This is a genomic window from Bacillota bacterium, from assembly GCA_012727955.1.
Classification (GTDB): domain Bacteria; phylum Bacillota; class Limnochordia; order DTU087; family JAAYGB01; genus JAAYGB01.
In genome coordinates, this window is the sequence record JAAYGB010000042.1 from 1 (window position 1) to 42,650 (window position 42,650).

Below are 42,650 nucleotides of genomic sequence, written 5' to 3' on the forward strand. Positions count from 1 at the left end.
CAGTCACGATCATACCACCCCGGAGTACATTGCCCTGGCCAAGTCCCAAGGGGCCCGCTTTGTCCTGGGCAGCGATGCCCACTCGCCCCAGCGGGTAGGAGACTTTGCCAAGGCCATCGCCTTGGCTAAAGAAGCGGGTCTTGGTCCCGAGGACATTCGCAACGCCGAAACAGAAAAGGGGTATCAGCCCTGGTAGCAGAATCGTATCCATATACTAGCTACCAGCTCGAGGAGTCATTATCGGTAAAGGGGTATCACTCATGCAGAAGCTGAAATTCGTACTGGTCACCGGGCTATCGGGAGCAGGAAAAACCGAGGCCATTCGTGCCTTGGAAGATATGGGCTATTTTTGTATCGATAACCTACCGCCAGCCCTGATTCCTAGATTCACCGAGATGTTTGAACAATCCCCTCCCAGCGGTGAGGTCCAACATGTGGCCGTAGTTTGCGACATTCGAGGCGGACAGTTTTTCGACCACCTGATTGAAGCTTTGGAGGAGCTAGAACGCAACGGCTTTAGTTACAGCGTCCTCTTTCTCGAAGCTTCTTTGGATACCTTGGTACGTCGCTACAAGGAGACCCGACGCCGACATCCCTTGGCTCCTGAGGGCAGCATTGTCCAAGGAGTCAAGGAGGAAAGCCGGCGCCTAGAGCAGATTCGGGGTAAGGCCGATATCATCATCGATACTACGGATCTCACGCCCCGAATGCTCCGGGAGCAAATTGCCTCCCGGTTTGCGCAAAGCACCCGAGGGCGATTTCAGGTCAGTGTGGTTTCCTTTGGCTTTCGACACGGAATTCCCATTGATACCGATCTAGTCTTTGACGTTCGTTTCTTGCCCAATCCCCACTATGTCCCGTCACTGTCGCCCTTTACCGGCAATGACGAGGCTGTGAAGAACTACGTGTTTCAGTGGCCAGTCACCCGTCGGTTTATCGCCAAACTCGAGGATCTACTGAAATTCCTCCTGCCTCAATACGAGAAGGAGGGTAAGCCACAACTGGTCATTGGCATCGGATGTACCGGGGGACAACACCGGTCGGTGGCCATCGCCAACCATATCAACCAGTTTGCCCGAGGACTTGGCTATGAGACCTATATCCGCCATCGAGAACTGACTCGCAAAGAGCTTGACACAGGGTATCGAGAAGGAGAGCCATCCCAATGAAGGCCTTCAAATGGTTGTATCCCGGAATGAAAGTCAAGCGGTGGATTGCCCTGGTTTTCTTGGGGATCCTCTTGCTCAGCACAGGTATGGCCATCGTGTTGGAAGTTGGGTTTGTCAGTGCCTTAGAGCAGAACATTGTCCAGGGATTCCGTCGGTTGGATAATCGCCTAGGAGAAACAGGAAGCTGGCTCTTGGCCCTGGCAGTCTTTCTTGCCGGCATTTTCCTCGTCATCCATGGGTTTACCCGGGCCATTCAGTCCGTTGCCTATGTGCTGCGACCGGATGGCAACGGAGAGGACCTGGTGGATCTCGTTTACTCCCGGCGGTACCTGGCGGAGAACGGTCCTCAAATTGTGGTGATCGGCGGAGGGACGGGGTTGTCAACCCTCTTGCGAGGACTAAAAAAATACCCGGCCAAACTGACGGCCGTGGTCACGGTAGCCGACGACGGCGGCAGCTCCGGCAGGTTGCGAGATGAGATGGGCATTCTTCCTCCCGGCGATATCCGCAACACCTTGGCGGCCCTGGCCGATACAGAGCCCTTGATGACCCAGCTGTTTCAATACCGATTTAAGCAGGGTTCAGAACTTGAGGGCCACAGCTTTGGCAACCTGTTCATTGCCGCGATGACCGACATCACCGGTGATTTTGAGTTAGCGATCAAGGAGTCCTCCCGAGTCCTGGCTGTTAGGGGCCAGGTCATTCCCTCTACCCTGGCGGAGGTCCAACTAGAAGCCCTCTATGCCGATGGATCCACGGTCTGTGGCGAGAGCTTGATTCCTGAGGCGGGAAAACCCATCAGCCGGGTCCATCTGTTACCCGAGGACTGTCCCGGCACTCCCGAGGCGGTGCGAGCCATCAGCGAGGCCGATATTATCATTCTCGGTCCTGGAAGCCTTTACACCAGTGTACTGCCAAATCTTCTGGTGAAGGACATTCGCGACGCGGTGAAAAACTCATCGGCACCCAAGGTATATGTCTGCAACGTGATGACTCAACCGGGAGAAACCGATGGATACACTGCGGCAGACCATGTCCAGGCTTTACTGGATCACGTCGGGCCCAAGGTAGTTGACTATGTGATCGTCAATGATGCTGCCGTTGAGCCCCACCTTCTGCGCAAGTACGAAGCCGAGGGTGCCATCCCGGTATATCCTGATGTAAACAGAATTCGGGCAATGGGCATTGAACCCATCGCCCGACCCCTGATCAGTCTAACGGACTTGGTGCGTCACGATCCCACGGCCTTGGCCAAATGCATTTTCGATATTGCCCTGCGGGGCAACAATTCCAAGGCCCACTAATTCCATCCCGATGCCTATTTAAGCCCTGCCGCAGCCGCTTCATCCAGCAGGAAAATACAGTTGGGATGCAGCTGAAGAACGGAAGCAGGCACCTCGGGGGTTACCGGTCCCTGGATGGACTTGGCCACCGCGTCGGCCTTGGAAGAACCACTGGCCATCAGCACAATTTGACGGGCCTGCATGATGCTCTTAATTCCCATGCTGATGGCCTGCTTGGGGACATCATCGGGGCTGGAGAAAAACCTCGAATTAGCCTCGATGGTATCCTGGGTAAGATCGACGAGATGGGTGGTGGAGCCAAACTCAGTCCCGGGCTCATTGAATCCGATGTGGGCATTGGTACCGATGCCCAGAATCTGCAGGTCAACGGGACCGTGGGTTGCCAACAGCTCCTCGTAGCGAGCACACTCCGCTGCAGCATCGACCACATCGCCTCGGGGGATGTGGGTCTGTTCCAGAGGTATATCTATGTAGTTGAACAACCGTTCCTGCATATAGTAGCGATAACTGGCCGGGTGGCTGCCTGCTAGGCCCCAATATTCATCGAGGTTAAAGGTAGTAACTTGAGCAAAGGACAGGTTTTCCTCCCGATGGATTTTCACCAGTTCCTCGTAGGTTTGCTCCGGAGTACTGCCGGTGGCAAGTCCCAACACCGAGGCGGGGTTAGCTCTGACTTGATCGGCGATCATTTGTGCAGCGTACCGGCTCATCGCGGCATGATCTGGAAATATCATGGTTTTCACTGGTTTAACACCTCTTCTACAGGATAGTATGTTCCTCGCAACACAATCTCTTCTACCACTAAGCTTTCCCGGTCCCAAATCACCAAGTCTGCGTCTTTGCCCGCAGCCAACTCTCCCTTGCGATGACTGACTCCGATGGTCTGAGCTGGGACCAAGCTGGCCATAGCTACAGCCTGCTGGAAGCTGATTCCCAGCTGCTGCACCAGGATCCGCACCGAACGATCTAAAGTTACGGTGCTGCTGGCAATAGTGCCATCGGCAAGGCGACAGGCCCCATCTTGGACATAGACCACTAAATCACCGAGCTCATACTTGCCATCGGCTAGACCCACGGCTTGCATACCGTCGGAGACCAAAGCGATGCGCTGCCAACCCTTGCTCTTAATGGTCAAATCCACCACCGGCAGCTCAACGTGAACATTGTCAACAATCAGCTCCGCCACCATACGATCATCGCTGAGGGCCGCTCCCACCAGCCCCGGTTGACGGTGGTGAAGTGGCTCCATTCCGTTATACAGGTGGGTACAGCGCCGAGCGCCTTGGGAGATGGCGTTGGTGACACAGGACCATTCCGCCGTAGAATGGCCCAGACTGACGGCAATCCCCTGCTCCCTCAGCCAGCTAATGGCCTCCTTGGCCCCCGGCAGTTCCGGAGCTAAGGTGATGGTTAACAATTTGGCTCCCGCCAAGTCTACTAGGGACTTCAGCTCCGCTACCTTAGGATCTCTGATCACCGAAGGTTCATGGGCTCCCTTGCGTTTTATGTTAATGTAGGGTCCCTCAACATGATATCCCAAGGGTTCCGCGGTATTGTCCAGACCAGCCACCTCATCAAGCTGGGAAGCGGCTGCCATCACCCTTTGCATCTCTTCCAAAGAAGCTGATACAGTGGTGGGCACAAAGGCTGTGGTGCCAAAACTTGCTAATCCCTGGGCCATGCGAGCCAGGCCCCGTCCATCAGCCTCCATGACATCGTAGCCCATGGCTCCATGGATATGGATGTCAATCAAACCCGGCGTCACATAGCGCCCCTTGGCATTGACTATCTGCAGGGGTTCACACTGCTCCCGGGGCAGTTCCTCTTCGGTGTCACTGCTTTTCCCCACCCTCTGATTGACCACATCCACCCAGTCCGGTAATTCTTGGCTGGGACCTAGGTCAGCGATTTCCCGATTACGGATTAGCACAAATCCTTCAGGCCACACTGTTTCCGGTGTACACACCGTACCTTGCCACACCAGCAACCAACCCAAACTATCCACCCCCATCTGATAAACCCCAAATCCCCTAGCCGTCAATTGTCCGGCCGGAGAACATGAACAATATTAGGATATTCAACAGCCACGATGGACTTGGTTCCATCGGCGGAGAAAACACCGGCCGCGGAAGAGGCCAAGCCCCATCCTAAAGATACCCGGGAGCTAGTGGTGACTAACTTCCCTTCCTGCCAGGCATAGACCTGTACCCGACCGCGATCATCGGCTACCACCACCTGATCGTCCTGGGAAAAGACCGTTAACCCAAAGACCGCGGCCGGGCTTAATTCCTGACTGGACACCCGGGTCAAAGTATCTCCCTTGATGATCCAAATCTGGATAGTTCCCCCTTGTGTGGTCTGCCCCACATCAATGACCAGGTCACCGACGGTACCTCCGACCACAACTCCCGAAGCTAAAGCCCGAATCACACCGATGGGCGGACTTTCAGCTACGACCTCAAGACCCTGGGGAGTCCACTTCAGCACCCGCAAAGCTTCTGTGGCAAAATAAGCGTTTTGGTCTACTATCTGGGTCAAAGCCACCAGATCCGGTTTTCCCGGTCCCCCCTCAACGGCAGCCACTTCCTGAATGGGCCAAGGAGTCGTCCCCCGCCAGACTTCTTTTAGGACCCCTGACTGCCATTGATACATCAAAGTGGCCTTATCGCCTAATACCAACACTTGGGGAGAGCCTGTACCCATAAAATCTCCGGCGGTGACTGCAATATGTCCCGGACTGTCATACAGGTTAGGGCTTTTCCAGAGCACCTCAAATCCGTCGTGACCTAAGGAAACTACATAGAAGAAGGTTTCCCGGGCTTCATAGTTCCTTCCCACCAACAAGAGCTCATCCACACCATCACCGGTGACATCGGCCGCGGCCACTTGAATGATGGAATCCGCCAAGAAACCTTCAGTGGAAAAGGCCACCTTGTAGTTGCAGAGATCGGCAGCTTGGGCTGCAACTGCCATCACAAATACCAAGATCATGGCGAAACACCCGGCAATCCCCGGGACTTTTCCAGTCAATGACACCATTGGCAAATCTAGCTCCCCTCTACACTTTGACAAATTGTTACTAGATTCCAACTGTTCTCCTCCTGCCAAAGCAACTCCTGCTTGACACAATTTGCATAAACCAAAGCTTTCCGGGAACACTTCTATGGGTACTACTTTATTTGCCTAACTACATTGGCAGGAGGGGATCGTTTGTCAACATCATCACAACCAATGGAAATTCCTGATCCCTCGCCACCCATGTTCGGTTCAGACGATTGGATTCAGTCAGACCATCCCCCTACTGCAGCAGGCGTACCCCATGGGGGCGGTCAACTACCGGATCGATACGGAGAAGACGGCATCACCTTGCTCATGCGAGAACCGGGCTGGGTGTATGCATACTGGGAGATCACCGATACAACCCGCCAGTGGGCTCTGCAGCAGTTCGCTCCAGAGGCTAGGGATCAAGTCAGAAGCGTCATCCGCATACTCAGCTTTGAGCCCAAGGGTCAGGGGGAGCATGGGGAGCAGGAATTGGTGGCCTTTGAGGTCCCCAGTCTCAATCACTCCTGGCATATCGGTATTGACCGAGAGGCTGGAACCGTTGCCGCCGTCTTCGGATTTTTAGGCCCCGACGGCAATTTCGTGGAAGCCGTCCGCTCCCGAGCCGTGACTGTGCCCTCCGGCAGCGAAAGCCCCTTCATCGATGAGCAGTGGCTCACCCTCCGAGCCCTATACGAATCCCGAACTGTGGGAACGCAATCGAGCCCGGGGCTCTGGATGAGTCGGAGTCTCACGCAGCACATCTTTGGGCACAAACTTCCCTTCAGTCCAGGCATATCTAGTCCGGGTATTTCTAGCCCGGGAGTCTTTGGCACGGCGCCGACGGAGTCCTGGGAACTTGCCGGCACCAATCCCGATGATCTTGGGCTTTCCGTTGACACCCGAGTGATTCTCAGCGGTAGGGCCAGGCCGGGAAGTAAGGTCACAATTAACGGCGACCCGATACCGATAGCCTCCGACGGCAGCTTTACGGTGCAGTATCAGCTGGACGACACCACTTTGGTGCTGCCCATCGAGGCCCTATCCGCCGATGGTCAGCAAAGGCTTCGGATTACTCCCGTGATTAGACGGGACACCTATTTTCAGGAGAGCCGGTAAGGATGAAGCAGCAAGTTTGCGATGAGGATGTGTTGAGTCGTTGAAGAACCAAGGAACCGTTGCCATTGTCCTCCACTCACATCTTCCCTATGTCCGACACCCGGAAAGTGAAGCAGTCCTAGAGGAACTTTGGCTATATGAGGCGATTACCGAAACCTATATTCCCTTTCTGCAGATGTGTGAACAGCTGTTGGCCGAAGGAATAGAGTTTCGCTACACCGTCTCCGTCACACCAACTTTGGCCCATATGCTCGACGATGCTTTGCTCCGGGCCCGCTACCAGCGCCATCTGGAACGGCTGCTGGAGCTGGCGGAGAAAGAAGTGGTGCGAACCCGTTGGCAACCGGAGTATCATGCCGTAGCCTGCCACTACCGGCGGAACCTCGCCAGTATTCACCAATTCTGGTGCCGGTTCGGCGGCGATCTGCTCACGGCCTATCGGGAGCTGCAACAACGGGGAGTAATTGAAATTATTGCCTCTGCAGCAACCCATGGATTCTTGCCGCTACTGCAGCCCAACCCACAAGCAGTCCAGGCTCAGATCACCATCGGTGTCGAAGCCTATCGACGAACCTTTGGCGTTGAACCTAGGGGCTTTTGGCTGCCGGAGTGTGGGTTTTATCCCGAGGTTAGTCAATATTTGGCGGAAGCCGGTCTCAGGTACACCTTTCTCGATAGCCATGGGATCATCCACGGTCGACCCAGACCCCGATATGCCGTCTACTCCCCGGTTTATTCTCCGGAAGGGGTAGCCTTCTTCGGTCGGGACTGGGAATCCAGTACCCAGGTCTGGAGTGCCACGGAGGGGTATCCTGGAGATCCTATCTATCGAGACTTTTACCGAGACATCGGCTTTGATCTCGACTGGGAGTACATCGCTCCCTATTTACCCGCGGGCATTCGGGGATTTACCGGACTAAAATACCATGCCATCACCGGCAAGACGGCAGACAAGAAAATCTACCAACCCCAGGCAGCGATCGAAAGGGCAGCGGTCCATGCGGGACACTTTATGTTTAACCGAGAGCACCAGATTCGCTGGCTGTCGACACATATGGACCGGGAACCCATCGTTGTAGCTCCCTATGACGCTGAGCTATTTGGCCACTGGTGGTATGAGGGGCCTTGGTTCCTATATTATTTGGCCAAAAAGGCCTATTACGACCAGAAGATCTTCCGCTTAGGAACACCCGGTGACTATCTTGGCAGACATCCCACCCATCAGATCCTACTCCCTTCGCCCTCGAGCTGGGGAGATGGTGGATACAACCGGGTGTGGCTGAACGACAGCAATGAATGGATCTATCGTCATTTGCATCAGGCGGTAAGGCGAATGGAACGCCTGGCAGCCGCTCATCCCGATGCCCAAGGCCTAACCAGAAGGGCCTTGAATCAATGTGCCAGGGAACTTCTATTGGCACAATCCAGCGATTGGGCCTTTATCATGACCGCAGGAACGATGACAGAATATGCAGTGCGACGGGTCCGAGAGCACCTGGGCATCTTTACCCAGCTATACCACCAGATTGACACCGGCCAGATCGACCCTGCCTGGCTGGGGGAAATCGAGTATCGGGACAATATCTTTCCCTGGCTGGATTATCGGGTATATAACCCTGCCCTTCCTAGACAGCAACCAGCCAGGCAGATCATAAGAACAGGATGAGCCCTTGGCTCATCCTGTTCTCCTTTAGCGATACAGTTTTGATGTCAGTGGACCACGGCTTGCCGAGCGGCCACATACTCCTCTTCCGTGCTGGTATACCTTTCAGGAATCTCCTCCTGGAACCATTGACCTAACCGAGCCAGTACCGCCAAGTCTACCCCGTCCCTTTCGCTTCTCCACTCCGAGCGGGCAAACTCCTCCATAACGACGCGATACAACTCCTCGGTTTGCCTGGCGATGGTAGCCCAACTGTACTTGGTGGCCACCTCGGCATAGGCGTTGGCCGCCAGCTTCGCCGAAAACTCCTCTGCCTTCAAAGCGGCGACAAGATTGTCCGCTAGGGATTGGACATTCCCGGGATAGGCTTTATAGCCGTTGTCACCGTGACGCACAATTTGAGCAAAACCGCCGGTATCGGAGACAACTACCGGTACCTTAGCGGCCATTGCCTCCAAGGCCACGATTCCAAAGGGCTCATATAAACTGGGAAATACCGCCACATCAGAGATGGCAAAGAGCTTGTTGCGCAGCACATCATCCACATGACCGACGAAATAGACCCGATTGGCAATCCCCAACTCCGCGGCCCGTTGGCGTAGGTAACCTTCCGACGGTCCGCTGCCGGCAATGATAAACTTCGTCGCATTATGGCGTCGCAGTACCTCTGGAACTGCGTCGATCAGCACTCCCCCACCCTTTTCGTGCACCAGTCTCCCTAAGAAAAAGACAATCTTTTCGTCATCCGCGGCATATTGTTGACGAAAACCCTCCATTTCCTCGGCCGGAGGACGTCTGAGGCGATCTACGTGGACTCCGTTGGGGATGACAGCGATCTTATCCTGCGGAGTCTGAAAGACGTAGGAAATCTCACCCTTCATGAAATCACTACAACAAATGACCCGCCAGGCTTCATAGGTGAGCCACCATTCTACGTTACTGATCCGACGCTGCAGGTCGTTGTGTAGACCGTGATTTCTTCCAAACTCCGTAGCATGAATCGTCGCCACCATCGGTCTTTTCCACGAGTACTTCAGTCCTTTGGCGGCAAAGGCCGCTAGCCAATCATGGGCGTGAATCAGGTCAAAGACATGACCTTGACGCATCAGCTGAATCGCGGCCTCCATGAAATTCAGGTTGAGGAGCATCGCCGAGTCCACAATGTCCTTGGAGCTGGGTCCCGATGGGTTGACCCTATGCACCATCACCCCGTTCATCTCTTCATCCTGGGGGCACCCATCGGCGTGAACGGTCAAGACATGGACTTCATGACCCAAAGTTACCAAGGCCTCCGACAACTCCATCACATGCCGGGCTAAGCCGCCCACTAGTTTTGGCGGATACTCCCACGAAAGCATCAAGACTTTCATAAACTCACCCTCTACTCAATTCTCATGCTCAGTGGTAGTATGCCCGACGAAAACTCCAATATATCCCTGATCCGGCAGCCGCTATCCATCCCTGCGGCGATAGAGCCCCCAGAGAAAACCAATAGCCAAAGCAACCACCGCGGCCAACATCACCGCCAAGAGAATTACAGGATAGGGATAGCTGGGTTTTTGGGGATAAACACAGTGGATTAACGCCAAGTGTTGGTCGCTAAAGGAGCTGAGCTGGCTTTCCTGGGAACCCGTTGCCCCCTCTGTGTCAGCTAGCAAATCAAGCACATTGGGCCCCAAGCCCTGGGGATCCTTACCCCCAAACCGCCAGATGCTACCGGCTTCATCCACCACCCGATAGTGATCAGGGCCCAAGGGATCAAAGCCGCCTACCAATACAGCGATCCCGGTCTGACTACTCAGCCCATCAATCCATTCCTTCGGCACCTGAGCCCGCAGGGTGGAGCCATCGGGCAAAGCATTGACATCAATGGCCCTGCCGGAATCCTCCGGTGAGATGTAGATTTTCGCCTGGGACCAGGGGGCGATCTTGATCCGATACTCCCAACCGGAGCCGGGAGCAAATTGTACCCGGGGCCCCTCGGGGTTGACAACCCCCAAATACCCGGACCCTTCGATGGTGTCAAGATAGATATCAATCAGTTGCCAATCAAAGCCCTCGGGGGCCCTGCGAGGATTGGTGGTGGCAGCCATAACTACATCAAAGAGCCAGTATTCATCACTGTCCCAGATCCTCACCGCCAATAAATCAAACAACCCGGGACTGGCTTGAAACACATCCTCTGTCGGATAAGTATAGGTCCCCGGTCCAAAGTCATCGCCCCGGGGATCACCATATTCCAAGAGCAAAACCGCCGGTTCCGATGCACTGGCGATATTACTCCACAGCATGAAAATCAATAAGACGAAGACCAACCCCAACCAAACCACGCTGTACCCCGCTTGCCCCTTCACCGTATCCCTCCCCCAAGCTGCGACCTGTTAACTGTATTAGTTGTATTCACGGGAAGGGGCAAGTATAACTATAACTAAGGGTTACCTGACGGGCTCGGGTCCCAAGGGAATCGGACGCCGTTTATGCTCACTGATGTGGTGTAGGTATTCGATGCGCTCTCTGGCCTTGTCGCTAACTGGCTCACCCTTCAGATAGCGATCCAGTTCATCATAGCCAATGCCCATTTCCTTTTCGTCGGTCTGGTCGGGCCACAGGCCAGCAGTAGGTACTTTATTGACAACTTCCTCGGGCACCTGCAGGTAACGGGCCAGCTCCCACACTTCAGACTTCACCAAGTTAGCCAAGGGCAACAGATCTACCCCAGCATCACCATACTTGGTAAAGTAGCCCACGTGAAGCTCATCCTTGTTTTCGGCGCCCACCACCAGGTAATTTGACAGAGCCGCGTGCAAGTACGCGGTGACCATTCGCAATCGGGGCTTCACATTGGCTCGAGCCAGCAAGGGCACTGCCTCAGGATCCAGATTTGCCTGGGCAAAAAGGGCATCGTACACCGGCCCCAGGTCAACGGTCTTGACCGGTATCTGTAACGCCTCCGCCGTAAGCATTGCATCCTTGGCATCCTGAGGATCACTGTAACAGGGCATAATTATCGCCAACATCCCATCGGGACAGGCAAGCTTGGCCAAGGCAGCGGCCACCGCGGAATCCACTCCTCCCGACAACCCCACGACAAATCCCTTGGCGTTGGCCTGCTCCTTATGCTCCTGCAACCACTGCACTATTCTATCTGCCGTTTTCCTTGCATCCATAGATCACACCTCTAGTCTTCCAGTTTTCTCTTTCCCTCTAGTCTTCCAGTTTTCTCTTTCCCTCTCGCCTCTAGTTTATCTCCCTTTTAGTTAACAGGCAATCTCCACAAAAACCTGACATATACTTGACAAGGGCCCTGGCTCTTGCGTAAACTAGGCCCATATTATGACCTTAATGATGGGGGGACATGTCATTATGAAAACAAAAGAGGACATCCTACGGTTGGCAAAGGAGAATAATGTCCAATTTGTTCGCCTGCAGTTTACCGACATTCTCGGCATTGTCAAGAATGTGGCGATTCCCGTTAGTCAGTTGGAACGGGCCTTGAACAACGAAATTATGTTTGACGGCTCTTCCATAGAAGGCTTTGCTCGCATCGAGGAGTCGGATATGAATCTCAGGCCGGACCTTAACACCTTTGCGTTGTTCCCCTGGAGACCCAAGGAACACGCGGTGGCCAGACTGATGTGTGATGTCTACACCCCCGACGGCAAACCCTTCCCTGGGGATCCCCGGGGAGCCCTGAAGCGAGTACTGAAGGAAGCTGCCGACATGGGATACGATGTCCAGGTGGGACCGGAAGCGGAATTCTTCCTCTTTCTCCTGGGAGAAGATGGAAAACCCACAACCATTACCCACGACGAAGCCAGTTATTTTGACCTCGGACCCGTGGACAGAGGGGAAGATGCCCGCCGGGATATGGTCTTGGCCCTAGAACAGATGGGCTTTGAAGTAGAAGCCTCCCACCATGAGGTCGCTCCGGGACAACACGAAATTGACTTCCGCTACGATACCGCGTTGACCGCTGCCGATAAGGTGGCAACATTGAAGTTCGTTACGAAGGCCATTGCCCGGCAGCATGGATTGCACTGCACCTTCATGCCCAAACCGGTCTTTGGCGTGGCAGGCTCGGGAATGCACACCCACATTTCCCTCTATCGTGATGGTGTCAATGCCTTTTACGATCCCATGGGAAGGTACCAACTCAGTGATGTCGCGCTGTATTTCATCGGCGGTCTCTTGAAACATGCGCCGGCCTACACTGCCATTACTAATCCCTTGGTTAATTCATACAAGCGGCTGGTTCCAGGCTACGAGGCCCCAGTTTATATCTCCTGGTCTGCGCAAAATCGCAGCGCCCTGGTCCGTGTTCCCACCAGTCGCGGACAGGGCACCAGAGTGGAACTGCGTTCTCCAGACCCCTCATGCAATATTTATCTGGCTTTAGCCGTTACCATTGCCTCGGGTCTCGACGGCATCAAGAACAAAATCGAGCCCCCAGAGTCCATGAGCAGTAACATTTACTCGATGAGCCCAGAGACCAGAGCAGCAGCGGGAATCAGAAATCTGCCCCGCAACCTCTGGGAGGCCTTAACGGAGCTCAAGAAGGACGAAGTGGTCTGCGCCGCACTGGGAGAGCACATCCTCTCGCGATTTGTTGACGCGAAGACCATCGAATGGGAGGTCTTCAGCACTCAAGTCCACCAATGGGAAGTGGATCAGTACCTAGGCATTTTCTAACGGTTATGGCCCTTCAATACCATGATTGAAGGGCCATTCCCTTAACTCATCCCAGGTATATCCTGGGTATTCGTTCACTGATGAGACACACAATTTCGTAGTGAATCGTTCCCATAATCCCCGCCAACTCGTCGGCGGAGATAACCTCATCACCTTGTCTGCCGATCAGGACCACTTCGTCGCCGATCTCAATGGGATCATCGCCCACATCGATCATGCATTGGTCCATACAGATAGTTCCGCTGATCCGATACCTTCGACCCCGCACCAATACCTCCGCCCGATTACTCAACAGCCGTGAGTAACCATCGGCATATCCCACTGGAATGGTGGCAATGGTGGTTTCCCTCTCAGTCATATAGCGGCGCCCATAGCTGATCCCCGTTCCCGCCGGAACTCGATGCACATAAGAGACCCTGGCCTTTAAACTGAGAGCAGGCTGCAGATCCAACTGAACTATATCCGGGGCGGGCTGTAACCCGTACAGGGAGATACCCGCCCTAACAAGATCGAATTCAGCCTCTGGGGCCACGGCAACGGTGGCACTGTTTGCCCCATGGACAATGGGAATTGAGATCCCCTCTTGCTGGAGCTCAGCAAGGACGCCGGTGAACTTTGACAGCTGCTGCCGAAAGTAGCTGCGATCCACCGCGTCCGCGGTGGAAAAATGGGTAAATATCCCTTCTACCTCCAAATTCGGCAGCTCCAGTAGGGTCTTAATGAACTCTCGGGCCGCCTGCGGTCTTATACCTAAGCGACCCATGCCAGTGTCGACTTTGACGTGGACCTTCGCGATGGTCCCCAGGTCCAGGGCCGCAGCGGACAAAGACCTGGCTCCCTCCAGGGTGCAAACCGTCGCCGTCAATCCATTGGCAACAATCAGGGGCGCTTGGGCTGCCGGTGCCAATCCCAAGACTAGAATCGGCCCCTCAATCCCGGCCCGACGCAGGGCAATCCCCTCTTCAACGATGGCAACGCCAATCCATTCCACTCCATAATCTCGACAGGTCGCGGCCACCTGGGCGGCACCGTGTCCATAGCCATTGGCCTTGACCACTGCCATCATTTGTGTCTGGGGCTTGAGCCCCCGTCTAATTTCCCGAACATTGCGGCGAATACAGGCAAGATCAATTTCCGCCCAGGCCGGCCTAATTATATCTTCCGGCAAACTTAGCACCTTCTTCGATTCTCACAATCTTTCCTTATTCTGTAGTCTCAATCTCTTGAAAGGCCTGCCCCAAGCAGGCAATCAAATCCGAGGGTACTAGGCTGCGGTTACCCCACAATTTCACAGCCAAATCCCCCGCCAATCCATGGACATACACACCACAGACAGCCGCCGCTAGGGCTGGAGTTCCCTGGGCCAACAAAGCAGCAATAATCCCAGTCAAAGCATCTCCCGAACCACCGGTGGCCATTCCAGAGTTGCCCGTGGGATTGATGTAGACGGAACCATCGGGTCCGGCAACGATAGTTCTGGCTCCTTTCAAAACCACCACGGTACCAAAGGACATGGCACTGGCCTGGGCCATTTCAACGCGGTCGGCTTGAATAGTTGGAATGTCCGTATGCAACAGGCGAGCCAGCTCCCCGGGGTGGGGCGTGAGGACGGTTTTTTCTGGAGCCGCCAATCGCTCAACACCGCCGGTTTGAGCCAGACCATTGAGGCCATCGGCATCCACCACCGCGGGGATGGAATGCTCCGCTAATAGGTCCGTAACCAAGTGAGGAATCTCGCCTTGAGTTGTCAGACCAGGACCCACAGCCCAGGCATCACACTGGCTTAGGAACTGGTTGATCCGATCCCTAGCCCGGTACCCTACTATTCCCTGGGGCTCTTCCGGCAAGGGCATCGTCATACTCTCCGTCAGTTTTACCTCCAGAATCGGGTTCAGGCTTTCTGGTATTGCCAGGGTCACCAATCCAGCACCGGAACGCAAAGCCGCCTCGGTGGTCAAGCTGGCCGCCCCTGTCATGCCCACGGATCCTGCCAGGATGAACAAGCGCCCAAAAATGCCCTTGTGTGCATCGGCAGGTCGTGCCGGCAAGTGTTCAGCCACATAGCTTCCAGTCACCAAGTGATAGGGACTGGAGTCAAAAAGTGACGGCGGCAGGCCGATGTCAGCGATAATCAGTTGGCCCACAAAGGGAATCGCCGGGTATTGCACCATCCCCAACTTTGGGGCCCCAAAGGTAACCGTATAGTCTGCCTGCACGCAAACACCCATCGGACGGCCGCTTTTGGCATCAAGTCCCGATGGAATATCTATAGACAAGACTGGGCAGGCGCTTTCATTGACCAAGGTAATTACCTCTTCAACACTGGAGGAGACTCGTCCCGAGACTCCCGTTCCCAACAGGCCATCGATAATCAATTCCGAGGCGGCGAAGTTGACCTTGAGTTTGGCCAGCTGCCGCTCCTGGATCACATCAAAGTCCAATCCCAAAGCCACTACCATGTCGGCATTGGCCTTGGGATCACCGCTGAGCTGCTCCGGCGAAGTCATGAGAAAGAGCTTGACCTGGTAGCCCCAATTGTGAAGGTACCGGGCCGCTACCAAGGCGTCGCCGCCATTCCCACCCTTACCGGCCAGGATAGTAATCCTCTTTCCCTTGGGCACCAGTGCCGCTGCCTGATCGGCCACCGCCCGACCAGCATTCTCCATCAACACCACACTGGGTATTTTGAAAGTTCGTACCGCCTGCTCGTCTATTTCCCGCATCTTCTCGCCAGTAACAACCTTCATGATCCCCACCCGTTCTGCCCTAACTCCCAAGCACTTCTTGCCAACTTCCCTTTAGCTATCACCTAGAGCAATCACATAGGCTACTGCCACGCTATCGTTGTGGGACATACTGATATGAAAGGTCTTAATCCCCATTTTCTCTGCCAACTGCGCAGTCTTTCCCAGAAGGTTGACATAGGGACGGCCGCTGGGTTCATGGAGGATCTCAATTTCCCGCCAAGCCACTCCCCGTCGCCAGCCGGTGCCTAGGGCCTTCATCACCGCCTCTTTCCCGGCAAAGCGGGCGGCCATTCGCTCCCACTGCGCCTTCTGATTTCCCCGCAGTATGTACTTAGCTTCCCGAGGAGAACAGATCTTGTCCACAAACCGAGTACCCTTCCTTGTCCAGGCGCGGCCCACGCGGTCGATTTCGATGATGTCAGTACCAATCCCGAGAATCAACGGTCTGCCCCCAATTCCGCTTTGATTACTCTGCTGATCATGTCCACTGCCTCTCGGAGCAAGTCCTCGTCTGAGGACTCTCCCATCACTCGAATCACCGGTTCCGTGCCCGATGCTCGCACATAGATTCTGCCCTCGGTTCCCAGCATCGCCTCTGCCTGCTCTATGGTCCGGCAAATGACCTCACGATCTTCCCAGCGTTTGTCCCTCACGGAAATGTTCTGCAAGAGCTGCGGGAAGGGGGTGAGCACCTGGGCTAGCTGCGACAGCGGTTGGTTTCTCCCTTTCACTGCCGCCAACAACTGTAGGGCCGTTAGCACACCATCGCCGGTGGTGTTATGCCGGAGGAAAATGATATGTCCCGATTGTTCACCACCGAGATCCAAGCCCTGCTGCAGCATCGCCTCCAGAACATACCGGTCACCGTTAGGCGTTACCACCAACTTACCGCCGTGCTTTTCGATGGCCTTCTTGAGGCCGAGATTGCTGTACACCGTGGCGGCAATGGTGTTCTTCGCCAATTGACCCCGGCTCATCAGCTCAATGGCACATATGGCCAAGATGCCGTCACCATTGACAATCTGGCCCTGCTCATCCACCGCGATCACCCGATCCCCGTCGCCGTCGTGGGCGATGCCCACATCGGCTCCATACTCCTTGACCGCGGCCTGAAGGACCTGAGGATAGGTCGAGCCGCAATTGACGTTAATGTCCTTACCGCTGCTGCCGGTATTGATTGCCACTACCTCTGCCCCCAACCGGGTTAAGACCTCCGGAGCAACTTCAAAGGCAGCGCCATTGGCGCAGTCAACCACGATCCGCATTCCATCTAGTCTGTGATTAACGGTTTGGATTAGCAGGTTGACATAGTCTTCGGTGGCCTTCGTGTATTCCCGGGCTCGCCCCACTCCCTCACCGACGGGACGAGGGATGTCACCGGAGCCCCGCAAAGTAGCAGTCACCAATGCTTCAATTTCCGCCTCGGTTTCATCGGGTAGCTTAAACCCGTCGGAGGTAAAGAACTTAATTCCATTATCGGGAACGGGATTGTGTGAAGCAGAGATCATAACCCCGGCATCAGCTTCCAGATGCCGGGTCAAGTAGGCAACGGCCGGAGTAGGCACAATCCCCAGTCTTGCTACATCTATTCCGACGGATGTAAATCCTGCAACCATCGCCGCTTCCAGCATGTCACCGGAAATTCGAGTATCTCGCCCGATCACAATGAGGGGGCGCTCCCGCCGGGAGCTCTTGCCTTGGGTCAGAACCCAGGCTCCTGCCCTTCCCAGCTGAAAGGCTAGCTCTGGAGTGAGATCCCCGTTGGCTACTCCCCGAACCCCATCGGTGCCAAACATCTTTCCCATACTGACATACCTCCATATCGCCGGAAGTTACACCAAGGAAGGACCGGCGATTTGCCACGATATCTGTCTGCGGTTCCCTATGGGTGGGCCTATTATTCCCCCCAGGGCCCATGGCTAAGGGACTAATCAACCGCTATTTTACTACTAGTCTTGGTTTCTTTTTCGGTTCTTCTGCGCTGTGACAATCATTTCCTGCCATGGGCTGTCACGGGAGGTATCTGCGCAACTAGTGTCGCTGTTTCTGCTCCTGTTGCTGTCTGAGGCTTTGCACCCCTCGCTCAATTTCATCGGCAAGATTGGCGGCCAACTCTTGGGCAGAGATCCCACCGGATAGGAAAGCAGTGGCCTCGGGCAGTACCGCTTCATCTAATAGCTTTTTCGCTAGCCCTTCCCATTCAGGCGTCAACCTGGGCCGAGCTCTGCCACTGCAGGCAGCCAAAAGCCCAGCCTGCTGCAAGGAACTTAGCTTCAGTTGGTCGCTCCAAATCCCCAACAAAGGTTGATAGCTAGGCACACCGTAGCGAACTACGGAATAGAAGATTCCCATATACTTGGCATACAACCGGCCAAAGTCTGCAGCCAACCGGGTATGAGCTGCTCCTTTATAGGGAGATTGCCGGAAAATCGCGACCCGATGGTCGATGGGTTCAGGCGGTCCCCAAGTGGACTGACAGGGAAAGGGAAGGAAGGCAATGTCGTTAGCACCAGGAGCGGTGTTAGACCACCGCTGCTTGGGAATTTTACCCAACACCCAAGGGCCCACCGGCCCGATAATCGGTGAGTTTCCAGTGTAGAATTTCTCGAGGAAATCCCCCGCGGCAGTGGTAATTACCTTCCGAGAAAACCACAGAGAAATTTGCTCGGCGGTATCGGCGATCACCGACTGGGTCCAGCCCACCACACCATCCTCCATAAGAAGGGGAGCCCCTTGACCCTCTAGGATCAGGGCCAAGGCCTCGCCGGTCCCACCTTGCAGCACCAGGGCAGGCTGGGTGCCAACGCCGGCAGCCCTTTCCATCAGGCCCGTTAGATCAAGGCAAAGGGCTCGATACCCTTCGCTGCCATCACCGGCGGTCAACACATCGTGGAAACTTCTCCCCAACAGCCGTTGGTTGAGAGCTAAGAGCCGCACTTCACTCCAACTGGGCCAGGCCCAATAATCACCATTGAACTGCATCCGCTCCCAAACGGGGGCAAAGTACTCCACCTCGCCCAAGCTCTCGGCAAACTTGGTTATTGGCAACTGCAAGGGATGCCGCTGGGCAGAGCTCAGCATCACCACATCCGGTGGCCGCCCATCGGCTATGGCCGTCTCCAAGGCCGGCAGCAATTGTCCCTGGGGCCACAACTTGAGCTCGACATCGACATTAGGATAAACTCGCTGAAACTCTCGGATTGCCTGGCGAATTGCCCGTTCCTGTTCCTCCTTTATTTCCGGAGAGGCGGGAAAGATTTCATCCCATAATACCAACTGATAGTCCTGATTGACATCGATTTTAGCTCTGGGATCGATAATGATCTCCGGCCGAAACCATATTCTCCAGCCAAGGACGAAAAGGGCCAACAGCGCCACCAGGCCCCCGAGATAGACCCACCACCTAGTTCTATCCATCACTTCACCTCCAAGAGGTAATAGGTATCCGGGCCAGCGATCCCGTCGACGGCCACCCCGTAGTGTGCCTGGAGAGCCTTGACGGCCTCTTCTGTATCGGGACCGAAGCGAGCATCGGCCACCCCGGGAGAAAAGCCCATGTTGCGCAGGGCCAGCTGCAGGAAGACCACGTCTTGCCCGCTGTTACCCCGACGCAGAACTCGCTTGGGAAAATCAGGGTCTACCGGACCTATCGCTATCACCGGAGTACCGATGGGCACCCAGTCGTAGAGCTCTTCCACGTCGTGGTTGAGCATCCGAAAACAGCCGGCGCTTTCGGCATCGCCAATGTGCCAAGGCTTATTCGTGCCATGAATTCCATAGATGCCCCAGGGGACATTGATTCCCATCCAGCGAGTGCCAAAGCCCCCTCCCCAGTGCTTGTCTTTGTGGACGATTTTCCATTCGCCAATGGGCGAAGGCGTCTTGCTGGAGCCCACGGTGATGGGGTAAGTCTTGTAAATCTGACCATCGGAATAAAGTTGCAGTTCCCGCTTGGGAATATCCACTAGGATGATCAACTCCCCCGTGGGCGGAGCTGACTTCGTAACCGCGGGCCGATCAAAGGATGCAGCCAGTGCATCCCAGGTGTCGGAATCAACCCGCCCGTCGACAGGCAATCCGGCTTCTTCTTGAAAGCGTCTCACTGCTTCCTCTGTAGCCCCATCGAAGCGACCGGTGATCGCTCCTTGAAAAAAGCCACGCTCCTGTAACCCTGCTTGTAGTTCCTCGACATCCCGACCGGTCATCACCGGTTCCGTCAAGAACAAGACACGATCCGTTTCGCAGGTGGCGTTCTTGAGGCTTACGGTACCGGCACCCCACGCCCCTTGCACCATCACTGCTACTACACAACCAACCACGGCAAGCAGCCAATAGACCCTCCGCTGCCTCAACAGCAACTCCCCCTCCACTGCTTAACGATAGGTTCTAAAAATACTATGGGACACAGGGCATAACTATGCCTTGTGTCCCAGGCTTTCTCAGGGGCCTTATAGCGCTGTTTATGGCTAAATCAATGGTCAAATTAGCCAAGGGGATTACCCTTGCCGGCGCCGCTCCAGCAACCGCACCAATCTCTCGGCAAAGATGGAGGCATCATCGGCTCCACCGATGGCAGCAAAATCTTCAACCATCGCTCCCTGTTTTTCCAGAAGCCCCATTGCCGTACGCAGGGACTTAACAGAGCCGAGGATCCGGCTGTTGACAAAGGCCGCCGCAGTCTTCCCATCTAGACCGGTACAGCGAGGCAATACTGCCGATAGATCCGGTGGAAGCTTTCCGCCAAGCCATCCCAGGGTGGGACAGCCCAAAATCACCAAATCATACGCGGCACAGGGAATGGGCCGGGTTCCTTGGGTGTCTGCCGGAGTGGTGGTAACCTGTACGTTACCATTCTCCGCCAAGGCCTTAGCCAAAAGGTCTGCTAGTTTGGGAATTGGCCCCACTTGACTGAAGAGGATATTAACACGCATTGACCAGTCCCCCATCAACGTTTTCGGGACAACCTATTTCATCCCAATCTGGCCTTCGCCACCGGGATAGGCTTCCCTTTTTCCTGGGGGACTAGAAGGATAAACTAACCGCTACAGTTCTCGAAGGAAAAAGGATCGCACACTGGCCCGACTGATTAAGGCAGCATACAACACCCAGGAAATAATCGTGGTAATAATTGCCTTCACTAGATTGAAGGGAACGGTGATGGTAAGCACAAACTCCAGGAGCTGATCCTGAGTTACTCCCCACAAGGGGAGAAAAATGAAGTAGTTGCCCAGGGCCATCAGAAAGGTCATGCTGATGGCACCACACAGGCAGGCCACTCCAAAGCGGATTCCAAGACGGGCTTTAGCCATAGCCCGATAGGCCCAACCGAAGCCCAGCACCAGGCTCACTCCCGTCACGAAGTTGGCGGTCACTCCGACAATCCCTGCCGTGGACTTGCCAGACAAGAAGAACAGAACAGCCTTTACCAACTGCACAATGCTGCCGGCCAAGGGGCCCATAGCCAAAGTGGCAAAGAGTGCGGGAACATCACCGGGATCGTACTTGAGAAAGGGTGGAAAGGGTGGAATTGGAAACTCGATGAGAAACATCAACAAGAAAGCCATTGCCGACAACAAGCCAAGAAACACCTTTTTGCGCAGATCCATGTTCTAAACTCCTCCTGGAAGCTGGCCTTACGGGACATTGGGACAGCAAAAAAGCCCCCGAAAATCCTCGGAGGCTTGGTCCACATGCACCACAGGACACAACAAACCAGCGTTGTGCCGTTGTCTTCTCCCTTCCAGACTGTACTGTCGGTTCTGGACTCACACCAGATCAACCATCATCGATGGCTCGCGGACTCGACTCAACAAGTCACACCGCCGGTCAGGAATTGAGGGACTAACCCTCTCACCTTGCCCCGAAGACGCTAAATGTATTTTGTTCAAGTTGAATATATCAATCCCACGGGCCGATGTCAACACTGGAAAAATCTAGTTGGGCTTGCCCAGGGGCTCCAACCGCACGCTCCAGGATTTCTGCTCCTGTCCGAAGACGTGAAATTGACGCACCTTCACCCGGTGCCCCTCCTTCATCGCGACTAACTCATGGGGGCCCGGGGTCAGTTCAACGGTTTCCGGCAAAGTTCCGTGGTACTGGCCATCGACATAGAGCCTAACTCCCTCTTGATAGGAGTGCACCTTGATTGTGGCAGTGGCCCGGCGTCCCTGCCTCACGTTGATACTAGCCCAATCTGTGGCCCACCGCGTTTCCGACTGAGAGAGCCTAGTTTCAATCTGCCTCTGCAGAGTATCCCGATCTTGGGAGAACCAATCCCGAGGAAAGGTAATGGGATATTCCGTGGCTATCGCCCGCACTATCTCTCTACCACTAGGGCCCACCACCTGCAGCCGATAATCTCCCCCGGGAACTATCAGCGTTTCTCCTGCCTGCAGGTAATTGTCTCGATCATAGGCATTGGGAAAAATCAACTCCGCCCTACCGTTGGGCATGACGCAATACAAGGTCACGTAGGCATCATCGGAGGTGCGAACATATAGACGGACCGGCTCACCCACATAATAATCAGCGTCATGTTTGCCCCGGTCTGTCCATACTTCCACAGTAAGCTCTTCAGGCTCAGGCTTGATCACCAGCTGCAGCTTCGCTTCGGCCAAGACCCCACCGGCTACCAGAGCGAAAATCAGCAGGGTAAATCCTAGGATATGCAAAGGACGTCGGTTTCCCATGATTAGGCCACCTTCCTTGGACTTTCCTCTGTTGCCCCTAGCCTACCATACTTCCCCTAGATCACACAAGCAGGGGTAGCCCCCTGCCTGTGTAATCTAAAGATACTCTTTGCTGCCCCATGGGCCTAGGTCACCACCGCCTAGGATACCTTATTGGCCGCTTCTCGTAATTTATCTATCGCCCTTCGCTCCAGTCTCGACACATGCATTTGAGATAAATCCAGCTGCTCGCCTACCTGCTGTTGAGACAATTCCTCAAAATACCGTAGGAATAGGATCTTTTTGTCCCGTTCGTCCAGTGACACCAGGGCATCCTGCAGACTGAGACTTTCGATGACGTAATCGAAGGATTCATCATCTTGACCTAAATAGGTGTAGAAGGTGCCGCTATCCTCATCGTTACCAGAGCCTAGAGTGCCATCCAAGGATAGGGGAAAGCGATTGTTGACTACCCGATCCGCTTCCTCAATCTTCTCACTGGAAACACCCAGTATCTCCGCCATCTCGTCACGGGATGGAGTGCGCCCATACTCACTGACGTAGCTTGCCTTGGCCTGTTGCAGTTTCAGACTTAAGTCCTTGACTCCCCGAGGTACCTTTAGATTCCAGGCTTTGTCACGGAAGTGGCGCTTAATCTCGCCCACGATTGTCGGAGTAGCATAAGTTTCGAACTTGACACCGCGGCTTGAGTCATAGCGTTGAATCGCCTTGAGCAAACCAATCATTCCCACCTGGACTAAATCATCTAGCGGTTCGCCCCTTCCCTCAAACTTACGAGCCAGAAATTGAACCAAGCCATAGTACTTCTCAACCAACTGGTCAAGGGCTTCATCGGAAAGCTCTTCGCGATAGCCGTCCGAAGTCTCCACAGGTCTCTGAAAGTCCGAGTTGTCTCTTATGTACTGCATTTCAGCCATGCTCCATCCTCCTTCTGCAATAGATGATTTCCCCTCACTCACCTCTCAGTGACTGAAGATGTCCAGGTCGCAAGCCTGCCCCTAAAGAGGAGGCGCTCGATGGACTTCCTTCCTGGTTAACCTGCCGTATTTAAGTAGTTCTTCCAACTGTACTACAAGTATACAGTCCCAGATATTGGTTGTCAATAGTCGTTACTATTAATAATAGCGATTTCACATCTTTGCAACATGCCTTTTCGCATAAACCCGACGTTTTTGCAGGAAAAACCGGATTCCATCCGCGATTTTCCCCTTCAAGAACTTTAGATAGCGATAATTGTTACTAATTCGTTGCTGCTTTTAGCTGCTGCCGGTGAAAGGATTTCAGCTCCAGATTACGATGAGCAGGGCAGGAAAAGGTCTATCCCTGCGCCGAAAAGAGTAAAAGGTCAAGCCTGTGAGCTCAGGCATCATGCTAACTTATGCAGCATAGAGATTTATGTGAACCATGGACACGTCCACCATTGGGAGGTCAGGGTTTTGTCAACTTTAGAGATGAACGGGGTTACCCTCATGGGATGCACCCAACAATACGATCTCAGTGTTAGTTCCGGGCAAGTGGCCATTGTCTATGGCGAAAGTCCAGCAATTCGCCAGAGCTTGCTCCGGGTGCTTTCCGGTGAAGATCTTCCGGCCAAGGGCGCCATCAGCCTCGACAACATGAACTTTTCCCAAATGAAACCCAAGCAGCGTCGGGAAATCCACGAGAGGAAATTCCGCTACATAGCTAAGAACGATCTGCTGCTGGACTATCTCACCGCCGTGGAGAACTGCCTTATTCCAGAGGTCAATTTCACCGGGATTACCATCGAAAGGACCAAGATTTTACTGCGGAAGTTAGGAGTAAATAGTCCCGAAAGACGGATGCCCCATGAGCTTTCTCCCCTGGAGCGAAGGCTAGTGGCGGTAGGTCGAAGTCTAAGGCTGAATCCCAAGGTCTTGCTGGGATATGAACCCGCCGGTGGATTAGATGCCCAGGATGCCGAAGCACTATATATCTCCTTGCAGCGAATTGCCAGGGAACACAAACTGATCGTCATCACCACTGAAGCGGCTCTTCCCCCTTGCGGAGAAAATCAAGATTTTCTGCTACTCAAGCTCCATGAGCCAAAGATGTCGATGACGACCCCAAAAAATGATGAAGGACAAGCAACACCCAGGGAGGTGATGCAATGAGATTCACTTTCGGATTGTACGCTAATCGCCGGGCCAAAGCACTGCTATTGCCTGCGCTGATCACTGCCACTGCCGTTGCTTTCATCGCAATGGGAAGTCTGCTGTTGACCGTCAACCCCGTCACCCAGGCCTGGCTGGAGACAAGGGCCGATTACTGGGTGGAAATATCGGGGCAAGTGACTCCCTCAGATATTCACGCCGCGCTGCCCGAGCTCACGGTGGATGTGATTCCTGCAGCGGTGGCTCACCTATCCTACCCGCTGTTGGGAGGAGAAACGGCGCTCTTGCCGGTGTATGGACTATCACCGGAGGATACCGAGGCCCTGTTGGCCCATACAGGAAGCACCACCGAAGGGGTCCTGCCCCAAGAAGATGGCTCTGAGCCCGGTGGGATGTACCTGCCGGAGTCCTTCCTGGCGGCAACTAACCTCAGGGTCGGTGATGAGTTCGAGAATGCCAATCCCTACCAAGAACCCTTTTCCTTTCTAGTAGAGGGAGTGGTTACCGGACCAATCCCCTTTGGATTGGCTACCTTAGAAACCGTCGCTAGTCTGCCGATCCAAGAACCGGTTCTCCTGGTACACTCCCCGGAAATGGAGGCTAGGCAATTGGCAGAAGAACTGCAGGCGGTCTTAGCGGGCCATGGACTGATTCGAATCCTGTCACCGGAGTACTTTCAACACCTACAGCACGAACGGATGCGAACCTACCGTCTAGCCCTGCCCATGAGTCTAGTTACCTTACTAGCACTGATGACCATTGGTTTATCCTGGGCCAGCAGATCCCAGAGTGCCCTACTGGCAACGGAGCAGGCTTTGGCCAAAGTGTACTACCATTCCTTAGGTCCCTCGCTGTTTCGTCCCCTAGCAGTAGCTGCTCTCTGCGGCGGCTTAGGTTGGGTTTTCGGACTGGTCCTTGGACTGGCGGGCTCCGTAGGTATAGGCCGCCTGTGGTTATCCTCCCGGGGGCTGGCTTACACCCTCCCCTGGGGGACGATAGCGCCATCACTGTTTCTAGGACTAGCCCCAATATTTGCCGCTTTATATCGTTGGAGTCAGGCCCTAACCCCAGATCTCTTTGATTTCCTCGGCCAAGAGCAGCAAATCAGCCGAGCCGCACCGGATTCTACCGACCTCAATCACGGCTCCAATATAGCGCCGGGAATCTAACCGACATTTCCCACGACAACACGCCTAGGCAGTCAAAGCTTCGCATCCCATCGATGCGAACCCGACTGCCTAGCCTGTGCGCCACTAACGAACACCTCTCCTTTTTACATATTGTTTGGAATAACTCCACTGGCCACTGGGATATTGCCTGGTTCGTCGCCAATAATGTCGGGCTCGGCAGTGATCTCCACGGCCACGAAGCTGGTGCTGGGATTTTCCGTTTCTATCCTCCCCACGTACAGTCCACCGGAGACAAGGCTCATAGCCCCAGAAATGTAATCGCCCGCTGCATCCTCCAGCCACAATACATACTGAGTCGCATCGCCATCGAGCTCTTCAGGAGCCGGAGCATTATCCATGATGCCAATCACCGTATCATCGACGTCATTGAGCAGTACCCAGGCCTCGACGTCGGCCACTGCCTCCAGCTCAGAAACTGTCAGCACCAGACACCGGCGTTCGGGGCTTGGAGGAGGTCCTACCTCCGTGGGAATACAGATTACCTGACCCACCTGCAAACGCATTGGATCAATACCGGGGTTGTATTGGATAATCAAATCCACTGTGACGCCATACCGTTGGGCCAGGGAATAGAAAGTATCCCCGCTGCGAATGGTGTACAGTATACCCGGACACTCCTTGGGCGGCGGAGCCATCCCAGGAATGCAGATGACTTGACCCACCTGTAACCGATTGGGGTCGACCCCAGGGTTGGCTGCCAGCAAATCATCGAGGGAAACATTAAAGCGTCGAGACAATTGGTAGAAGGTATCTCCTGCGCGAATGGTATACAACTGTCCCCCGGGGCAGTCGGGTTCGGGAGCGATTCCCGGAAGACAGATCTGACTGCCCACCACCAAATTAGCGGGATCAACGTTGGGATTGGCGTCTAACAAGTCTGCCAAAGGTATGCCAAATTCCCGGGCGATGGCCCACATGGAGTCTCCCGACCGAATTGTGTACAGCCGTCCTCCCGGGCAGGGCGGGACCTGTGACCACATCACCATCGACAACACTTCCTTTCCGCCTGATATAGGATCGGGTACCTAAGAGTTTGTTCCCTACATGATATGTGTCGATGGTCCTTTGGTGACAAAAAAGCGAGGCGAGCCTAATAGACCCACCTCGCAATAACCTATATCCCTTTGTTAGTCCTCATCAACAGGAATTAGCTCGTACTCGCGACTTCCCAGACCTAACCCTTCAGCATGGGCGATTTGGAAATTGTAATCGTTCTCTGGCCACAGCTCCTGGAGCAAATCGCCACCATGGGCCTTGGTCAAAAGGTCTACAGTAGCTTGGTCAATGGCTACCGGATCGTAGGAGGCCAAGATCCCAATATCGCTCACTACCTTCTCTTGAGCGCGACTGTCACAGTCACAGTTCTTGGTAACGTGAATCAGGAAATTGGCAAAGAACATCTTGCCCTCCTTCTCCTTGAGGGCGCCGTAGGCAAACTCAGCCATTTTTTCCTGCAGCTTCTGGGTGCTACCCTCGCCTTTGTTTTCAATGGCGTCAAACTTACAGGTAGTGAGACACTCTGCACAACCATAACAGACCTCAAGATCAATTTGGGCCTTGCCCTCTACCATGGAAATAGCTTCCACGGGACACCACTTAATGCAGAGACCACAGGCAGTACAGACCTCTCGATCCACTTCCGGTTGGATGTCGGAGTGTTGCATTTGTTTGCCGCTTCTGCTGGCGGCACCCATGGCCACATTCTTGATGGCGGCTCCCATGCCCGCAGCCACGTGACCAGTGGGATGGGACAGAACAAATACTACATCGGCATGGAGAAAGTCGTTGGCAATATTAACACTGGTAAAGTACTTGCCTTCAATCTCTACTTGCGTATAGTTCTTCGATAGAAGTCCATCGGCAATAATAACGGGAACGCCCACCTTGTCCGGGGTAAAACCATTGTCGTAGGCCTGCATCAAATGATCTACCGAGTTAAATCTGCGTCCCTTGTACAAAGTGTTGGTATCGGTCAAATACACCTTCCCCTGGGCTGCCTTCAGATCATCCAGCAGGGGTCGAATGTACTCGGGCTTGATGAAACCGACGCCCCTTTGTTCACCAAAGTGCATCTTGACCCCAACATATTCACCGGGATTGACAATATCATAGGCTCCTGCTGCCTTCACTACCCGCCGAGCTTTGGCAGCAATGGACTCCCGACTTTCACCGTCCTTGACGGGAATGAACCAAACCTTACTGGCCACAAACAACATCCTTCCATTATGAAGATTAGGTCTGCAACATCATTCGCTGTTATACCAACTAAACCCTTCTTAAGGAGTATCCAGGAAAACGGGGGGATATGGTCGGGACATCAATCACCCCGTCGATACTCGACGGGGTGATTCTTCCCTATTCATCTTTGCCACTGGTCTCTATGGCTGAATCTTGCTTTCGTCCCTTTCAAAGGGAACATCGGTGGTCCAATGTCCTGCGAGGGATTCCACTGGCTTGCCTTCAATCAAGAGAAAGAATCCCCGCACTCCCTCCAGCTCCGACAATGAGTTAGCCAGCGAGAACAGCGTCATCGTTTCACCGGTGGAACCGCCCCAGTGATTGGTCTGCATCTCGGCAGAAAAATCCGTGTAGGCAATCCCGTCTCGAACCTCAACGCTAAGGAGTTTGGTTCCCTCGGGGATGGTTCGTCCCAATCCCGGCTCCGTGGGACCCTTAATCAATTCGTTAACTACTAACTCCGGCAAGGATTGATCTTTCCTAATCACTGTACGTTTTTCCGGGGCCAATCCAGTGGCATCGGAATTGGTAAAGTACAGGGTTAACTCAACCTCTTGCTCCACCGGCTCATCGACGGAGCGGCGAAGCCAGTTGGGACCTGCCTCCCAGAGAATGAGAGCCAAGAGCACTAGGGCCAAGGCTCCCATTACTATCCATCTTGTCCTTTTTTCGCCCATATCTACCCCTCCGTATTGCTGCCCAGGGTGCAACTTGACTAGCAACTTATTGTCAGTATACAACATCCTGTCACCGACTCAGGCAGCAATTCCTATCAGTTTAGCCTGGGACGGGGCTAAATGACCTCCAGGTAGTCTCTATCGGGAAGCGGTGGATGGGGCACGTGGGGCTCAGCTTGGTACCAGAAGGCTACCGAGGCGATGTCGTCCTGCAGCGGCAGATAGCGACCGCCGGAACGCCATCCTAGAGCCTGAATTGTGACCCGCAAATCCTGTTCAAAACGAATGGGATCCATAATGTGCCAGCGATACATGCCAAAGCGCTGCTGACTTTGATAGAGTCCATCGGGTTTAATCACCTGGGGCAATCCCAAGAAGGGGGTAGAGTAGATACCGTACTCGCCCTTGGGATGCTCAAAGTTCCAGGCGCCTCCAAAGTAGTCTTCCGTTCCCGTTCCGCAGATCGTGGGCCAATCCTTGTCGCCATCGAGGTAAAACTTGATTTCGCCTTCACCCCACCAACCGTTGTTGTTGACGCCCCAGGCGATATAAGTGCCTACATAATGTCCATGGCCCTTGACGTTATCTAAAATGGTGTGGACTTCCTTGTAGGGCAAGGGGTTACTCCTTCGCCATTGGGCATGGAAATAGCCCATGTCCTCGGGAACATCGGTCAGGGTGTAGTCGATTTGGTAATATAGAATGACGGGTTCATCGCTGAGGCTTTCAATGGTAATCCGCGCCGACTTGCGGAAAGGCATTTCCCAGTAGGAATTCATACCCCCGGCGGGATTCACCGCCACCGGCAAGGAATTGACGTTACACCGCTGACACCAGCCGTTGGCGAAGAAGTCACCGTAGGGAGTCTCCACCGATGGGTTTTCCTCATCGTCCCAGTAAAAGCGAAGGACTAATTTGCGCCAATTGCCCGGGAAGGTGGTCATCCAGATGTGTTGAATCGCCCCCGGCCCCTCAATTTCCGCCAAGGTGACTGTCTCATGGGGTGGAATGCTAATAGACGGTGATACCTTCCATCCCTGTCCTAAATCCCTGGCGGCGTTGGCTCCGGTGCCCTCGGTGGCCATCCCTCCCTTGCCCTTTTCCCCGGTGAAGTTTTCCGCGCTGATGGACCGAGTCTTGGCGTAGGACAGCCGGGCTAAACTCCCCAGTCCCATGCCCAAACCGTTGAACTTATACATGGACCTCTCCTCCTATTGGGATTTGCTCCTTCTCTCGGTATGCTCGCTCAATGGTTCCTCCACCTAAACAAACCTCTCCTTGATACAGCACCGCCGCTTGTCCGGGAGTAATCGCCCGTTGCGGTCGGTCAAAGACCAGGATACAGTTGCCATCGGCCTGAAGGTGGACCGTAACCTCCTGATCAGGCTGACGATGACGAAACTTAGCGGAACACCGAAACACTGAATCCGGCGCTTGGCCGGCAATCCAGTGGACGTTAGTGGCCAACAGTCCAGCAGAATACAGCGCCGGGTGGTCATTGCCCTGGGCAACATATAAAACGTTGCTGGCCAAATCCTTATCCACCACAAACCAGGGCTGGTTGTCCACTCCAAAGCCACCACCAATCCCCAAGCCCTTGCGCTGCCCCAAGGTGTAGAACATCAATCCATCATGCTTGCCCACCACTTCACCGGTCAAGGTCCTAATCTCTCCGGGTTGAGCCGGCAAGTAGTTGCTGAGAAACTCCTTGAAGTTTCTCTCGCCAATAAAACACACTCCAGTACTATCCTTGCGCGCTGCCGTAGGCAAGCCCGCCTCTTGGGCCAACTCCCTTACCCGTCTTTTCGGAAGGTGGCCAATGGGAAACATCGCCCGGGACAATTGGTCCTGGTTAAGCAGGTAGAGAAAATAGGTTTGGTCCTTGTTGTCATCGACTCCCCGCAGCAACCGAATTCCGTCCTTGCACTCTTCCAAACGGGCGTAGTGTCCCGTCGCCACGTAATCGGCCCCCAACTGTAGAGCCTTCTGCAAAAACTCTCCAAACTTAATCTCGCGATTGCACATCACATCGGGATTCGGAGTCCTTCCCGCCCGATACTCGTCCAAAAAGTACTGGAACACCTTCTCTTCATACTCATCTTCAAAATTCACTGTATAGTAAGGAATACCGATGGTTTGGCATACTCGCCGCACATAATAGTAGTCTTCGTCAGCGGTACAAACCCCAAATTCATCGGTATCATCCCAATTCTTCATGAAAATACCAATCACATCATAGCCCTGCTCCTTCAAGAGCAGAGCGGCTACCGAGGAATCCACTCCCCCGGACATTCCCACTACCACTTTGGTATCCTTGGGACTTTTCTTCATCTAAATAACCTCCCACAAGAAACCCAACAACGGCTATCCCTAGTATAGTCCCTGGGCGACCATTTTTGTACCGACTACTGGTTCAACATGGTTTCCAGTTCAGCAATCAAGGGTTGTGCAGTGGGAGTGGTCTTGTTGCTCAGTATCTCTTTGGCAGTCAAAGCTTCTCCCCAAAATTCGTCATTGAGCTCTTCATCGACGGTTATAGCAGAACCATCGAGGGAAATCCCAGCAAAGATGCCCTTGCTCAGGGAGTAGCTGTAAATCGAGGCCTTCAGGTCCAGGTCTGTCCCCAGGCTCGCCCGGCGTCCCAAGGGCCCGGCAGCCACCGACAAGTCTCCGCCCAAGGTAACCTTATCGCCCCGAAGAAAGCTGTCCATTCCCTGCTCGTTGGTGATCACTAGAACCAAAGCCGTGGACTGCAATCCAAATTGCATTCCATAGGATACACCCTTAAGCGTGACAAAACTGGGGCCATACCAGGTCTTTGTCCCAGCATCGTAGCGCATCACTAGGCCCTCTCCGTATTGGCCCCCGAGCATCAACCCAGCCTTGACCACCGAGGGGAAAATGGCCACCCCTTCAGCCCTTTGCAAAAGCTCAAGGAGCATCTGCACATCGCTTTGCATCTGCATCTCTTTGAGGACTTTGGCCCCATCAGCGATGCGCTCCTGGCCAGAACTGGCCTGAGCCCGACCCAGGCCGCCCATGAAGTTGATTGTTACCAACAGAATTAATAGAAGGGCTATGGGCCCCATCCTTCTTGCCTGAAGCATCTAGGCACCTCCAACTTTCACCCCAGTAATAGTTCAACACCCACGACACCCCTCCTGCAAAGAGAGGACCCAGGGCTTCGCTGCTACTGGGTCTTGTTGTCCTTAGTGTTACCAATATGTTATAGTTTGGATATTAGAATACAAATTTGCCAACTATGAGGTGAATCCCGGTGAACTTCCTTCGCGCCGTCAAGAAGAAGCCCATTCCCCAACAGTTACAGGATCAGTTCCCCTTCAACCTGCCGGTAGTGCAGCTCCTTGACTCCCTGGAAACTGACTGCCCCGTAACCATCTTCGTCGGTGACAACGGCTCCGGTAAGTCAACGCTTTTGGAAGCCATGGCCATAGCCGCCAACTTAGTTACTATCGGCAGCGAAGATCTCAACACCGATCCGACGCTGGCCAACCACCGCCAATTTGCTCAGTATCTGCAGATGGTGTGGAACCGGCGACCGCAACGGGGCTTCTTCCTCCGAGCCGAGGATTTTTTTCGGTTTTACCAGGCGATTGGCCCAGGAGCGAGCAGCGATGCTCGAGGAACTAGAGGCCGTTGATGCTCGATACCAAGGCCGTTCCCAGCTGGCCTTGACCCTGGCCCGAGCCCCCTATCGCAAGTCCTTGTATGCTTGGGAAGAACGTTACGGCACCGATCTTGACGCCAATTCCCATGGCGAAACCTTTCTTAAGGTATTTCAAGCCCGATTTGTTCCAGGGGGATTGTATCTCCTCGATGAACCAGAAACGCCCCTTTCCTTCAATGGGGAATTAGCCTTCATGGGTCTACTATCGGAAATGGTGCAGCAGGACAGCCAGTTTATCATTGCCACCCATTCTCCCCTGCTGATGGCCTATCCCAATGCCAAAATCTACAGCTTTGACTCCCTTCCACCCCAGGTCACTGCCTTCGACGACGTGGACTCCGTTCGACTCACCCGAGACTTTCTCAATAATCCAGACCGGTTTTTCCGCTACCTGCTCGAGAGGTAGTTCACCTGCGGGACCGAAAGTGCGGTGACCAAATAGGAGCAAAGTCCATATAATGCAGTGAAGTTAACTACCTTGTCACCCTTTGGGAGGTGTAGCTTTGCTGCAGATCTATGAAATCAGGCCTGGAGACAGCCTATGGGCCATCGCCCAAAGATTTGGCGTCCCGCTGCAGAGAATAATCGATTTGAACGACCCACCATATCTCGATCGCTTGACTCCGGGGCAGACTCTCCTGATCCCGACGGAGGATGAGCCGCAGCCACCAACCTTTGAGTACACCGTACAGCCGGGAGATACTCTGTGGGCCATCAGCCGCCGCTTTGGCGTCACTATTGAGGATATCCTCAGCCTTAACGACATACCGGACCCCAGTCGCATCTTCCCCGGCCAAGTGCTGATCATTCCCGGAGCGGCACCACCCCCGGAGCCAACCACCTACGTGGTTCAGCCGGGGGACACTCTTTGGTCTATCAGCCAAAGGTTTGGAGTTTCCCTCTCCGATCTTATCGAACTCAACGACCTAGCCGATCCCAGTTTGATTTACCCGGGACAGACCCTGCTGATTCCCCCAAGGGACACTCCCGCTCCCACGCCGCCACCGGTCCCCGGAGGCGACGGCTATCCGGCAATTGTCAACGGATATATCACCGCCCAGGGCGCGCCGGACCGAGAACGGGTTAATCAAATCGGCTATGCCCTCAGCTATTTGTCGATCTTCAGCTATACATTCCAACCCGATGGAACCTTAAACACCATCAATGACCGACCGGCCATTGAAGCTGCTTTGGCTCAAGGGATCGGACCCTTGCTGACTTTAACCAATATCGTCGGGGCAGGCTTCAATTCCCAGCGGGCCCATGAGATTCTCAACAACCCAGAGGCTCAGCAGAATCTCATCGAGCAACTGGTAACGGAGATGCTGACCCGGGGCTATGTCGGAATCAACATTGACTTTGAGTACGTATTTCCCGAAGATCGGGAACCCTTCAATCAGTTCATGCGTAACCTGAGGGCGGCTCTAGAGCCCGAAGGACTCCTGCTGACCAGCGCTCTCGCTCCCAAGGTCAGCGCCGACCAAGTAGGTCTTCTCTACGAAGCCCACGATTACCCTGCCCACGGGGAAATCGCTGACTATGTGGTCTTAATGACCTATGAATGGGGTTGGCAAGGAGGACCACCCATGGCCATTGCCCCCCTGAACCAAGTAAGAAGGGTATTGGATTACGCGGTTACCGAAATTCCCCCGGAGAAAATCTGGATGGGAGTTCCTGTCTATGCCCGAGATTGGGCCATTCCCTGGGTGCAGGGAACCCGAGCTCGCACCTTCTCCGTCCAGGAAGCAGTCCGGCAAACCATCGATCAAGGAGTGCCTATCCAGTACGACGAAGTGGCCCAATCCCCCTTTTACCGTTATACCATCGACGGGCAAGAGCGAGAGGTTTGGCTAGAGGATGCCCGCAGTATCGAGGCCAAACTGGAGACCGCAGAAGAGTATCAACTAGCCGGCATCAGCCTGTGGAATGTCTACGGCATGTTCCCGCAGTTATGGCCCCTGCTGGCGGATCGCCTCCAGATCCAAAAGCCCGCGTTGCCATAGAGGGGCACAAAGAACCATTAGATAAGGCAGAGGGCCTATAGCCTTCTGCCTTAGTTTTCTTACACCTCTTCCCAATAATCCCGCATTGTCTTGAGATAATGGGGGTAGATCAGTTCCGGTTCCTCCAGCTCTGGGTGCCACTGTTTTTCCCACTCAAGAGACAACCAGCCGGCGTATCCGTTATCCTTCAACAGCTTGAGAACAGCCTTAACCGGTACGTCGCCTTCGCCGATGCGACAGTACTGGAAGTCCTCCTTAGTCCCCCGGGAATCCTTCCAATGGGTGTGGGCGACGTAGGAACCTAACCGCTCCCAGGTTTCTTCCGGCTGCTCACCAAAGAAGCGATAGGGATGGTGGATGTCCCATAAAACCTTGACTTCATCCCGCTGGACCAGAGTCATTACTTCGAGGATATCCTCGCTGCGGGAAAAGTCGCCGTGGGTTTCCTGCAGCACGGTAACCCCTGTTCCCCGGGCGTAGTCAGCCAGTTTGACCAAGGCTCCGGCCACCTGCTCTACGATCTTGGGCCGCAGGTCCGGCGATGGAATTCTGTCCCCGAAGACTCTAATATAGGGGCAACCTAGCTCAGCAGCTAAATCGATGTGGGCTTTGCCTAGATCGATATTGGCCGCCACCCCGTCGGTGTCATCAAAGCGACAGGAAGTTCCCAAACAGCAGACGGTTAGACCCAAATCCCCCAGCTGAGCCTTGGTCTGGGACAGATTCGACGGCAGAAAGGGACGAGCCTTGGGCAGGTTCATCTCACCTTCGACGCCCCGAATCTCAATGCCGTCGTAACCCATCCCCTGGGCCTGCTCAAGGGTGTGTTCCCAAGTCCAATTGGGATTACCCAAAGTTGTAAAGGATATTTTCATTGCTGTGGCGCTCTCCCCTTGGCCTCAGGAAAACGCCTTCCTCCCTCCCAAACAAGTTGTTAGCCTTCTTAATATGTTATTGGCTCTCCCTTAGCCTCCTTCTTTCTCGCCCCTGGAGGGACCTCCGTTGCCGGAGAATCCCACTGCAGGATTCTGCTTCTGATATCGCAAACTAAGATGACATGTAGACTGTCGAAGGAGTAGTTAAATTGCCTAAGAAAAGAAAGAAGAGGAATAGATCCCAAAGCGATCTGCTCTATCAGTTCCGGGGCTTGGTACTCGATGAATTTCAACGCCAAGCCGTCTGGTACCTGCGCAAGGACACCTCTCTCCTGGTCTGTGCCCCCACAGGTACCGGAAAAACTCTGATCGCAGACTACTTAGTAGATATGACCCTAAAGGCAGGGGGAAGATTGATCTATACCGCGCCCATCAAAGCGCTGGTTAACCAGAAATTCCAGGAGTTTTCCCGCCAGTTTGGCCGGGACCAGGTGGGGATTGTCACCGGGGATGTCTCTGAAAACAACAATGCCAGTCTGGTAGTAATGACCACGGAAGTCCTGCGGAACATGTTGATGCAAGACAGACTACCCGATGGACTAGGCTGGGTTGTTTTCGATGAAATCCACTACCTGGACCATCCAGAAAGGGGTACTGTGTGGGAAGAGGCGATCTTGTTGCTGCCAAAATCCGTGGGGATTCTGGGACTATCGGCGACGATCCCTAATGCCACCGAGATCGCTAACTGGATAGAAAGGGTGCATCGACCCATTGCCGTGGTCAGTCATGATCAGCGGGCCGTTCCCCTGCAGCACCTGTACTTCACCGGGGATAACCAGCCCGTCACCCACAGGGAGTTGGTGGCCCACTTTGCCTCCGATGAATTTGATCCCAAGGCAGGCACCATCCCGGTGGAGGACCGGTATTGGGAACGGGGTTGGCACCAGTCCTTTGGCAGCTCCCACCACCTGGATTTGATCAACTACGTCATTGGCCAGCGTCTCTTGCCCTGCCTGTACTTTGTCTTTAGTCGCCGGGGATGTGAAGCCAGGGCCGAGCAGCTAGCCCGTTCCGTCAATTTCCTCAAGCCCCAGGAAAAGCGAGCCGTGGAAGTTACCGTGCGCCGAACTATCCAGGATCGGGGTATCAATCGCGACGATATCCCCAACTTGAATCAGCTGCAAGCCCAATGGTCCCGGGGAATTGGAGTGCACCACGCCGGCCTTCTTCCCATTGTCAAGGAAATCGTGGAAGAGCTCCTGTCCCGACGGCTGCTGCGGGTACTCTACGTGACGGAGACCTTTGCCGTAGGTGTCAATATGCCGGTGAAGTGTGTCTGTTTTGATTCCCTCTACAAATTCGATGGCAAGCGGCGACGGCTGTTGACCCAACAGGAATACTTCCAAATGGCTGGACGGGCGGGAAGACGGGGTCTGGATCGGCAAGGTACGGTAATTACCCTGGTCAACGACTCCGAAGTCCAGGGAGCAGCCCTACCGGATTGGGAGGATACCAAACTGGAAGCCATCACCAGCAAGGTAGCCCTACGTTTTAATACAGTAGTTAATCTCTTGGCTCGATTTACTCCCAGTGAAATCGAAGCTCTCTTTGCCAACACCCTGGCGGCCTATCAATATCGCCAAGGCGACCACATTTCAGCCAGCGGCGAGCTGGACCCCGTCACCCTGCTCAAGGAAGACTTTGACGGAAAGCTAGCGCTGTTAAGGGAGCTCAACTTCGTATCGGACCAGAAACTCACCCCTCGAGGCGAGACCTGTCGCGGGATTTTCGTCCAAGAAATCCTGGTCACAGAGCTATTGTTCCAAGGGGTATTGAATCGGCTCAAGCCCGAAGAAATCTGTTCCCTCTTGGCGGCCATCGTCTACGAAAGAAAACCGGAAGACCAGTTGCGTCAAACGAAGGCTCAAAACTGGCTGCCGGCGGTATCGCTGGTCATCGATCGTATCCGGCAGGCAGACCACCTGCGCCAACTGCAAGCAGAGATCTCCATTCAACCGCAAATTGGTCAAGTGGTGGCCGATTGGGCCCGAGGCATGTCGATGCGCAACCTGTTGAAGCAATACCCGATCTCGGAAGGGGACTTTGTCAGTGTGTGCCGCAAAGCCATCGACCTGGCCCGACAGATTCAAGGGGCCCTGCCTGCCGACGGGGCCGATATCCACAAGAAGTTATCGGTGTGTATCGCCAAGCTGGACCGAGATGTGGTACAAGTCCACCTCTAAGACCACACTGATCACAGCTGGCACAGCTGGAGCACCTCCTCGGCCTCCCTTTGGGTTTCACAGGAAAGGCTCAGATACAACCCTTCCGGCTTTAGCTCCTGCAGCAGCCAGGGGATGTTTTCCTTCCGAACACCATTGAGGACCAAGTTTTTCCCGGCGGCCTGGATTCGGTGGTAGATTGGCAGCCACTTGCGGCTATCCACGGGAGCTTCTCCATCACCGGGGACCCACTGGATTCCCGTCAATTCCGGGATAGCCAGGATCAGATCCAGATGGGGTATCTGCCCGGGGCCATCGAGGTGATAGATGGACAGCTGTAACCTGTGACACTGATACTCCAAGTCCGGCAGGACAAACTCAGCAAACATCTGAGGCGAAATCATAGCAGAAAAATCACATTGAACCGGATACCAGGTATCCTCGCACCACAGCCCCAGCCAAGCCGAGGAGCCTGGTTGTACCCGGCGAATTTGTTCGTCGAGGAGTTCGTAGTATTGATGCCAAACCTCAAGGATCCGCCGGCTGTAATCCCTAACGGCATCGGGATGATCGATAAGGTCCATCAGCAGCGCACTGGTACCCCGCAGAGAAGCCACGATATCCAAGGGACCGCCCAGGTCTGTAGTTCCGACGATATATCGATCCCTCCCGTCTTCTATCGCAGTCTGGGCTAGTTCCTGGGTAAGTTGCCACCAGGGATTACCCTCATCCACCGCCACCGGGGGTGGTTCCTCCCAATCGGCAATCAGCGGATCCTGATCAAACCAAACCGTTGACTCAGCAAAGACCGGCTCAACTCCTAGGTAAGTAGCCATAATCCCCGGCCCCAAATTGATCCACCACAGAGGCAAGGCCTCTCCGCCATAGAAGGTCTGGGCAAAGATTGCCTCATGCTTCAGCCGCAGGTACTCTGGATCGGTCCACATTCGCCGCCAGTCAGTACCAATCTCGGGTACCGGTTCGTGGGGAAGGGGTTGATCCCGGGGTGCCTTGACCGCGACCACCACCCGATCGATTACCTCATGCTCCCACCAAGCTTCCCAGCGCCTTTGACTCTCTTCCCAATCTCCTTTGAAATACATAGTAGGACTCCTCCATACCTAGGGAAATCAGTCACACATTCCCCACGGCAGGAAGGAGTCCTTTCAATATGACACCTTACAATAACTTTTCGCCGGCAGCTATCGCCGCCAGACCCTCGGGATCGAGAATCTCCACTCGCCTGCGATCCACATTGATGATGTCAAACTCCCGCAAACGGGCAAAGGTGCGGGACAGGGTTTCTGAAATAGTCCCCAAACTACTGGCCAGAGCACTTTTGGGGATACTCAAGTTTACGACATTACTGTGTTGCTCCTTCGATTGCACCAGCAAATACCTTGCCAGCCGGGCTGAAACTTCCTTCAGCGATAAATCTTCTATCACATCGGCAAAGTGCCTCAGACGCTGAGACAAAGTGGCCAACATGTTCATCGCCAGCTGGGGTTGACGAAAAATCAACTCCTCAAACCCCTCCCGGGAAAAATACAGTAGGACAGCTGGGCCCAGGGTCTGGGCATTGGCAGGATACCTCTTCCCGGAGAAAACCGGCACTTCCCCGATGGGTTCTCCATCACCAAAGACATGGAGAACATGCTCCTTACCATCGGGGGACAACTTAAACACCTTGACTAATCCGGAAACCACGATATAAAACCCGGTGGCCAGCTCTCCCTCCCGCACCACGCTCTCACCCTTATCAAAGCGAAGGGGGCGGGCCAGCTGGACCAAGGGAGTCAAATCCGGCTCTTGAAGGCCGGCAAAGAGCGGGCTTTCCTGCAACACCTGCCTGATCTCATCGGCAGTCAGTAAAGTTTGATCTAATCTACTCACCAACGACCTTCCTTGCTATCGGTAAAATCTTTTCCTTGTTAGGCAAACACCGAAAAATACTTCCGGAAAAAGCCCTCCACATCAACATCCAGCGCGACGTAATGGCGCTTGCCGGGCTCCGCCGGCTCTATGGGAGAGGCAAACTCAATCTCGGTGGAATCCCAATAGGTGTACCCCTGAAGTCGCTGGCTCACTAATTCCACCGAGACCACACCCCGGCGATACTTACAGATGTCGGGTTCGAAAATAGATACTGCCGCCAGGGGATCATGAAAGGTCAGGACGGAGGTGTTCCGGAACCAGACCTCTGCCATATCCCGCACCACATCCAACAGTCCCCCAGCAAAGCGGCGATTGACTTCGGCAGCTTCCAGGCGCACCTGGGTGGTAACATCCAGACCAATGGAGACATGAATGGGTACCGGAGCATTATACAGAATCGCAGTGGCATGGGGATCCCCAATCGCGTTCCACTCTAGGGGACCGGCCATCGGTCGATTGGTAAAGACACCGCCCATCACTACCAACTGCTTCAGCTTCCCTGCAGTCTCTGGATAGGTGGCAAAGAGCAGACCCACATTGGTGAAGGGGCCAACAGCCAGAAGAGTGACCTCACCGGGACGGGATTCAATGACGTCTCGCATAAACTCAATGGCGGTATTTTCGGGAAAACTCTCCCGGTGGGGCCAGTTGACCAGCTTCTCCTTCTGCGGTGCCGCCTTCTGCTTTAGAGGAATCAGAAGAGGATTTTCCGTCCCACTGTGAATGGGAATATCATCCCGACCTGCCGCCTTGCACAGGGCACTGGCCAGCTTGGCTCTCTCAACAGCCTCACCGGTAACGGTGGTGATTCCCACCAGTTCACAACGGGGTTCACTGAGAAGATAGGCCAAACAGGCTGCATCGTCGATATCCGAACCAATGTCAGTGTCAAACAGAACTGGGATCTTCTCTTGAGACATCCATCCACACTCCTATACTTGGCCGCTTCCCGTCGCGGGACCGATTGGTCCGCAAAGACAATTTGCCAAGGGCCAATAAACTTGTGTACACTGATAGAACAGAGTTTCTGCAATCATCCTGACAAACCCTGCCCTAGGAGGTTGAATGTCGTGTTGCCAGCTCGGGTTTCCCTCACTGTCCCCGGCCCTGTACAGGAACTGTGCGCCACTTTGCACAGGGCCGGTTATCAAGCTTACATCGTTGGCGGTGCCGTTCGGGATGCGATCCTGGGTCGGGACGTCCAGGACTGGGACGTGACCACCGACTGCCTTCCCGACGAAGTAGCCACCTTGTTTTCCAAGGTAATCGCTACCGGTGCCAAGTACGGGACCGTTACCGTGATCATCCAGGGGCTGGCCATCGAGGTAACTACCATGCGCCAGGACGGCACCTACCGGGATCATCGCCGCCCCGAGGAGGTTATCTTCAGCCGAGACATCCGCCAAGACCTGGCTCGCAGGGATTTTACCATCAATGCCATTGCCTACTCACCCCTGACCCGGGAGGTAATCGATCCCTACAAGGGTATCAGGGACTTGCGGAGGAAGAGACTGCGCACCGTAGGTGACCCCCACCGCCGCTTTGCGGAAGACGGCCTACGGATCATGCGGTTGTTTCGCTTTGCTTCCACCCTGGGCTTTGCTCCCACTCGGGCTACCCTGAAGGCAGTGCAAGCCCCGTTGCTGCAGCCCATCAGTCGAGAGAGAATTGCTGCGGAGCTGGCTAAGCTCCTTTTGGGAAGTAACCTGCGTTCCACGCTGCGCTCAATGTACCGCTATGGGGTTCTAGAAGAGATAATTCCAGAATTGTTGGAGGGCGAGGGCATCGGCCAGGGAGCAATGCATCGCTACGATGTCTTGGGGCACAATTTGGAAACTGCAGCCTGCATTGAACCAAAGCTTCATCTGCGCCTTGCTGCCCTGCTCCACGACGTAGCCAAGCCCCGCTGTATGAGCACCGATGCCAAGGGAATTCACTTCTACGGACACGATGTCGAGGGTGCGGCTCTGGCCGGCGAGATCCTGCGTCGCCTTCGCTTTGATAATAAGACTATAAACAAAGTCACCCATCTGATTCGCTGGCACATGTTCAATCTCCACGGCTTTTCCTCGGATAGAGCTATCCGCCGTCTCATCAGCAAGGTTGGTCAAGACAATATCCATGACCTACTGCTTCTGAGAAAGGCAGACATTGCCGCTTCGGCCACCGATATGCATCAAGGGTTACAGGCCTGGCTGCAGCTGAGAAACCGAGTAGAAGAGGCCCTGGCCATGCAATCTGCCTTTGGTCTTCGGGATCTGGCCATCGACGGGAGAGACGTAATGCAACTGGTGGGAATCCGTCCCGGGCCCCAGGTGGGAAGGATTTTAGAACAGCTCCTCAACGCGGTGCTGGCCGAACCGTCTCTAAACAATAGGGAAGATCTATCCAGGCTGGCCCTAGGGCTAGCCCAGCAAGCAGAGTCCGCGGAATCTGTCAAGTAGGTAACCCCACCGATAATAGCGAATAAATTCCTTTATTGCACTTGTTGCCATCAACTTGCGAAGGGACTGAATTTTGCTTATGCCTAATAAGTATCGGAAGGGAGGTGTCAAGTCAGAACACACTATCATCCCTGGACTCGGCAGTCTGCTGAGAACCATCGCCCTTTGTCCCCATATCCACTCCATCACTCCAGGGAGAATCTCCCGGCGGACCTCATCGGAGAAGTCCCAACCCCATCTGGAATTTCAGTACTTTCAGGAAACGGGCCTCAAACTGATCGGCAAGTCCGGAACGGCAGTCCAAGAGGTTTTCGTGGTCTCCAGCAACGGCGAAAAGGCATACCAGTGGCTCGTTGACCACAACTTTCTTCAGTTGCCCACCAAGAAAAAGCAGACCTCCCAGACCAATCGCAAGAGTCGACCCAGCAAGGGAAAGGGCAAGCCAAAGCGCCACCGGCAGCTGACCGAGGCTTCCCCGATGACAGTTGAGCGCTACTATCGGCAACTGCGCAAGAGCGACGATCTATCGGCCCTAACGGAGGAACAGAAGCAAAAGTTGGAGCAGTACAAAAAAAAGCTTGAGCAAGAACAGCAATCCGCTGGTCCTGTCAAGCCACAAAGAGCTTCGGCCCGACCCAAGGCCAGGACTAAAGCGCAGGCCAAAGCTAAGACTAGGGGCAAATCCGGGGCTTGGGCGCAAGGACATACCGACAACGAGTTGGCCCAATGGCTGCAGGATGCCGACGCCATGGGTGAGGAACATTGGCAAGATCTGCTGCGCAAATTCACTCGAAATGATGATTAAGAAGAAGGAACTCCGGTCA

At 54.4% G+C, this 42,650-nt stretch carries 40 protein-coding genes and 1 riboswitch; of the genes, 14 read left to right on the forward strand and 26 right to left on the reverse strand.

Translation table 11 applies throughout. From position 1 onward, the window contains the following. The 3 genes from GX030_07750 to GX030_07760 all read left to right on the forward strand — a co-directional run. A partial coding sequence (locus tag GX030_07750; protein ID NLV92269.1) for a histidinol-phosphatase occupies window positions 1–196 on the forward strand: 196 nt, incomplete at its 5' end. Between the two features lie 64 nt (window positions 197–260). Continuing rightward, window positions 261–1,169, forward strand: a complete 909-nt coding sequence (gene rapZ / locus GX030_07755) for an RNase adapter RapZ (GenBank protein ID NLV92270.1) — start codon at window positions 261–263, stop codon at window positions 1,167–1,169. Continuing rightward, window positions 1,166–2,473 carry a YvcK family protein gene (locus GX030_07760; protein NLV92271.1) on the forward strand — a complete coding sequence of 436 codons (1,308 nt, stop codon included), beginning with the start codon at window positions 1,166–1,168 and terminating at the stop codon, window positions 2,471–2,473. Before rapZ ends, GX030_07760 begins: the two co-directional genes overlap by 4 nt. Window positions 2,474–2,487: 14 nt before the next feature. Here GX030_07760 and nagB read toward each other — a convergent pair whose 3' ends face one another. From nagB to GX030_07775, 3 genes are read right to left on the reverse strand one after another with little or no spacing between them, the layout of a single operon-like run. Next, window positions 2,488–3,216, reverse strand: coding sequence for a glucosamine-6-phosphate deaminase (gene nagB / locus GX030_07765; GenBank protein ID NLV92272.1), 729 nt, complete (start codon window positions 3,214–3,216; stop codon window positions 2,488–2,490). Beyond that, window positions 3,213–4,484, reverse strand: coding sequence for an N-acetylglucosamine-6-phosphate deacetylase (gene nagA / locus GX030_07770; protein NLV92273.1), 1,272 nt, complete (start codon window positions 4,482–4,484; stop codon window positions 3,213–3,215). Before nagA ends, nagB begins: the two co-directional genes overlap by 4 nt. A 26-nt stretch (window positions 4,485–4,510) precedes the next feature. Then, complete coding sequence (locus GX030_07775) at window positions 4,511–5,518, reverse strand: hypothetical protein (protein NLV92274.1); 1,008 nt, start codon at window positions 5,516–5,518, stop codon at window positions 4,511–4,513. A gap of 165 nt (window positions 5,519–5,683) precedes the next feature. On the opposite strand from GX030_07775, the gene GX030_07780 reads away from it, so the two are divergent. Continuing rightward, window positions 5,684–6,634, forward strand: coding sequence for a DUF4912 domain-containing protein (locus tag GX030_07780; protein ID NLV92275.1), 951 nt, complete (start codon window positions 5,684–5,686; stop codon window positions 6,632–6,634). Window positions 6,635–6,674: 40 nt separating this feature from the next. Further along, on the forward strand, window positions 6,675–8,300 hold the full coding sequence (locus tag GX030_07785) for a DUF1957 domain-containing protein (protein ID NLV92276.1): 1,626 nt from the start codon (window positions 6,675–6,677) through the stop codon (window positions 8,298–8,300). Between the two features lie 44 nt (window positions 8,301–8,344). Here the strand turns inward: GX030_07785 and GX030_07790 are convergent, their stop codons facing one another. The 3 genes from GX030_07790 to nadE form a co-directional block, all read right to left on the reverse strand. Then, a complete protein-coding gene (locus tag GX030_07790) occupies window positions 8,345–9,667 on the reverse strand; it encodes a glycosyltransferase family 4 protein (protein NLV92277.1) in 1,323 nt (440 codons plus the stop codon). A gap of 81 nt (window positions 9,668–9,748) precedes the next feature. Next, window positions 9,749–10,651: a hypothetical protein gene (locus GX030_07795; GenBank protein ID NLV92278.1), complete on the reverse strand. Its 903-nt coding sequence runs from the start codon at window positions 10,649–10,651 to the stop codon at window positions 9,749–9,751. Between the two features lie 81 nt (window positions 10,652–10,732). Beyond that, window positions 10,733–11,464 (reverse strand): NAD(+) synthase, encoded by a 732-nt coding sequence (nadE, locus tag GX030_07800; GenBank protein NLV92279.1) that lies wholly within the window; start codon window positions 11,462–11,464, stop codon window positions 10,733–10,735. 196 nt (window positions 11,465–11,660) lie between these two features. Between nadE and glnA the strand changes: the two genes are divergently transcribed. Further along, window positions 11,661–12,986: a type I glutamate--ammonia ligase gene (gene glnA / locus GX030_07805; protein ID NLV92280.1), complete on the forward strand. Its 1,326-nt coding sequence runs from the start codon at window positions 11,661–11,663 to the stop codon at window positions 12,984–12,986. 46 nt (window positions 12,987–13,032) lie between these two features. Here the strand turns inward: glnA and GX030_07810 are convergent, their stop codons facing one another. The 10 genes from GX030_07810 to GX030_07855 form a co-directional block, all read right to left on the reverse strand. Then, window positions 13,033–14,142 carry an alanine racemase gene (locus tag GX030_07810; GenBank protein ID NLV92281.1) on the reverse strand — a complete coding sequence of 370 codons (1,110 nt, stop codon included), beginning with the start codon at window positions 14,140–14,142 and terminating at the stop codon, window positions 13,033–13,035. 46 nt (window positions 14,143–14,188) lie between these two features. Continuing rightward, window positions 14,189–15,733, reverse strand: a complete 1,545-nt coding sequence (locus tag GX030_07815; protein ID NLV92282.1) for an NAD(P)H-hydrate dehydratase — start codon at window positions 15,731–15,733, stop codon at window positions 14,189–14,191. A 51-nt stretch (window positions 15,734–15,784) separates the two neighbouring features. Then, complete coding sequence (gene acpS / locus GX030_07820; protein NLV92283.1) at window positions 15,785–16,174, reverse strand: holo-ACP synthase; 390 nt, start codon at window positions 16,172–16,174, stop codon at window positions 15,785–15,787. Then, on the reverse strand, window positions 16,171–17,538 hold the full coding sequence (locus tag GX030_07825; GenBank protein ID NLV92284.1) for a phosphoglucosamine mutase: 1,368 nt from the start codon (window positions 17,536–17,538) through the stop codon (window positions 16,171–16,173). Before GX030_07825 ends, acpS begins: the two co-directional genes overlap by 4 nt. A gap of 226 nt (window positions 17,539–17,764) precedes the next feature. Further along, window positions 17,765–19,150 carry an extracellular solute-binding protein gene (locus GX030_07830; protein NLV92285.1) on the reverse strand — a complete coding sequence of 462 codons (1,386 nt, stop codon included), beginning with the start codon at window positions 19,148–19,150 and terminating at the stop codon, window positions 17,765–17,767. Next, on the reverse strand, window positions 19,150–20,085 hold the full coding sequence (locus GX030_07835; GenBank protein NLV92286.1) for a L,D-transpeptidase family protein: 936 nt from the start codon (window positions 20,083–20,085) through the stop codon (window positions 19,150–19,152). Before GX030_07835 ends, GX030_07830 begins: the two co-directional genes overlap by 1 nt. A gap of 144 nt (window positions 20,086–20,229) precedes the next feature. Further along, on the reverse strand, window positions 20,230–20,664 hold the full coding sequence (locus tag GX030_07840) for a hypothetical protein (GenBank protein ID NLV92287.1): 435 nt from the start codon (window positions 20,662–20,664) through the stop codon (window positions 20,230–20,232). 111 nt (window positions 20,665–20,775) lie between these two features. Then, the gene (locus GX030_07845) at window positions 20,776–21,339 is read right to left on the reverse strand and encodes an ECF transporter S component (protein NLV92288.1); all 564 of its coding nucleotides are present in this window, start codon (window positions 21,337–21,339) and stop codon (window positions 20,776–20,778) included. Between the two features lie 118 nt (window positions 21,340–21,457). Continuing rightward, window positions 21,458–21,605: riboswitch (FMN riboswitch) on the reverse strand. A 61-nt stretch (window positions 21,606–21,666) separates the two neighbouring features. Continuing rightward, entirely contained in the window at window positions 21,667–22,422 is a 756-nt protein-coding gene (locus GX030_07850) for a DUF4384 domain-containing protein (GenBank protein NLV92289.1), read from the reverse strand. Window positions 22,423–22,562: 140 nt separating this feature from the next. After that, window positions 22,563–23,339 carry a SigB/SigF/SigG family RNA polymerase sigma factor gene (locus GX030_07855; protein ID NLV92290.1) on the reverse strand — a complete coding sequence of 259 codons (777 nt, stop codon included), beginning with the start codon at window positions 23,337–23,339 and terminating at the stop codon, window positions 22,563–22,565. Window positions 23,340–23,858: 519 nt separating this feature from the next. Between GX030_07855 and GX030_07860 the strand changes: the two genes are divergently transcribed. Together GX030_07860 and GX030_07865 are read left to right on the forward strand one after the other, a co-directional pair. After that, window positions 23,859–24,554, forward strand: a complete 696-nt coding sequence (locus tag GX030_07860; GenBank protein ID NLV92291.1) for an ATP-binding cassette domain-containing protein — start codon at window positions 23,859–23,861, stop codon at window positions 24,552–24,554. Further along, window positions 24,551–25,723, forward strand: a complete 1,173-nt coding sequence (locus GX030_07865; GenBank protein ID NLV92292.1) for a hypothetical protein — start codon at window positions 24,551–24,553, stop codon at window positions 25,721–25,723. The genes GX030_07860 and GX030_07865 overlap by 4 nt, the downstream gene beginning before the upstream one ends. 104 nt (window positions 25,724–25,827) lie before the next feature. Here the strand turns inward: GX030_07865 and GX030_07870 are convergent, their stop codons facing one another. From GX030_07870 to GX030_07895, 6 genes are all read right to left on the reverse strand, one after another. Continuing rightward, entirely contained in the window at window positions 25,828–26,724 is an 897-nt protein-coding gene (locus GX030_07870) for a LysM peptidoglycan-binding domain-containing protein (GenBank protein ID NLV92293.1), read from the reverse strand. 147 nt (window positions 26,725–26,871) lie between these two features. Beyond that, window positions 26,872–27,951, reverse strand: a complete 1,080-nt coding sequence (locus GX030_07875; protein ID NLV92294.1) for a DUF362 domain-containing protein — start codon at window positions 27,949–27,951, stop codon at window positions 26,872–26,874. A 171-nt stretch (window positions 27,952–28,122) separates the two neighbouring features. After that, window positions 28,123–28,659, reverse strand: a complete 537-nt coding sequence (locus GX030_07880; protein NLV92295.1) for a GerMN domain-containing protein — start codon at window positions 28,657–28,659, stop codon at window positions 28,123–28,125. Window positions 28,660–28,775: 116 nt separating this feature from the next. Then, window positions 28,776–29,858 carry a DUF2961 domain-containing protein gene (locus tag GX030_07885; protein ID NLV92296.1) on the reverse strand — a complete coding sequence of 361 codons (1,083 nt, stop codon included), beginning with the start codon at window positions 29,856–29,858 and terminating at the stop codon, window positions 28,776–28,778. Then, window positions 29,851–30,990, reverse strand: coding sequence for a tRNA 2-thiouridine(34) synthase MnmA (mnmA, locus tag GX030_07890; protein ID NLV92297.1), 1,140 nt, complete (start codon window positions 30,988–30,990; stop codon window positions 29,851–29,853). Before mnmA ends, GX030_07885 begins: the two co-directional genes overlap by 8 nt. A gap of 74 nt (window positions 30,991–31,064) precedes the next feature. Continuing rightward, window positions 31,065–31,766 carry a lipid-binding SYLF domain-containing protein gene (locus tag GX030_07895; GenBank protein NLV92298.1) on the reverse strand — a complete coding sequence of 234 codons (702 nt, stop codon included), beginning with the start codon at window positions 31,764–31,766 and terminating at the stop codon, window positions 31,065–31,067. Window positions 31,767–31,936: 170 nt separating this feature from the next. Here GX030_07895 and GX030_07900 point away from each other — a divergent pair, with 170 nt between their 5' ends. The 3 genes from GX030_07900 to GX030_07910 all read left to right on the forward strand — a co-directional run bounded on the left by GX030_07900 (window position 31,937) and on the right by GX030_07910 (window position 34,350). After that, the gene (locus GX030_07900) at window positions 31,937–32,320 is read left to right on the forward strand and encodes an AAA family ATPase (GenBank protein ID NLV92299.1); all 384 of its coding nucleotides are present in this window, start codon (window positions 31,937–31,939) and stop codon (window positions 32,318–32,320) included. Continuing rightward, window positions 32,295–32,753 (forward strand): hypothetical protein, encoded by a 459-nt coding sequence (locus GX030_07905; protein NLV92300.1) that lies wholly within the window; start codon window positions 32,295–32,297, stop codon window positions 32,751–32,753. Before GX030_07900 ends, GX030_07905 begins: the two co-directional genes overlap by 26 nt. A gap of 100 nt (window positions 32,754–32,853) precedes the next feature. Further along, window positions 32,854–34,350 (forward strand): LysM peptidoglycan-binding domain-containing protein, encoded by a 1,497-nt coding sequence (locus GX030_07910; protein NLV92301.1) that lies wholly within the window; start codon window positions 32,854–32,856, stop codon window positions 34,348–34,350. 59 nt (window positions 34,351–34,409) lie between these two features. Here GX030_07910 and GX030_07915 read toward each other — a convergent pair whose 3' ends face one another. Next, entirely contained in the window at window positions 34,410–35,225 is an 816-nt protein-coding gene (locus GX030_07915) for a sugar phosphate isomerase/epimerase (GenBank protein ID NLV92302.1), read from the reverse strand. A gap of 209 nt (window positions 35,226–35,434) precedes the next feature. Between GX030_07915 and GX030_07920 the strand changes: the two genes are divergently transcribed. Beyond that, entirely contained in the window at window positions 35,435–37,468 is a 2,034-nt protein-coding gene (locus GX030_07920) for a DEAD/DEAH box helicase (GenBank protein NLV92303.1), read from the forward strand. A gap of 11 nt (window positions 37,469–37,479) precedes the next feature. On the opposite strand, the gene GX030_07925 is transcribed toward GX030_07920, so the two are convergent. The 3 genes from GX030_07925 to GX030_07935 form a co-directional block, all read right to left on the reverse strand. Continuing rightward, on the reverse strand, window positions 37,480–38,550 hold the full coding sequence (locus GX030_07925) for a hypothetical protein (GenBank protein NLV92304.1): 1,071 nt from the start codon (window positions 38,548–38,550) through the stop codon (window positions 37,480–37,482). 76 nt (window positions 38,551–38,626) lie between these two features. Continuing rightward, window positions 38,627–39,301 (reverse strand): Crp/Fnr family transcriptional regulator, encoded by a 675-nt coding sequence (locus GX030_07930; GenBank protein NLV92305.1) that lies wholly within the window; start codon window positions 39,299–39,301, stop codon window positions 38,627–38,629. 77 nt (window positions 39,302–39,378) lie between these two features. Then, window positions 39,379–40,302 carry a nucleoside hydrolase gene (locus GX030_07935; protein ID NLV92306.1) on the reverse strand — a complete coding sequence of 308 codons (924 nt, stop codon included), beginning with the start codon at window positions 40,300–40,302 and terminating at the stop codon, window positions 39,379–39,381. A gap of 150 nt (window positions 40,303–40,452) precedes the next feature. Between GX030_07935 and GX030_07940 the strand changes: the two genes are divergently transcribed. Continuing rightward, entirely contained in the window at window positions 40,453–41,826 is a 1,374-nt protein-coding gene (locus GX030_07940; GenBank protein NLV92307.1) for an HD domain-containing protein, read from the forward strand. A 73-nt stretch (window positions 41,827–41,899) separates the two neighbouring features. Further along, window positions 41,900–42,631, forward strand: a complete 732-nt coding sequence (locus GX030_07945) for a hypothetical protein (GenBank protein NLV92308.1) — start codon at window positions 41,900–41,902, stop codon at window positions 42,629–42,631. The last annotated feature ends 19 nt before the right edge of the window (window positions 42,632–42,650 follow it).

What these genes read in the sequence shown, in the direction of transcription:
- rapZ (NLV92270.1), top strand. Translation starts at nt 261, where the DNA reads ATGCAGAAGCTGAAATTCGTACTGGTCACCGGGCTATCGGGAGCAGGA.
- GX030_07760 (NLV92271.1), top strand. Translation starts at nt 1,166, where the DNA reads ATGAAGGCCTTCAAATGGTTGTATCCCGGAATGAAAGTCAAGCGGTGG.
- nagA (NLV92273.1), bottom strand. Translation starts at nt 4,484, where the DNA reads ATGGGGGTGGATAGTTTGGGTTGGTTGCTGGTGTGGCAAGGTACGGTG.
- GX030_07790 (NLV92277.1), bottom strand. Translation starts at nt 9,667, where the DNA reads ATGAAAGTCTTGATGCTTTCGTGGGAGTATCCGCCAAAACTAGTGGGC.
- nadE (NLV92279.1), bottom strand. Translation starts at nt 11,464, where the DNA reads ATGGATGCAAGGAAAACGGCAGATAGAATAGTGCAGTGGTTGCAGGAG.
- glnA (NLV92280.1), top strand. Translation starts at nt 11,661, where the DNA reads ATGAAAACAAAAGAGGACATCCTACGGTTGGCAAAGGAGAATAATGTC.
- GX030_07815 (NLV92282.1), bottom strand. Translation starts at nt 15,733, where the DNA reads ATGAAGGTTGTTACTGGCGAGAAGATGCGGGAAATAGACGAGCAGGCG.
- GX030_07825 (NLV92284.1), bottom strand. Translation starts at nt 17,538, where the DNA reads ATGGGAAAGATGTTTGGCACCGATGGGGTTCGGGGAGTAGCCAACGGG.
- GX030_07830 (NLV92285.1), bottom strand. Translation starts at nt 19,150, where the DNA reads ATGGATAGAACTAGGTGGTGGGTCTATCTCGGGGGCCTGGTGGCGCTG.
- GX030_07840 (NLV92287.1), bottom strand. Translation starts at nt 20,664, where the DNA reads ATGCGTGTTAATATCCTCTTCAGTCAAGTGGGGCCAATTCCCAAACTA.
- GX030_07845 (NLV92288.1), bottom strand. Translation starts at nt 21,339, where the DNA reads ATGGATCTGCGCAAAAAGGTGTTTCTTGGCTTGTTGTCGGCAATGGCT.
- GX030_07850 (NLV92289.1), bottom strand. Translation starts at nt 22,422, where the DNA reads ATGGGAAACCGACGTCCTTTGCATATCCTAGGATTTACCCTGCTGATT.
- GX030_07855 (NLV92290.1), bottom strand. Translation starts at nt 23,339, where the DNA reads ATGGCTGAAATGCAGTACATAAGAGACAACTCGGACTTTCAGAGACCT.
- GX030_07865 (NLV92292.1), top strand. Translation starts at nt 24,551, where the DNA reads ATGAGATTCACTTTCGGATTGTACGCTAATCGCCGGGCCAAAGCACTG.
- GX030_07870 (NLV92293.1), bottom strand. Translation starts at nt 26,724, where the DNA reads ATGTGGTCACAGGTCCCGCCCTGCCCGGGAGGACGGCTGTACACAATT.
- GX030_07880 (NLV92295.1), bottom strand. Translation starts at nt 28,659, where the DNA reads ATGGGCGAAAAAAGGACAAGATGGATAGTAATGGGAGCCTTGGCCCTA.
- GX030_07885 (NLV92296.1), bottom strand. Translation starts at nt 29,858, where the DNA reads ATGTATAAGTTCAACGGTTTGGGCATGGGACTGGGGAGTTTAGCCCGG.
- mnmA (NLV92297.1), bottom strand. Translation starts at nt 30,990, where the DNA reads ATGAAGAAAAGTCCCAAGGATACCAAAGTGGTAGTGGGAATGTCCGGG.
- GX030_07895 (NLV92298.1), bottom strand. Translation starts at nt 31,766, where the DNA reads ATGCTTCAGGCAAGAAGGATGGGGCCCATAGCCCTTCTATTAATTCTG.
- GX030_07905 (NLV92300.1), top strand. Translation starts at nt 32,295, where the DNA reads ATGCTCGAGGAACTAGAGGCCGTTGATGCTCGATACCAAGGCCGTTCC.
- GX030_07915 (NLV92302.1), bottom strand. Translation starts at nt 35,225, where the DNA reads ATGAAAATATCCTTTACAACTTTGGGTAATCCCAATTGGACTTGGGAA.
- GX030_07925 (NLV92304.1), bottom strand. Translation starts at nt 38,550, where the DNA reads ATGTATTTCAAAGGAGATTGGGAAGAGAGTCAAAGGCGCTGGGAAGCT.
- GX030_07935 (NLV92306.1), bottom strand. Translation starts at nt 40,302, where the DNA reads ATGTCTCAAGAGAAGATCCCAGTTCTGTTTGACACTGACATTGGTTCG.